This window comes from Candidatus Ancaeobacter aquaticus, from assembly GCA_030765405.1.
Lineage (GTDB): Bacteria > Auribacterota > Ancaeobacteria > Ancaeobacterales > Ancaeobacteraceae > Ancaeobacter > Ancaeobacter aquaticus.
This window is the reverse complement of the sequence record JAVCCP010000007.1, coordinates 1-57,671: the sequence shown is the minus strand read 5'-3', so window position 1 is coordinate 57,671 and position 57,671 is coordinate 1. Positions and strand designations below refer to the sequence as shown.

Annotated in this window: 46 protein-coding genes (1 of these 46 running past the window's edge); 4 read left to right on the top strand and 42 right to left on the bottom strand. The window is 32.6% G+C overall.

Annotated elements, in window-relative coordinates:
- The 4 genes in view from P9M13_00880 to P9M13_00865 are tightly spaced (at most 49 nt apart) and all read right to left on the bottom strand, a layout consistent with a single transcriptional unit that may run on beyond the window.
- Positions 1-373 carry the start of a sodium-dependent transporter gene (locus tag P9M13_00880; protein ID MDP8261841.1) on the bottom strand. Its footprint begins 1,205 nt before the window's first position, so the window shows 373 of its 1,578 coding nt (coding positions 1-373); it begins with the start codon at positions 371-373; its stop codon lies off the left edge, out of view.
- Positions 374-422: 49 nt separating this feature from the next.
- On the bottom strand, positions 423-1,436 hold the full coding sequence (locus tag P9M13_00875; GenBank protein MDP8261840.1) for a glycosyltransferase family 2 protein: 1,014 nt from the start codon (positions 1,434-1,436) through the stop codon (positions 423-425).
- A gap of 8 nt (positions 1,437-1,444) precedes the next feature.
- The gene (locus tag P9M13_00870) at positions 1,445-2,482 is read right to left on the bottom strand and encodes a hypothetical protein (protein MDP8261839.1); all 1,038 of its coding nucleotides are present in this window, start codon (positions 2,480-2,482) and stop codon (positions 1,445-1,447) included.
- A gap of 21 nt (positions 2,483-2,503) precedes the next feature.
- Positions 2,504-2,770, bottom strand: coding sequence for a hypothetical protein (locus P9M13_00865; protein ID MDP8261838.1), 267 nt, complete (start codon positions 2,768-2,770; stop codon positions 2,504-2,506).
- Positions 2,771-2,947: 177 nt separating this feature from the next.
- Between P9M13_00865 and P9M13_00860 the strand changes: the two genes are divergently transcribed.
- From P9M13_00860 to P9M13_00845, 4 genes are read left to right on the top strand one after another with little or no spacing between them, the layout of a single operon-like run.
- Positions 2,948-3,799 (top strand): hypothetical protein, encoded by an 852-nt coding sequence (locus tag P9M13_00860; GenBank protein ID MDP8261837.1) that lies wholly within the window; start codon positions 2,948-2,950, stop codon positions 3,797-3,799.
- Positions 3,799-6,156: an alpha-(1->3)-arabinofuranosyltransferase family protein gene (locus P9M13_00855; GenBank protein ID MDP8261836.1), complete on the top strand. Its 2,358-nt coding sequence runs from the start codon at positions 3,799-3,801 to the stop codon at positions 6,154-6,156. The genes P9M13_00860 and P9M13_00855 overlap by 1 nt, the downstream gene beginning before the upstream one ends.
- A gap of 2 nt (positions 6,157-6,158) precedes the next feature.
- Positions 6,159-7,655, top strand: coding sequence for a radical SAM protein (locus tag P9M13_00850; protein MDP8261835.1), 1,497 nt, complete (start codon positions 6,159-6,161; stop codon positions 7,653-7,655).
- A gap of 12 nt (positions 7,656-7,667) precedes the next feature.
- Positions 7,668-9,116, top strand: a complete 1,449-nt coding sequence (locus P9M13_00845) for a radical SAM protein (protein ID MDP8261834.1) — start codon at positions 7,668-7,670, stop codon at positions 9,114-9,116.
- Here the strand turns inward: P9M13_00845 and P9M13_00840 are convergent.
- From P9M13_00840 to P9M13_00655, 38 genes are all read right to left on the bottom strand, one after another.
- Positions 9,070-11,487: an alpha-(1->3)-arabinofuranosyltransferase family protein gene (locus P9M13_00840; GenBank protein MDP8261833.1), complete on the bottom strand. Its 2,418-nt coding sequence runs from the start codon at positions 11,485-11,487 to the stop codon at positions 9,070-9,072. The genes P9M13_00845 and P9M13_00840 overlap by 47 nt on opposite strands.
- Positions 11,484-13,283: a hypothetical protein gene (locus P9M13_00835; GenBank protein MDP8261832.1), complete on the bottom strand. Its 1,800-nt coding sequence runs from the start codon at positions 13,281-13,283 to the stop codon at positions 11,484-11,486. Before P9M13_00835 ends, P9M13_00840 begins: the two co-directional genes overlap by 4 nt.
- 10 nt (positions 13,284-13,293) lie before the next feature.
- Positions 13,294-14,070 (bottom strand): methyltransferase domain-containing protein, encoded by a 777-nt coding sequence (locus tag P9M13_00830; GenBank protein ID MDP8261831.1) that lies wholly within the window; start codon positions 14,068-14,070, stop codon positions 13,294-13,296.
- A gap of 16 nt (positions 14,071-14,086) precedes the next feature.
- Entirely contained in the window at positions 14,087-15,514 is a 1,428-nt protein-coding gene (locus P9M13_00825; protein MDP8261830.1) for a glycosyltransferase, read from the bottom strand.
- Positions 15,515-15,525: 11 nt separating this feature from the next.
- Positions 15,526-18,639 carry a DUF2079 domain-containing protein gene (locus P9M13_00820; protein ID MDP8261829.1) on the bottom strand — a complete coding sequence of 1,038 codons (3,114 nt, stop codon included), beginning with the start codon at positions 18,637-18,639 and terminating at the stop codon, positions 15,526-15,528.
- A gap of 54 nt (positions 18,640-18,693) precedes the next feature.
- Complete coding sequence (locus P9M13_00815; GenBank protein ID MDP8261828.1) at positions 18,694-19,575, bottom strand: glycosyltransferase; 882 nt, start codon at positions 19,573-19,575, stop codon at positions 18,694-18,696.
- Complete coding sequence (locus P9M13_00810; protein MDP8261827.1) at positions 19,572-20,771, bottom strand: radical SAM protein; 1,200 nt, start codon at positions 20,769-20,771, stop codon at positions 19,572-19,574. Before P9M13_00810 ends, P9M13_00815 begins: the two co-directional genes overlap by 4 nt.
- Positions 20,726-21,586, bottom strand: a complete 861-nt coding sequence (locus P9M13_00805; GenBank protein MDP8261826.1) for an FkbM family methyltransferase — start codon at positions 21,584-21,586, stop codon at positions 20,726-20,728. The genes P9M13_00810 and P9M13_00805 overlap by 46 nt, the downstream gene beginning before the upstream one ends.
- 30 nt (positions 21,587-21,616) lie before the next feature.
- A complete protein-coding gene (locus tag P9M13_00800) occupies positions 21,617-22,636 on the bottom strand; it encodes a glycosyltransferase family 2 protein (GenBank protein ID MDP8261825.1) in 1,020 nt (339 codons plus the stop codon).
- A gap of 8 nt (positions 22,637-22,644) precedes the next feature.
- Positions 22,645-23,529, bottom strand: coding sequence for a dTDP-4-dehydrorhamnose reductase (rfbD, locus tag P9M13_00795; protein MDP8261824.1), 885 nt, complete (start codon positions 23,527-23,529; stop codon positions 22,645-22,647).
- A gap of 66 nt (positions 23,530-23,595) precedes the next feature.
- The gene (locus P9M13_00790; protein MDP8261823.1) at positions 23,596-24,618 is read right to left on the bottom strand and encodes a radical SAM protein; all 1,023 of its coding nucleotides are present in this window, start codon (positions 24,616-24,618) and stop codon (positions 23,596-23,598) included.
- A 139-nt stretch (positions 24,619-24,757) separates the two neighbouring features.
- Positions 24,758-25,714, bottom strand: a complete 957-nt coding sequence (locus P9M13_00785) for a methyltransferase domain-containing protein (protein MDP8261822.1) — start codon at positions 25,712-25,714, stop codon at positions 24,758-24,760.
- A 34-nt stretch (positions 25,715-25,748) separates the two neighbouring features.
- Positions 25,749-28,844 (bottom strand): hypothetical protein, encoded by a 3,096-nt coding sequence (locus tag P9M13_00780; protein ID MDP8261821.1) that lies wholly within the window; start codon positions 28,842-28,844, stop codon positions 25,749-25,751.
- Positions 28,834-29,853 (bottom strand): glycosyltransferase family 2 protein, encoded by a 1,020-nt coding sequence (locus P9M13_00775; GenBank protein ID MDP8261820.1) that lies wholly within the window; start codon positions 29,851-29,853, stop codon positions 28,834-28,836. Before P9M13_00775 ends, P9M13_00780 begins: the two co-directional genes overlap by 11 nt.
- Before the next feature lie 118 nt (positions 29,854-29,971).
- Complete coding sequence (locus tag P9M13_00770; GenBank protein MDP8261819.1) at positions 29,972-31,456, bottom strand: radical SAM protein; 1,485 nt, start codon at positions 31,454-31,456, stop codon at positions 29,972-29,974.
- Between the two features lie 22 nt (positions 31,457-31,478).
- Positions 31,479-32,969: a radical SAM protein gene (locus P9M13_00765; protein MDP8261818.1), complete on the bottom strand. Its 1,491-nt coding sequence runs from the start codon at positions 32,967-32,969 to the stop codon at positions 31,479-31,481.
- A 167-nt stretch (positions 32,970-33,136) separates the two neighbouring features.
- Positions 33,137-33,865, bottom strand: a complete 729-nt coding sequence (locus P9M13_00760) for a class I SAM-dependent methyltransferase (GenBank protein ID MDP8261817.1) — start codon at positions 33,863-33,865, stop codon at positions 33,137-33,139.
- A 27-nt stretch (positions 33,866-33,892) separates the two neighbouring features.
- Positions 33,893-35,050 carry a glycosyltransferase gene (locus P9M13_00755; protein MDP8261816.1) on the bottom strand — a complete coding sequence of 386 codons (1,158 nt, stop codon included), beginning with the start codon at positions 35,048-35,050 and terminating at the stop codon, positions 33,893-33,895.
- Positions 35,051-35,110: 60 nt separating this feature from the next.
- On the bottom strand, positions 35,111-38,254 hold the full coding sequence (locus tag P9M13_00750; GenBank protein MDP8261815.1) for a hypothetical protein: 3,144 nt from the start codon (positions 38,252-38,254) through the stop codon (positions 35,111-35,113).
- A 68-nt stretch (positions 38,255-38,322) separates the two neighbouring features.
- Positions 38,323-38,994 (bottom strand): class I SAM-dependent methyltransferase, encoded by a 672-nt coding sequence (locus tag P9M13_00745; GenBank protein ID MDP8261814.1) that lies wholly within the window; start codon positions 38,992-38,994, stop codon positions 38,323-38,325.
- A gap of 38 nt (positions 38,995-39,032) precedes the next feature.
- Positions 39,033-39,974 carry a radical SAM protein gene (locus P9M13_00740; protein ID MDP8261813.1) on the bottom strand — a complete coding sequence of 314 codons (942 nt, stop codon included), beginning with the start codon at positions 39,972-39,974 and terminating at the stop codon, positions 39,033-39,035.
- A 99-nt stretch (positions 39,975-40,073) separates the two neighbouring features.
- Entirely contained in the window at positions 40,074-40,859 is a 786-nt protein-coding gene (locus tag P9M13_00735; GenBank protein ID MDP8261812.1) for a hypothetical protein, read from the bottom strand.
- 40 nt (positions 40,860-40,899) lie between these two features.
- Positions 40,900-41,670: a DapH/DapD/GlmU-related protein gene (locus P9M13_00730; protein ID MDP8261811.1), complete on the bottom strand. Its 771-nt coding sequence runs from the start codon at positions 41,668-41,670 to the stop codon at positions 40,900-40,902.
- 45 nt (positions 41,671-41,715) lie between these two features.
- The gene (locus P9M13_00725) at positions 41,716-42,903 is read right to left on the bottom strand and encodes a glycosyltransferase family 4 protein (GenBank protein MDP8261810.1); all 1,188 of its coding nucleotides are present in this window, start codon (positions 42,901-42,903) and stop codon (positions 41,716-41,718) included.
- Between the two features lie 3 nt (positions 42,904-42,906).
- Positions 42,907-44,262, bottom strand: coding sequence for a radical SAM protein (locus P9M13_00720; protein ID MDP8261809.1), 1,356 nt, complete (start codon positions 44,260-44,262; stop codon positions 42,907-42,909).
- Between the two features lie 13 nt (positions 44,263-44,275).
- A complete protein-coding gene (locus tag P9M13_00715) occupies positions 44,276-45,820 on the bottom strand; it encodes a radical SAM protein (protein ID MDP8261808.1) in 1,545 nt (514 codons plus the stop codon).
- 7 nt (positions 45,821-45,827) lie between these two features.
- A complete protein-coding gene (locus tag P9M13_00710; GenBank protein ID MDP8261807.1) occupies positions 45,828-46,580 on the bottom strand; it encodes a class I SAM-dependent methyltransferase in 753 nt (250 codons plus the stop codon).
- A gap of 18 nt (positions 46,581-46,598) precedes the next feature.
- Positions 46,599-47,468: a methyltransferase domain-containing protein gene (locus P9M13_00705; protein MDP8261806.1), complete on the bottom strand. Its 870-nt coding sequence runs from the start codon at positions 47,466-47,468 to the stop codon at positions 46,599-46,601.
- Complete coding sequence (locus P9M13_00700) at positions 47,458-48,603, bottom strand: glycosyltransferase family 4 protein (GenBank protein ID MDP8261805.1); 1,146 nt, start codon at positions 48,601-48,603, stop codon at positions 47,458-47,460. Before P9M13_00700 ends, P9M13_00705 begins: the two co-directional genes overlap by 11 nt.
- A complete protein-coding gene (locus tag P9M13_00695; GenBank protein MDP8261804.1) occupies positions 48,600-49,190 on the bottom strand; it encodes an SIS domain-containing protein in 591 nt (196 codons plus the stop codon). The genes P9M13_00700 and P9M13_00695 overlap by 4 nt, the downstream gene beginning before the upstream one ends.
- Positions 49,177-50,151: a hypothetical protein gene (locus P9M13_00690; protein MDP8261803.1), complete on the bottom strand. Its 975-nt coding sequence runs from the start codon at positions 50,149-50,151 to the stop codon at positions 49,177-49,179. Before P9M13_00690 ends, P9M13_00695 begins: the two co-directional genes overlap by 14 nt.
- Positions 50,148-50,831 carry a sugar phosphate nucleotidyltransferase gene (locus P9M13_00685; GenBank protein MDP8261802.1) on the bottom strand — a complete coding sequence of 228 codons (684 nt, stop codon included), beginning with the start codon at positions 50,829-50,831 and terminating at the stop codon, positions 50,148-50,150. Before P9M13_00685 ends, P9M13_00690 begins: the two co-directional genes overlap by 4 nt.
- Complete coding sequence (locus P9M13_00680; protein MDP8261801.1) at positions 50,831-51,775, bottom strand: NAD-dependent epimerase/dehydratase family protein; 945 nt, start codon at positions 51,773-51,775, stop codon at positions 50,831-50,833. Before P9M13_00680 ends, P9M13_00685 begins: the two co-directional genes overlap by 1 nt.
- Positions 51,772-52,923 carry a glycosyltransferase family 4 protein gene (locus P9M13_00675; GenBank protein MDP8261800.1) on the bottom strand — a complete coding sequence of 384 codons (1,152 nt, stop codon included), beginning with the start codon at positions 52,921-52,923 and terminating at the stop codon, positions 51,772-51,774. The genes P9M13_00680 and P9M13_00675 overlap by 4 nt, the downstream gene beginning before the upstream one ends.
- A gap of 27 nt (positions 52,924-52,950) precedes the next feature.
- Positions 52,951-54,879, bottom strand: a complete 1,929-nt coding sequence (locus tag P9M13_00670) for a hypothetical protein (GenBank protein MDP8261799.1) — start codon at positions 54,877-54,879, stop codon at positions 52,951-52,953.
- A gap of 64 nt (positions 54,880-54,943) precedes the next feature.
- Positions 54,944-56,458: a radical SAM protein gene (locus P9M13_00665; GenBank protein MDP8261798.1), complete on the bottom strand. Its 1,515-nt coding sequence runs from the start codon at positions 56,456-56,458 to the stop codon at positions 54,944-54,946.
- A gap of 17 nt (positions 56,459-56,475) precedes the next feature.
- Positions 56,476-56,988: a hypothetical protein gene (locus P9M13_00660; GenBank protein MDP8261797.1), complete on the bottom strand. Its 513-nt coding sequence runs from the start codon at positions 56,986-56,988 to the stop codon at positions 56,476-56,478.
- Positions 56,989-56,995: 7 nt separating this feature from the next.
- Positions 56,996-57,517 carry a hypothetical protein gene (locus P9M13_00655; protein MDP8261796.1) on the bottom strand — a complete coding sequence of 174 codons (522 nt, stop codon included), beginning with the start codon at positions 57,515-57,517 and terminating at the stop codon, positions 56,996-56,998.
- Positions 57,518-57,671: the final 154 nt, after the last annotated feature.

The following is a 57,671-nucleotide window of genomic DNA, read 5'->3' as shown; positions in this document are numbered from 1 at the left end:
ATGATAGTGTCCACGACTCAATATAATTATAGTAAATACAAATCAATATCGGCATGACTATGCCAAGCACACCAACATATTTTATAAACCTGTTATGCCACATACGGTAAAATATGCCCGGTGTCGTTCCATGTTGATATCGTCCGCCGAACCGCCCCATACTCCATTCGATCCATATAAGGGGTATCCCCAAAAGGAGAAAGGCTATAAAATAAGGTATCATGAATGCGCCACCGCCATTTTGCGCGGCTTTAACGGGAAAACGCAAAAAGTTCCCAAGACCTACGGCATTACCTGCCATAGCAAGGATAAGCCCGATACGCGTAGACCAGAACTCTCTGGTATGATGATGTTTTATTTCTTTTTTATCCATCTGTTTTTTTGTCTGTGGTCTGTGGTCTCTTGTCTGGTGTCTTTATTATTTACTGGCTCCAATTTTTTCTATCCATCTCTTTAACTTGAAACAGACTTGTTATTTTTGTTGTACCATAATACCACAAGGTCAATATGCAAAAAAGTGGATGTAAAAACCATGCTGGGTCATGTTTTCTTGAATATCCGATACATGCTTGGATCACAACAGGACTAATAAGAACTGTATAAATAATAAATTTCGCGAGCCGTAGATAACTGACACTGTTCCATGGATATTTTCTCACACCCAGTTTCGCGTAGTACAGGTAATCTTTCACCCTACGTTTTTGCTTTCTAATAAATGTCTTTATATCCCCGCAGAAAAGATGGATGATACCGGTTTTAACCTTGGCAAATGTTTTAAACCCTTGTGTGTAGAGCTCATAAATAACATCTATATCAAACAGATAATCGGTTATCCCGCATGTATCTAGAGCAGATTTACGAACCATGAAACCATTTGCACCAATAGTGGGAAACTTCTTTTCATTAAAAAAAGAAATCTTTATATAGGAACCCATATCCGTTTCATGCAAGGGCACTTCGGTCCATTTACCCGTAATAAGGTTTAAACGGTCATAATTGCCGAGAAAAAGACAAAGAGGGTCATTCATACCCATTAATGCAGAATAACGGGTTATCGCCCCATCAGTCCTTCTATATGTATATTCTATGGGTTCGGTACCGGTAATATCACCGTCAGCGTAGGGTTCAGTCATCTTCCTTAGCCAATCAGGTGAAGGAAGAATATTGTCAGAATCGACAAATGCAATAATGTCATTTTTTGCGTGTTTGTATCCGGCGGCTTTTCCGGCCTCACCTGTTTTGAGAGGATTTGGTACAATAGTTTCTGTAAACCCCCTGGCAATAGCAACCGTATCATCAGTTGACCCAGCATCTGCAATGATAACTTGAACCATATCTTTTGGATAGTCCTGAGAGACGATAGAATCAAGACACAGTTTGAGCACTCTACCTGAGTTGAATGTAGGAATAACAATCGATATTGAAGGATAATCCATTACGCTTATCACTTATCCGTTATAGTTTTTTCCTTCTTAAACTTTCTATAATCCTTAATAAACTTCAGTATTGCACCGATAAGAAGCAAAACATAGGCAATATTAGCAAATATTTCAGCATCGCGTGCAGCAAGAAGATGCGAATCAGTTATGGGAAAATACGGATAAATAAGACTCGGGAGGGGTATCAAAAGTATCAAAATAAGACCAATAATAATCATCGCATTAACCGGATTATGCACAACTTTCTTGCAAATTAATACAACCCCGCTCACAAACGCTTTTCTATATGCAGTCAAAATATATATGACAATTTTCGACAGCACGCTAAAAAAGATAACGATAAACCAGAAAAACTGACTCGTGAGCACAAGATAATACTTAGTAAAAAAAGAGCTAATAAAAAGACTAGATAAAACTACTATAGGAAAAACATATGTCCATAAATCAATTGAAATAAGTTTTTCTTTAGGAAGCCCGCTGTAAGAGAGTACTTTAAGGGAAAACACACTCGCTAACATCAGTACCAGAAACCCGATTAACCAACCCCACAAACTCCCTTGTAAGATACTCTCAATATTTCTAGGAATGAGAGGTGATAATTTAAATAATATAAACAGGTTGCTTTGAACAGCTTTACGCCGAGAATTCTTTAATGTCAGCCTATCAACTGCAGCATACTCTTCCTTGTTATTTTTCAATACCCGCACGCGATTAACACCTGGTTTTACCATTCCAACAGGGAGCAGGACCCTCAAATCGAGTACACCATTACCAGTTTTTGAACGCAGATTTTCAACAAGTCTATCGTTAATATATATTTTGACATCTTCGGACGCGTGTAAATCACTTGATTTATACTTTAAATAATACTGATCGAGCACATCCGGCACGGTATAAGTTATTTGGCCCTTAAACTTACTCAGTTCTTTATCTATATCATATTCTGTAAAACTGTCCAGCGCAAGCAGATGGAATAATACTGAAAAAACCAAACCAAATATTGCCGAACCGATTATCATTTTCATAACACATCTAGAATTCATTATCACCTCATTATTATTAGATTATTCAATGAGAACAGGTTGATCTTGTTCTTTAATTTTAGAAATGTTATCATCATTGGCTTCTTCCCTCTCAACCGGTGAAGTCTGCGAATGATCACAGTAATTATCTCCATTCGTATCAACATACCTCTCACATCTACCCGGGTATGGGTCATATTGCAAACCAAAGGGGCAATCTTCCCATGCATAAGCGAACCCGTTTGTAAGAATGACGAACACAAAAATAAAAAAAATAGTTAGAGCTCTTCTTGCCTTATTGAATTTCATTTACTATTTCCACTATCTTTTTGGATGACTTAATGTATTCCATTAGGTACAATTTACCGCAAAAAAAGAATACCACTAAATATCTTAATTATGAATAAAAAACTTTATTACTATATCATATTGGTTTCCACAAACATAGTGTTCATTGCGCTGTATTTTCTCTGTATGTCGACACATATGATTGATCACTTTCCGCTGATAGATGAGACTAAAACAATGTCGTCTGCTACCAACGATATTACATATACGCTCCCCTATAAGGAACCTTATTATCTTAAGCTTCGCATGAACACCAACAAGAAACTAGCTACACCAAATCTATCTATTAACAGCTATGCCCTCCATCCACTTTCAACAAAAATAAAAAAAGATAAAATACTCTATAAATATTATATTCCAAAAGAAGCTGTTATTGACGGAGAAAACACCCTCACTCTACATGATAGTCCTCATAAAGAGCGGATATTAATCCCGACCTTTACTATTAAGAATTATCGCTCAAAGCCAGTCTATGGCATGTTTGTTATTGATAACAAATCACATTTTTATCTCAATAAAGACACACGAATAGCACCCACAAAAAAAACACTTATAACCGCAGTCCTCTTTTTAATCTGCATATCAATCTGTGTGTATATTTTTACGGCCATACTTGGATTACCGCTATCACATATTACTCTTTTGTATTGCACATGCGTTTTTCCCGTTATTCTTTTTTACGTGATTATCATGATTTCATCGTCAGTATCACATTACACGATACTTTTATTGCCCAATTTCTATATGATCCCATTTATTAGTATTTATTTATTATGTTTTTATCCACTGTGGAAAAAGATACGTAATATAGTTTTCTTTAAAAAAATGCTCATATGCTTTACATACACTGCCTTAGGGTGCATGATATTCCTCATCCTTGGCTTAACAACAATTTCGCAATTCTTTGCAAACGTTTCATTTGTGGTTTTAGGCATTGCCGTCCTTATTGCTTTTTGGAAAAACGTAAAAGGAGTAATTACCATACACTGATGAATATCATACCCACACAGAATAAAAAAATACTGCGAGACATAATTATACTTATTTTTGCGTCCCTTATCCCCCTTCTTTGGTTCAAGAAAGGGTGCTTTATAGCTGGTGGAGATATTGCTGCATATATTGATCTGTCTAACTACATAAAGTTTCTCCCCTACGCATGGGATGAACAGGTCATGGCCGGAAGGCATAATTTTGCAGTACACTTCTTATTACCTTACGGAGCATTTTGGTATCTATTAAAATCGTTCTCCATCCCCCTTAACATCATTCAACAACTATGGGCATGCGTAACGCTTTTCATATCAGCTCTTTCAATGTATTATCTAATCAATCTATTTACTAAAACCAGCAAATCCACTATTGGTACACTCCTGGGCGCTTTGTTCTATATAATTAATCCGTTTGTTGCCAACACTCCACTTATTGTCCAATACAACCTCGCACCCATTTATATGTTCACCCCTCTCATCCTTGCCTTTTTCATTAAAGGACTTCATAGCAAAAATACTTCAGAAAATATTTTTTTTGCATCTCTCATTGCCTTGACCTCGCTACTATTTGCAAGCGCAAGTCTCAATATCACGCATCTTTTTGTCCTTATAGGTATCCTTTTAGCATATCTAATATTTTATCTGGCTACTAACAGAAATCGTTTTGTATCCGCATGTATATTCATTGTATTGTGCGGAATTTTATATACAGCAGTAAATTTTTGGTGGATTAGTGTTTCTTTCACAAAAATGGTAAGTATGAGCAACACCGTTTCTGCTTCACACAAGGGATGGGAAGTGCTTAATGCAACCCATCTTTCCGATGCTTTCCGGCTTCTGGGATCATGGGCTTGGAGAGTTGGGCACAGAGACATGCCTTATTTCCCATACGCATATGTCTACGATAGCTGGTACTTCCTCATCTTAGAATGGGGTCTTGTTATCTTTATCTTTTCCGCTCTTTTTGTACAAACAAAAAAAAGCGTATTTCCAGCACTCCTTGCACTAATTGGTCTTTTTCTCATGAAAGGTGAAACCGGACCATTTGGTTTTTTTTACAAGTATGCTTGGAATTCTCTGCCGGGATTCTGGATATTCAGGGAGCCATTCGCAAAATTCGCCGCCATTGTTACCCTCTCATACGGTCTTCTTTTAGGTATATCATGCTCGTACTATTTCGACACACTAATGGAATGGGTTAATAAAAGCTCAGTTGCTTCAAGGAAATACATTTCTCCATTAAAGCACTCTTTTAAAACGATTTTTCCAGCAATAATCATTACCGTAATATGCCTGCTCTCCTTTCCGATGTTCACCGGAGAGTGTATTTGGGATCACTACAATTATGAAATGAGATCTCTACACGCAAAAGTTCCCCAATATTGGCATGATGCAAGTAACTGGTTTGAAGAAAATGATCCTGACGCACGAATATTACCTTTACCCAAAACAGGGTATGGCAAATCATGTTTTAACTGGGAATCAGGTTTTACAGCAGAATGCTCACCGGTAAAAAACCTTTTCCCTAACCCCCTTATCTATTATGAAGATTTTCCCCACAATGAATATCAAGCGTATCTTAATAACATTTTCTCAATCACTGAAGCGGAAACATCCCGTCACGCTTCGGATATCCTGAGACCTCTTGGGATAACTTATGTCGTTCACCAAAAAGATGTTGATTGGAAGTTCACTTGGCCTGATGCAATCTCGCACGATATGCTTTCGGAAAGATTATCTCAGGACACAGGGCTTAAGAAAATAACTTCATTTGGAAAACTAGACATCTATAAAGTCACTCAATCATTACCTCATATCTATTCTACCCCAGAAGCAACAGTAGATAAGAATACTAAAAACTCATTATTTACACTCAAACCATCGCTTCTAAAAAAAGCTCCTTATATTTTTCTATCTGAGGAACAACGAGCACCGGAACAATCAAATTTTACCACAATAGATACATCATATCCAATCAAGATGGTAACAAAGATCAATCCTTCACGGTATATAGTTGATATTGATGCCCACGCGCCATTCTGGCTAATCTTTGATAATACATACTCCCTTGAGTGGCATGCATACATAGACCAAACGATCTCACATTCAGACTTTTTTAAAAAGAGAGTTTTTTTGGATACATTCATACATAAAAATACGTGGACCCATGTAGTCGATCATTATGTTATTAATGGCTACGCAAACGGTTGGTGGGTAACAAAACCAGGTATATACAAAATAATAATTCAATACGGACCGCAATACACTTTTGAAGGAGCACTATACATTTCTTTTACAGCCATTATTATCTTGATAGTATTTCTTCTAACATATTTTCCCACAAGGAAAACAAAATAAACATGCAAGTAACCCTCATATCACCTTATTTAGAAATTTACTCAATTGGTTTGAGAACATTTTCATCAATCCTAAAACGGAGGGGAATTCCTGTACGCATGCTTTTTTTGCCCCAGAATTTTCACTGTCATTTTATCGAAGAAAATCTTAAAGAGATAACCAATCTTGTAAAAGATTCTGATCTGATCGGGATTTCACTTATGTCAAACCAACTCGGTCGTGTAATTCAACTTACTAAAGCATTAAAAGCAAATACAAAAGCATTTATTATATGGGGAGGAATACATCCTTCAACGTGCCCTGAAGAATCTCTTCAACATGCTGATGGAATATGTATTGGCGAGGGTGAAGACGCTTTTACGGAATTAGCCATAGCACTCAAAGACAACCAACCCACAGAATCAATAAAAGGACTCTGGTTTAATAAAAACGGAACCATCATAAAAAATGAGATACAGCCTTTAACGCAAAATATCGATTCTTTCCCCTACCCTGATTACGCATACAAGGAACAATATCTTCTAGATGACGGACATATACGCTTATTCAATGATAATTATTTCAAGAAACATTTTTCAACCATATATCTCACACTGACATCACGTGGCTGCCCGTATAGTTGCGCATATTGCTGTAATGACGCACTCAAAAAAATATACCACAAAGAACCAAAGCTGTACCGAAGGCGAAGCCTTAATAATGTTATCGAAGAATTGCTATGGGTTAAAAAACATATTCCATTTATCGAAAGAATCTTATTTGAAGATGATCTCTTTTTGGCAACATCGGATGAAAATATAGCCGCTTTTTGCAATATCTATACCGATAAGATTAATCTTCCTTTTACTGTTGCAGGTATAACACCCTCAACGATAAACGAGAAAAGACTCGTGCAACTGCTTGATGCTGGTATGTGTTATGTACGTATGGGAATACAAACAGCGAGCGCAAGCACGGCTAAACTATTTAACCGAAATTTTGACATAAAAAAGACATACGAAACGATCATGCTTTTTAATAAATATAAAAACCGCATCAAAGCCCCTTATTTTGACTTTATACTCGACACCCCTTGGGAATCTATTGACGATAAAATTGAAACTCTCACCTTTCTAGCATCAATGCCACAACCCTATAAAATGAACTTATTCTCTATGACCTTCTATCCCGGAACCGCGCTATACGAAAAAGCAAAAAAAGAAGGTTATATTGAAAATGCTGAAAATCAAATATATTATAAAAATTACACTTTTTTAAAACATACCTGCGCAAATGCGCTATTTTATATATTATATTGTAATTCTTATCTTCCACTGAGCATAAAAAAACTATTGTTGCAAAAAAAAGTAATTCTTTTTTTAGACAAATATGAAATTTTAGGTAAAATTATATTCTTAGCTGCTAAAGGGCAGTACTTGTGTATAGAGGCCCTAAAAGATATAATGAGCGGTAAATTCTGGCGTATAGCACGCTTTTTTGAAATTCGTAAAAAATCTTAACCATGAGCGATTATGTTTAAAAAGATATTACTCCTATTTCCAAAAAACAAACTTGATAAGATACCACCTCTCTATCCACCTTTGGGTATTGGTTATCTATCGGAGAATCTATCATCTAAGAACATATCTCATGAAGTGCTTGATATGCGTCTGGGACACACACACAGCGACCTTATTAATACTATAAAAAGATTTCAGCCTGATCTGATTGGCATCACCATGATGACATTCTCATATACGGAAAACTACGCACTTTTAAATAAGCTCAAGTCACTTTTTCCAAAAACAAAGATAGTTGTTGGCGGAGCACATGTTTCAGCAATAAGAGAAAAGATACTTACAGAATGTCCGAGCATCGATTATGCTGTCTTTCAAGAAGGAGAGGAAACACTTCTTGAATTATGTACAAATGATAATACAAAAGAAGTAAAAGGTATTTATCATAGAGATACAGCTACAGGAGAAACTGCTTTTACCGGGCATCGCCCCATGATGAATGATTTCAACAGCATTCCCTATCCAAAATTTGAGAAGTTTGAGCTTGAAAAATATATTACTGATAAGATCGCAATCCTCACATCAAGGGGCTGCCCTTATGAATGTACCTACTGTGCTGTAGGAACATCTATTGGTGGAAAATTTAGACCAAAAACACCTCATAAAGTTATCGAGGAACTTTCTTTTTGGACACAAAGAGGATATACAAAGTTTGACTTCATCGACGACAACTTTACTCTCGATGCAAAACGTGCAAAAGAAATATGTTCAATGATAAAAGATGCACATTTTGGACCTCTCCTTCTTGAATGTTCCAGCGGAATACGAGCAGACAGAGTTGACAGAGAACTCCTTTCAGCTATGCGTAAATCAGGTTTTTATGCAATATCTATTCCTGTAGAAAGCGGCTCAAACAAAGTATTGAAAGCCATAAAAAAAAGCCAGGATATTAGCAAGGTAGATGAAACTATAAAAAATGCGTGTGAACTAGGATTTGATATTACTCTCTTCTTCTTGATTGGAAGCCCTACAGAAACTCAAGCCGATCTGGATTTATCAGTACAATTGGCTCAAAAATATCCAGTCTACGATATTTGTTTTCATAATCTTGTCCCCTTTCCGGGGACAGAGCTGTACAAATGGGTAGAAAAAAATAATTACTTTCTTATTCCACCAGAGATATACCTCAACAGTGCATCCCTCACATCAGATCAGCCATATTTCCAAACACCTGAATTCTCGAAAGAAGAACGAATAAACGCTTTAAGGGATACAAAAAAAATAAAAATCAGCGTGCAATACAAAGCTTATTTAAGAAAATACAAAATTTTTGGCATCCTGGCACCAATCTTAGCCTATTTTACTTCTATCACATCAATCCAGCTCTTTTTGGCAAAGATTAAACCACTGAGGAAACTCATAAAATCTTTTTTGCAGAACGAGCACAGATCATCTGAAACATAAAAAACAAGCACACTATACCACAAACCCATGAAATGATTTTTCCCACTTCATAGTACCCCTGAGGGATATATTCAATAACAACGCTATATTGCCCTGTTTGATTAATATACCACCCATTTGCAAAACCATTAATCATTTCGTGTCTTTTTGCTATACTGGAGGTACTGCCATAAAAGATCATATCCCTGAGTACTGACCCTCTCATAATACTCATATTCTCTGACATAGATATTCTTGCTTGCCATCCAGGATTAAATGACTCATTAAAAACTATCCAGTACGGCTTTTGTGCTTTAACGTTTACAACATATTTAACTGGATTTATTCTTACAATTTTTTTAATAGGATTAAACGATTTTGCTGTATCCCCCTGTGTCATATTTGGTTGCTTGCCAAAAACAAACGGAGCGCTTAAAAGATCAGCTTTATTTATGCTAAAAACATCCTTTTCTTTATCGTTAATAAACGTCATGGTATCTGCAGCATATATAATTGGTAAAGCGCTGTCAATTTCATAAAGATCCAATTTCCCAAAGGTCATCAAAGGTTTTATTCCTTCCATATTATTTAAAATGGATGTAATTTTTTTATGGGGAATTGCATCATCATAGGTAAACTGCCACGAAATATCATTTTGTTGCAGAATATATTTAACCCCTAACAACCTCAAATAATCAGCCGCATGCATACCTTTATTTTTATAGATTATCGGTATTACTTTATTAAAGAGACCATGCGCACGTGTAATCGGAAAATCTGTCCAATATGCTAGCTGATTCGGCAAAAATGAGATTGCAGCAGTCGTTGCTGATGTAAAACCAGATTCCCAATCATATGCGGCTTTTGCATAACCTGTTTTAGGCAATAAGAACACCCTTGCGTACTGGTCATTATCTTCAAACCACTTTCCCAATCGAGGCCAATATTCAGGCACCTTAACATGCATTGATCGTATATTCATATTATATTGATCCCAAATTATTTCACCAGTAACAGCGGGATAGCAATTAAGCAACACCATTGATACAATCATAAGAGGAAATGTCATGACAATAGATCTTTTGACATGCTGAAACACGCGCGCTCCTCTTGAATCGTCGCATGACCTACTCCAGTTTATAATTTTATCGTAGATAGCGTTAACGGATATTCCAAAAAGCAGTGATAGTGCAAATACATTTATATGAGTAAATTTAGACCAGGGCTCCCGAAACACCCACAACCCATAAATATTCTTCCAGAAATATTCATACAAGCCCCCCCCGGGGCCGTTTGCACCTTTAACGAGAAATAATCCGCACACAAGAAGAAGTGCGGGGAAAAGTGCCTGTCTTTTCTTCATGACAATCGCCATAATCGCAAGCATGATTATCCCATAACTTACCAGAAGCATTCCCCATGAATCGTAATGCTGATGAAAAGGGAAATAATATAGGTCTAAATGTTTATGATCCCATGCCCAAAAACCAAGCAGTCTAAAGGCATCATTTAAATGTGTAGCACCAAGCAAATGCCATCCGCTTCTAGTACTCTGCACAACATCGCTTATTTGCACCATCTGATAGAAAGAACCAACAATCCACCAAATGTTAACACTCACATATAAGAGACCACTGACAAGAATAAACGATATATCACCTAATATTTTCTTAGACGTAAAAATAAAGTGATATATTGTCAGTACGATTACAATGACAAAAAAGGCTGCAACATGTGGCATATTCACATTCGTATGGGTATATAACATGCTTGAAAGAGCGCACAGTGCTGCATATCCGTATCGCTTTTTATTACTTTCAGATGCAAGTCCTCTCGACCAAAAACTCAGGGTAAGAGGGCCAAACATATAAAGCGGGGCCAAATTGTATTGAACAATCAATGGGGCGACTACAAGAAAGAGATTATAAGTGTAAAAGATTCCTGCAAACAAAGGAGCGCAACTTTTGTTATCTTTTATAAATCCTCTAACAAAAATATACATCGAAACTGCTGAAGCAAAGAATGTCATAAACACCCATAGCTTTTCGATGCTAATCATGTGTACTCCAAGCTTTTTTAATATAAGCCAGAAATAACCTATCGGAAGAGAAAATGTTGTATGAAGACAGGGTTCGCCGGCGGCTATTCTCTCAGACCATGCCCAAGGAAAAAAACGCATCAGATTAGAAATATCAAGGTACTGAGCAACATCCCCACTCGCTATGAAACACCCTTCTTTGAACCAGAATAATGGTATAAGGGAGAGAATAAATAAAATGAATATATCTCTTATATTCATTGAAGACCAGAGATCACAGACTACAGACCACAGACCTTTTTTGTCATGTGATTGTGACGTGCTGTCTAATTTTAGGTTTGATTGATTATTCATATTCTCTTTTTATGTAGAATGATTATTGATATGCCTATTCCGATCAATGAAACAATAATTCCTAAAATAAAACTATACGGAAAATATGTAAGAGTTATGCTTCCAATCCCTTTAGGTACAGTAATACCTATAAGCCCATTATATGAAAATACCTTCAAAGGACTATCTCCGTAGGCATGCCATCCCTTATAATAGTTTTGATTAAGTATCAGAATATCTCCAATGGCAATATCGTAATTAATACATATTTTATTTGGTGTAAATTTTTCTATAGATGCCTTTCCAATTTGCCCGGAAAAATATACCTCCCCCTTATATCCCTCATCAACTATGCTCTTTGCTGCAAGATCTATCCTTGCCGGACGCCAAAACAACAGGTTACCATGACCTTTTAAAAAGGTAGGCAACAACTTTTCTGTTTTCTCCTGAACAAAATTTCCTTCAGCCGCCACCTCCTTGAGTTTATTCGGAAAACATCTTATATAGTACCAACCATGACTGGTAAGATCTGCCAAAACAAATAAAACCACTAATCCAAGAAGTACATTTTTTAACCTGGAATACTCAAACTTTGACAAATAATATCCTATTATCAATGCCCCAATAAAAACAATAATAATCACATTTCTAACGGTTATAAACTGATTATTATATACAGGAAGGTGTTTTATTAAATCCCAAAGATCAAACCATGCCCCCCTACCAAATGAGATAAAAACAAACACTATGAGAGTCAAAATCAAGGGCCAGTATTTTTTGTAACTCTTGACCGCGCCAATAATTAATATTAACAATGGAATTATCCCGATATACGCTAAAAACTCCTGTCCGACAAAATTTGGTGACGGTAAATGGTACCATTTACCGTAAAAACCTCTATCTAGTAAAGATATCAACAGCGTCCAATACGGCACATAAGGAAGAACCATATGACTTGCCCTTCGAGGATAATCATCCATAAACTGCAGCATAGGAACTAATTTGATCCCGCTGATTAAAACTGAAACACCCGCAATAAACACCAAAATAATTATTGGTTTGAAAGTTTTACTTCTGATTGATTCAAATACCGAATAAGCAATCAAGAAACTACATATCATAGTTAGATTATGCACACCGCCTTCAAACAATAGCAGTGATAAAACAATCGCACACCAGACAATGTTTTTTCTGTTTACAAAGCTTTTCAAATAAAACAAAAAAGCCCACGGGAGCCATACAATTGTCATCCATGGAAAATAACCCAGATTTAAATGATTTGACAGATAACTATTAAATGCAAATATAATTGCCGATAAAAAAGCCGGTAAAACCTTAAAATTCAGATACCGGCAGAGCGCATACATTCCACAAAGACCAATAAAATAATATAACACTATCTGTATTTTTATACCTATCACGGTTCCAAATATCAAAACCGGCAGATAAAGAGGAGATAAAAATGGAGATTCAGGATGTGCCAGCATTACATTCCCCCCGCCGGAATATGGGTTCCATAAAGGGATCTGCTTATGCTCAAGAATAGTCTTGTTTATAACTGCATTTATCGTTTGATAAGATTCTCCATCGCCACATGAATAATTATTTATATTCTCAAAATTTGGTGATACATATATAAAAGAAAGGACAAGAAAAAGCAAGACAAGAAATACTTCTCTTTTTACAAACTTCCTGTATGGGCCATCAACAGATAATGACACAACAGAATTGATTGATTCCTCTTGAAAAACGCACATCAAATATTTTGCAAGGTTTATCACTCTTATTTTTGTTTTGAGAATTGCATTATTATTCATATGTAAGACGCTATTTAATCTTTCGAATCTCTATCGTTAAAAACATACCAATGTATTTATTCAAAGGAGCCATAAGCTTTTCAAAATATCTTATGCAATTATATGTACAAGAAGGCAATAACTGTCGCATTGTAACACCGCCGCTTATCAAATACCTAATAGGTGTATGAGTTTTTATTTTCTGGATACGTAATGCGGAATATTTTTCTTCATATATCTTTCTATCCCTAACAAAAATTATCCATGGAAGTGCCCCATTTGCTGAAAACAAAGGATTACTTGATGCAGAATGCCAATTTGCTTTAATATCGAAGTTCTCCTGATGGAATTTACTATAAATAAATCGACTCCAGATAGTATTGGCGGGCTCTATCATTACTATCTTTCCTCCTATCTTGAGAGATCGACACAACTCATCTAAGCACATTTCAACGTTGTCTATATGATGTAGCACGTCAATCATAATATAAACATCAACCGAATCCTTCTTAAAAGGAATTCTTTCAACAGAAAATTGAAGATCTAAACCTGGCACATGAATAATGTCTGATGTTATTATCTGAGGAAATACCTCTTTAACAAAACCACCCCCACTACCAAGTTCAATTACAGATTTTCCACTACTATCTTTTACTGTTTCGACTAAGTTACGATAAAAATCTCTATACAAAAGATTCAAAAAATGTTTCTTCTTTATAACCTGCGCATACAACAAAGTTGTTTCTCTCTCATCCAAGCAATCAATCTTATTTACTTCCGGAAGTTTTAACCAATCAATAATCTTCATTATATATACAATATATTTAAGAGAACATTTTTAATTTTAAAAAAGCTAATCCGCTCATTCGGAGTAAAAGCCAGCCATGAAAGAAACGTCTTATTTTAATATCACCATAAACTCTGTCTTTATAATGGACAGGCATTTCTACTATTTTCATATTAAGTTTTGATGCCCCAAAAAGGAGATCAAAATCGCCAAATGGATCGAAATCACCAAAATAATCTCTCCCGGCAACGATTCTTTCATAATCAGATTTAAACAAAACCTTTGTTCCGCATAAAGTGTCTTTTATGGGCTGCTCTAATATCCAACTAAACAACATTCCAAAGAATTTATTTCCTAAAAGATTTAAAAACCGCATGGCTTGGCTTTCCATCTGATACACCAGTCTGCATCCGTTAATAAAATCCCCGCGTCCTTCAGACAACGCACAATAAAACTGGGGCAACTCCTCTGGCGGAACAGTCAAATCAGAATCGAGGATCATGAGAACATCTCCTTTAGCAGCAGCAAATCCTTTACGGACCGCATCGCCTTTTCCTTTTCCATCACCCTGATGTATTAATGAAATATCTTTTTTATCTTTATATTTCTCTTTCATATCGTTTATTTTTTCTACTGTCCCATCGGTAGAATTACCGTCAACAAAGATAAGCTCAAAAGATTTACCTATATTAGGTACTCTTTCAACCGCACCTTCAATATTTCCTGCCTCATTCTTCGTAGGGATAATAATCGAACATGAAAATTCCTTTGTATTTTCAACACCCTCATTTTCTTTTTCTCTTGCAACCAGATATATGATCAGACAAAGCTTTTTTATGAATGGCAGCTTTGCAATAAACTTGTTCATAAAAGCTGACAGTATGGGTATATGTTTTGGAAACAATAAATGATATCCTTCTTTAATAACTTCGTAACCGTTTAGATCTAGAAGATCTCTTAAATCCTTGAGAGACAACCAATTCTGATTCATTTGCGGTATTTTCAACTTTAATCTTTCTGCTAGTTTTAAAAACGGTTCCCATAAAAAATTATGATACGTAACAACAACTCTGCTCCTACTATGAGTGATTTTTTTCAATTCCCTAAAGGCCTTCCAGACATCGTTGAGCTCACCGACAAGGTCAGACATCACTATATAGTCAAATTTTCTCTCCAATTTTATATCTTCAGCATCTTGCAGTTCAAATGTATAATTAGGATATTTCTTTTTTGCACACTCCAACATATTCTCGCTAAAATCCACCCCCACTCCTTCAACCGGTTTCAATGTATCAAGAAGCTCTCCGTCACTACACCCAATTTCAACCACTGAGCTTTTCTGTGGAACAAGAAATGAAACTAATCGATTAAGCTCCTGGTGATAATATTTGTTTTTTACTCTCCAAAACTCTCTATCGCGGGCAAATGCGTTGTAAAATTTAATAATGTCTTTTTTTTCGTACATATATGTCCTCTTTATTGTATTTTTTCTAGCTTCAAGTACTTAAGTTGGAAGTTTTTATCACCCGAAATAATAAAATTATTTTTCCCTTTTACAAGGGGAATCTTTTCATACTTCAGTGTATATATATTATGATATCTTTTATCATCCTTTTCAGCAAACGTATGCTTCACACCATCAACACGTACAACTACATTTTGACAGAATTCTTCCTTTCTGACCATTCTAAAAATAATCCCATCAATATCATTTCCAAATTCATTGTCAATTTTTTGATTTCTCTTGTATGGAGCGGCCCATACATCTCTCTTGCCATCATATATATAGTATATGCTATCCTTATACCCTTTTTTTAAACTACGATTAAATGCGGCAATCTCGTATCTATGGTAATTCTTTTCACCTTCTACGGAAAGTACAAACCAGTATTTTTTTGACATATCGAATAGTACATCACTTATATCAAAATCAATCCAGGAATATTTATACGCCTTTCCTTGTGATTGTGTCCCTTCAATCCGAGTTAAATATGCCCCCCCTGGCTTTCCATGAACATCCTCTCGTATGGATAAACTAAATACAGGGTTTCCAATTCTACGAACTAATATTTGTAGTACATTGTATTTTATCTTTTGAGGGCTAAAGCTTTGTGCAATTTTTACTACGCCCCTAAAACCTGGAAGAAATTCAAATGAATCATATCCTTTGTCCGCATTTGAGCAACTAATAACAGCATCACTTACACCCACATAAAGCGTATAAAAACCATCTTCAGGAATATAAATGTCTTTGCCATACTCATAGGCATTATTCTCACTATCATACGTTTTATGAAAAAATGTATGATCATATATGTATATAGAGCATGGATGCATCGTATCTTTTTTCTCAAAAAGATAGTATCCTCGATACTTCAATGTCAATCTATAGTTATCAGATGCATCGAGGGCATGTATCACCATTCCATTATACCTATATTCACCGTACGCAGGCCAACACATATATGAATCAATCAATACTAACTCAGGTTTTTTGTTTTGTATAGTTTCCGGAAATATATAATATTGATATCTTCTTCCGGACAAATATTCATAATACTTCATTGGTGAAGCCAAAGATGCCCCTGCCGGAATCTCATCAAGATGTTGTTTTATATCTCTATCACGATCACTAACAGAATACACCTCTGGGCGAAAATAACCCGGAGCATGCTTAGGGGTAATATTTTTATGCGAATAATATAGCGTTGATATAAACATAATACCTATTACAACAATACTAAAATAATTACCTTTATAACCAAATATCCGCTTGGCTATAAGTTTTTCTCCTTTCACCAATCTGTTAAAACCATAAATCGCGGCAATGACGACAAACGGCAATAAAGAAGATTGATAGAAAACAGTTATATCGTGAAACCTGAGATAATTTGACAATAAAAGCTGGCCAAATATCGGAAGAGCAATCATAAGAATTTCGGGTGCCAAAATAGGTAAAAATATTAAAGGAGCGAAAAGGTGATATAAAAAATTAGATTTAAAAGGATCCGTTATTATTGGCCTCAGATAAGTATACATATTAGAAAACAGGTTAATTATAACATCATCTTTTGAGCCTCCTAAATTTCTAAAAAAAGTCTCAGAGTACGTAATCTGACCTTCAGGCGTATATAGTGGAATTACAACAAAAAGAGTAATATATACCCATGCTACAGAAATCAACGATACGAGAATCCCCAGTTTTTTCTCCCCGCAAAAAAACGCATAAATACCCAGCATAAAAGGTATTGCCGCAACATTTTCCTTGAGTGACATTAATAAAAGACAAGAGACAAAAAATAAACCACGCTTTTTGCTGATAAGAAAATAAAATGCAAACAAACCAATTCCAATAGATAATTCCTCGAGATGAAAACCATACATAGTACAATTGTGTATAGACGGGTATAACAAATACAGTATTGAAAAACAAACTGCATAGCCTTTATGCTTGAGTTTTTCTCTTGCAATCCAATAGACAGGTAATGCGCCTAAAGCGATTACCGCGGTTTGCACAAAATAAAAAAGCAAGTTACTTCTAAATACATAATACATCGGAACAAATAATATATAAGCGGGCTGTAAATGAAATTTTAGATAATTAACAAGTTCAAACGCACCATTTTGGACTTCATTTACCCGCCCTTCCATAGCATTAAATACAAGTTGCACAATACAATTAAGATCCATACTTGAAACAAAACTTGTATACCGCAAATACTGCAGAGTAAAAAAAACTGCAATATATGAGATTATGAATAAAACAACTAATACTATTGATAGCCGATACCTATCTTCCACCTTCGCAAACCATTGCAGAACTCTTTTGTAATAAAATAGAAGTTTTTTTCTTCCATACATAAGGACTTCCGCGCACTTATACGCAACAAAAAGGATAAGGAGCGATACAGACGATATTGTTGAGCCTAAAGCTACAGATATTCCACTGACATAGCAAATAGTTTTAAAAAATACTATAATGGCAAAAAGGATTGTAAGAAGAATAAGATTAAATCTGTATACATGAAGATACGTATAGTCAAATAGCGCGCTAAGGAATAACGACATTAAAAACCATACAAATGTCATAGAGCACGCAAAGATGATGCTACTCATAATGCTAAAACCAACACTTGCTTTACCGGCAGATGTTAATAAATAGAAATCGCCAATATATATCTTTTCATATCGCAGATAGGATTTCTTAAAATTTAAAATGGAGCATTGTGCTTTATCGGGAATAATTGAAAAGGTAATACTATTTTTACCTTTAACCACTCCCGCTTGATCAACACGCAACTCATATCTAAGATAATTATCTCGTACTTCTTTCTTATTGGGGATTAATTCTTGATTATTGAAAAATATTTTAAACGTCTCGATACTATTTATTATATTATCGCCAAAGATGTTACATTTAACGAAACATGAGGTTTTCAACGGTACCGTTGTGACAATTTGTTCTTGTCCGGCAACAAGGTCATACTCTCTCTCAAAAAGCTTGCTATCAGGAACAACTATATTGCGTGCCGCAAAAAAGAAGAATACCAGATAAAGAAAAATCAATACCCATAATTTCTTATTACTCATACAGCTCCTAATTTAGATTAATCATGTTTCCAATTGCAAACATGTAGAGACTACCTATTCTTTATGAGACAATAGCGCGTTTAAGTGTTTATATTTATATTTAATCATTCCTGCATGCCAGTACAGATCTTTATTGATACATTTTGTCATGGGATTACATAACGCTATAGCTGCATACTCAATCAGTTTTCTGTATTTTTTAATGTATGTATGTTCAAGTTCTGGATGCCTACTGATCATATACAGCAAAGACTCAGCAATCTGTTTTTGTCGTGCAAGTATCATCTTTTCATCTTCGTAATAATGATAGTGAAAACATTTCGCATGTGGACAATAAAATGATTTAACTCCCTTATTATATAATCTATATCCCAACTCAATATCTTCAAAGGCAGCATATGGAAATTTCTCATCAAAGGATTCTGTTTGCAGAATTTCTCTTGGTACAGATATATTGGATGTATAAAACATGTTATAATCGATTTCCTGATATTCTTGCAAGCCATTATAGCTAAATTGCAACCCACTACGATCAAGAAAATCCATAAATGGAGATACAGCACATTTCGGATGCCATGATGTATAACCAACTACAATAGAATTTGCAAACCTTCTATGCGATTGTTCGTGCTGACTGAGAAACAATTGATCAGGCACAGTATCATCACCAATAAAAACTATAGTATCTCCACGTGCTCTTTTTATCCCCGCATTTCTTGCACATGCAGGACCATTATGCTGCTGATAGATTTTTATACAATGGGGTCGCTTTGGATTATATGTTTGAAGATATTCCCTGGTTCCGTCATGAGACCCGTCGTCTATAATTATTACTTCATATTCATGAGAATATTCACGCTGCTCCTCAAGTGCACGAAGAGTCAAAGGCAAGATATCTTTTCGATTATGCGTAGGAATAATAACTGAAAAATTCATATTCTTGCCTTAAAGAGCATTTTAAGAAAGGTAACCGGATACTGAAAAAACAAGAATGAGACACTTTTATAAGCGCTTTCCATTAGAAAACAAATGTGAGTACAACTACATTTTTCATGACGGATTTTTTTTCTCAGATCCACAAAGTTTTCTGACTGAAGTATCTTTTTCATATCATAATCGTTATCGCGAATATTCATAATACCCGAATCACGCAACTCGCACAAAGGCATATCGCCATTACTATATAAAACACTAATGGAATTCCCTGCCTGACATGGAAAACCCCAGGATTTTTGTTTAAAATAGATATCAAGTTGTTTGCGATAGAAAACACTGAGATTTGCAAGACAGATGCGAGCAATAAAACTATCAATGATCCATTTAAAATCATGTCGACAATATTTTTCCTTCAGCCGTTTTTCTTGATACAACAACACATCCGCATAGACCTCTTTTAAAAGCCTTTGATCCATATGAAGCATGTCGGGAGATTGTGGTTTTCCGCGGACAATTTCAAATACGTGATCAAGATCGTACCCTTTATCATCAATAAACGACATTAATGATGAAATATTTTCAAGGTTATCACTCATAATAACTGTGTTCACAACAACAGAAATATTGTGATATTCTTTTTTTAATGCCAATACACTCTCTAATGTCAATACTGTTTGTTTGAAAGCACCGGAAACGCCCCTTATACTATCATGGATATCCATTGTGCCATCTATCGAAAAGTTTACACTCACACTGAGACCACTCGATATACTGGCAATTTCTTTAATTTTGGAACACGATATATCTGTAAGACTTCCATTGGTGGGTATTGCAAGATTCTTAATGCCATTATTTTCAAAAAACAGCCGTATTATATCAACAATATCTTCCCTCATAAAAGGTTCCCCGCCAGAAAGGAGAAGAACATCTATAAGCGGTGCTTTTTTACTGACTGATTCTATTTCAGAAATACTTAAGTCTGCTTTAGCATTATCTTTCCTTTGCCAAATAAAACAACTCTTACATTTTTGGTTACAGCGAGAGGTAATGAAAAATATAAGCATAGACAAGTTCTCGCTCTTAACAAAAGGTTTGATAAGAACGCTTTTTATTTTATCAAATACAGTTACCATATTCTCTATTCTCTTCTTCAGTTTCTCTTCAGCACAACATTGATACTCTTTCCACCAAAGCATTTTTTTTGAATTTCATCTTCATTCAAACGTACGAGTTTCTTTCGAGTCCCATCAACATAATAAACAATAAAACCATACTCATGATCGAGCATCTTTAGGAAATCTTGCGCCCCTTTTCCTGTATCAGCATAATTTGCTGGCATCAGCTCTGTTAAGAGCATTATATCCGTATTTTCTTTTAATATGCGCTTCATTCCTTCAAAAGCTTCTGGTTCAGCTCCTTGAATATCCATTTTGACAAAATGCACCTTTGTTCCTTGAGAAAAATAACTATCAAGTGATACACAATCAACAATCACAGTATTTTTTTTATCTCCCGTGTAATCATGAATACTATGATCGCCTCTATTTCCTTCATTTCTATACAATGTAACAGAACCATTTTTTTGCGCGACGGCCTTAGAAAGTGCAACTACGTTATTGCAATGATTAGCTTTTACATTTTCTGTAAGCGTCATATAATTATCTGGATCTGGCTCAAAGGCGTACACAACGCCTCCATTACCTACTAAATCTGAGAATATAAGTGTATAATATCCAATATTAGCACCAATATCTAAGACTACCATATCTTCACTGATCATATTTTTTATATTTTCTGTTTCATAAGATTCGAGCATCCCATGTTTCCAAAAAAAGAGCGCCATTACACGATCAAATGTTTTTGCTGTATATTTGTTTTTCCCAATGGCAATTGTAAAATTCTTAGGAATTGGCACACATGTATTCAATACATTCATTACCTTTGAGAGGATTTTATATATAAAACCTGATGAGACCATTTGAAACGTATCATGGAATATTTTCTTAAACATAATGCACCTAGTTTTTAGAGTCAAACATGATTATTTAACAATCGGTATTCTTTTCATTTTCCTAAAACTTAGATACTTCCCAAGTCGTTTGTCCATTTTTCTTAAAATCGTCAAGTCGCCTACCTTCCTCAACCGCTGCATTCTATTGTGTTCCTTTATTGTATCGGCTAAATGACGAATATTCCATCCATAGGCTTTCAGATAGCAATTTAAAACAGTCTTTGGCTGCCCTACACATAAAAAAAGGAGCATTTCCGCAACAGAAACTAACACATATAGAGGAATCATCCATATTAAGGTTAAAGAACTGTAATTCTTTAAGACGTTTCTCAAACTGTTTTTTTCCCCAAGATACCTACGACGATAATTAGTTTCATATTGCGTCCCGTTCTTCCAGTGAGCGTCCAGCCTTTTTCCTTCAATACCGCTCACCCCCCCGCTCATGTGATAAACGATTGCTTTTTGCGCGGCAAAAACACGATACCCCATAAGGTTAACACGCCATCCTAGATCAACATCTTCTTTATACATAAAATGCGTTTCATCAAATCCACCTATCTCGATATAAAGGTCTTTACGAATAAAAATACCCGCTCCATCAGAAAAAAACGGTTCCTTATCATTGTACGTAGCTGTACTGAAAAAATCACAACCAAAGCCACATGACAATTCCGAAGCACCGGCATAACTTTTTAAATGACAGGCACACATGCCAATCCGAGAATCCGATTCCATTTCTTTTACGAGATTTTCAACACAGAAACGATCAAGATGAGTATCGCTATCCAAAGAAAAAAGATATGTTCCCTGGGCGGATTTTGCAGCCTGATTTTTCGCAATAACATAACCAAGATTATCAGTGTTTTTTATAATGCGGACTGTAGGAAAACTAGATTCAGTAAACAGAATTGAATCGTCGCTCGATCCATTATCGACCATGATAACTTCAATATGCGGATAAGTTTGTTCTTGTATCGAGGTAAAACATTTTTCCAAATAGTTCTTGCCATTCCAATTTATTATCATAAAAGAAACAAGAGGAGAATTCAAAGTAACACCTATTTTGAAAAATTTGATTTTATATAGTCAGTTACCGCTTCTTCCCAGGGACGCATAATACTGATACCCCTTAGATTGAGCATATAATCGGTCATAGATTCAGAACGTGCTCGAGGAGCCGGCAGAGGAAAAACTTCTGATGTACATGGAGAGAGCTTGACATCATTAATATCTAAGATTTCAAATGCTTTTTTTGCAATATCATACCGTGAACAACTTCCAATATTTCCCATATGATAGAGTCCATAAAAACCTGTTTTAATGAGATGTGCCATACACTTTGAAAAATCAACAGTATATGTTGGCGATCCAAACTTATCTTCAACAGCTTTAATTTCTTTTGCGCCTTTTTTGATTTGTTGCATAACTTTGTTTAAAAACTTTTTATCTTTATTCCCGCCGCCGCCAATCATCCACCCTGCACGACATATATAGTATTTATTTAAAAGTCGCTGGACAATAATTTCTCCTTGCAGCTTACTATCCCCGTAGACATTTGCAGGGCGAGGAATATCAAACTCTATATACGGCTCAGTTTTATCACCGTAAAATACTCCGGCGGTACTTATATACACCATTTCAATATCCAATTTTTGGCATATTAAGGCAATATTGTGAGTTCCTAAGGTATTTGCTCTATACGCATGATCAACATCTATCTGACATTTATCTACATCCGTTTCAGCGGCAAGATGCATTATCATATCAGGTTTATGAGTATCTGCTACTGCCTGTACTTCAGATAGGTTCTGCACATCAAGACATTCCATCCCATCCTCAACAATATTAATATCCGTTGCTATTATTTCATGTCCCTCACCAGCCAAAGTAGGCATCATAGCGCTTCCTAACATACCTGCAGAACCTGTTATCAATATTTTCATATTCTCTCCTAGTTTTTACTATTACTGTCCATATACAATCCAGCTCTTGTGAGATAAATACTTTTTTTATTTATGAATCGTATCAAAAGGTATTGAACTAAGTTTTTTGATGGGTGGACATACAGTAACTATTTTCCTGAATATTTCATTCAATCCTTCATCTTCAATGGTACATAGTGAGCACACTTTTATCGATTGTCGTGATTTCGCTAAAGACCTTCTGAATTCTTGGTATTTACTTCCATTCCATACACTCTCAAACCCCTCATCAAAAACATTGCCCAAATCAATCTGACAATCATAAAAATAACAGCATGGAAAAGCTCTCCCATCCCACGTAACATTCAAACCCAGCCATGGCAAAAAGCAAGGACTTGTGACTTTTTTCGTGTATTTCATTTTAAGCACTTCAAGATTTATGGAAAGACTTGATATACTTGATTTATAACCAACTTTCTCAGCTTCTTTTATGCCGTCTATAAGATGCTGGCGAATTTCAGGGGCATCGGTCAATGCCATATCCTTTTTATCGTCTTTATCATACAGCATAAACAAAGAAAATACCGGTTCAACGCCAAATTCATTATGGCATAATTGTATTAATTTTGAAATCTCATGAACATTATCTTTAATCAGGGTCATATCAATATTCATGGCAGGTTTCTTCTTGTTAAATCTTTTCTTTGCCTCAATAACTAACTTAATATTTCTTACTACCGTATCATAATCAGCTCCCACTCTAACTTTTTCAAATATTTCTTTTGTAGCGCCATCGAGCGATATATTTAATAAATCAAGGCCACTTAAAACAAGCTCCTCAGCTTTCTTTTCATCGAGCAACGTGGCATTAGTAACGGATTTTACATTGACTTTCTTTGATTTAGCATACCGAATCATATCAAAATAGTTTTTATTCATCGTTGGCTCACCGTACCCGCCAAGGACAAGATACGCAGGCTTTACCGCATCAACTATTTTTATATATTTTTCATACTCCATCAAGCCCTTGTCTCTCGTACGATAATCAACTGTAACGCATGTTTTGCATCGAATATTACAATGACCAGAAGGTTCAATAAACAACCCCATGGGGTATGCAGCTGTAGGTTTAGATCTAAACGCAGAAATGAAATTTGAAATAAGACGACAAACATTACTGGGGGTATAAGACATTGTCTTTAAAGGATTTATATATAATGATACTATTTTTTTTATTAAACTATATTTTTTAGTCATTTGTATTTTTCTCTGCTATTAAATATGCCATTGCCCAAAAAAGCCTAACTTTCTCTATTTTTCTTAGGATATCTTTTATCTTTTTGTTCTTAAAATAATCAAAAGTGGTATGAATATCATGGTGTCCAAAATCTATTAATTGGAGATCTGCATCTTTGATCAATTTTCTTATTTTTGTCTCAGTAAAAGAATACTCAAAACCAAATTGCATAAATTTTTCTTTAAAAATATTTATATGCACGAATTTTGCTAAGTCCCGTAAGATCATCATATCAGGTATATTTCCCCAAACCTGCCTATATGTTAGTGCCCCCATAGAAAGATATGGAAATGTAAGTAACATCCTACCACCAACTTTTTGAATATCCCTTATTACCTTAAGAGCCTTTAATGTCTCCTCAAAATGCTCTATAACACCAGCTCCCCATATTAAATCAAATACTTCTTTTTTAAAAGGGGGATTTAATAAATCTCCACATATAAACAAAGATTCTCCATTCTTAAACTCATTCATTTTCTTTGCTTGCCTTAGTATATTAAGAGAAAAATCCAGCCCAACATAAACAAAATTGTTATCATGCCAAAAACCTCTTGATGCCCCATAACCACATCCAATTTCTAGAACAATCCCGGAAATATCTGGTGCACTACCTATCCCTTTTGATAAAAGACTCACCGTATCTTTTTCAAATAAATTATGATAATTTGCAATATTCTCATCTACGTCAAAAGATTCATAACGCTCATTCCATTTTTCAAAAGAAAGGTTTGTGCTTTTATCCATGTCTTTAGTTTGAATCATTATTGGAATACCATCTACAATATCATATCGCTCTTTACATTCCTTACAGATCAAACAATTATCAGACTCATACAGATCACCACGGCAATGTGTACAACAAAGAATTTCTGACAATAAACTTTGTTTTATAATTTTATTATTTTCCATAACCATTATTCTTTATTAGCAATAATACACAATACTATTTAAATCTTTTCAAGCCAAATATCACAATTATTAAGCATACACTTAATAACGAAATCAAAACACTATTTTCAAACACTCTATGCATTTTATTTTCCAATATATATATATTATCACCATTATCGTCTATATAATAAGCATTTGCATAACCATTTACAACAGAATGCTTTCCTATCTCCTCCATATTGCTTCTTTTTCTAAATATACTAAATAAATCAAATTTTTTTAATACATAATCTTTATTATTATCAATCAACCTAGATAATTTCCAATTTACATCAAAATTATTTTTAAAAATCAAATAAAAAGGTTTAGAAATATTATTAATTTCTACTTTATACCTAGAAGACCCATATTTTTCATAATTAATTATTGGACCCACTGTATCATCAAACTGACTCTTTTGTGATACTTTTACAATTCCGCCTTTTATATCTGTCTTTATAGTATGTTTACCTTTTCTCAACTTTATATTAGCAAACAGTTTATCATTAGAATCTTGATTTAAATCAATTAGAACCTTATCAACATAAATAGCTTTGTTCATATTTAGATCATTTTTTGACAAAACAACATCTAATCTACAACTTCCATCTTGAGGAATATATAGATTCTGATTATTATAACACTTTTCAGTATAAAATAGATAATCAATGCTACTCTTATTTTCTTTAATAACCTCTAGCAATTTATCTTCTTCAATTTCTATATTTCTTTCAGGAATAACTATAATTTCATCAACAAGATATCTAGTCCCATTACTATTTATTGTTACAATATGATCCCCCTGAGACAAATTACATTCACCAACTTCTTTCCATTGAAAAAACGTACGTTCACTCTCAATATTTTTAAACATTCTGATTTTTCTACCATCTATAAAGAAAGAAAGCCCTTCTCCTGAAGATAAAGGCATCATTCTAATAAAGATACTATAAACGCCCTTTTTATCAGCAAAATAATTAAAAGATAAAGGTTTTTTTGACATAGTAAGAACACCTTTGCCTTTATTTAAATATTCCCCGACTAAAAGCTTCCTCTCTGTAAGATTAAAAGGAGTCTTATTCATATCATTTGCAATGGCCCAACCTTTTTTTATATCAGTATCTTTCCAAGTAAGAGCATTTACAGGATCTAATCTATATTTGTCTGGCACAAAATCTTTAACAAGATCATCAAATGAATTATTAAAAACTATCAAGCTCGAAAATGAATTTAATGCATTAATATCATCATCTTTTAAATGCTTAAAAAAATAAAACCCCATTCTATCAACATCATAAAATACACTTAAAGGAATTAATGACTTAGTTCCTCCAAATACCCCGGCCAGATATTCTGTAGAAGTAAAAACTGATGGTTTAGTGTTAATAGAATAAATATCGAGCTTATCAAAAGTTTTTTCCAATTTAATGTTTTTTTGATTACTTAACATCTTTTTAACATCAGAAGGTGAATCTGTTTTCAATGTGTTCCACAAATAATCATTTCTCTGAAAAAGATATTTTACATTTAACATTTGAAGCAATTTGTATATGTTAGAAGACATTCCTTGAGTAAGACCTGTATATACTTGTCGCGCAATAACATTGCTAACCGGACTATGAATTGTTGATTTATTAAATAAAAAGTTAACCGGATTTCCTCCTGCAGCATATCCTTGATCCCAAGCAAGCCATATTGATGGCCATTTATTCTCAGGCAATTCAAGTATATTGAAATCTTCATCCTGGTTATTAAACCAATCAGCAGCTTCCAGCCAATAATTAGGCACTTTAACACGGAATGAAGGAATTTGCCCTCTTTTGTCTGATATGATATTTCCCGTAACAATCGGCCATGAATTATAAACAATCATGAAAATAACAAAAGTCCCGATACCACAAAAGACTGTATTCTTAAATCTGTGTAAAAACCCAATTTTACGCATTCTATATACGATATATTGGATTATCTTTGATAAAGACACACCTAGCAAGACTGAATACCCTAAAACAGTTAGTAAAGTGAATTTTGCATGTGGCTCTCTAAACATCAAAAATATTGGGCAGTTATCAAATAAATATGCATAAATACCACCAAACATTCCCCAACGTCCTTTAGCAAAGAAAATCCCTGCAAAAGCTAATAAAATAAAAAAATACATTATAAATTTTTTGATTTTGAATAGAAGTATTGTAAATATTGTAATTGGAAACAAGTACGCGAATATCTTAAACGGTGTTTTCTCAAAGTACTCATAAAAATAAGGAAAATACTGATCATTCCATGCCCAGCTACCTTTTAAAACAAAAGTTTGACTCAAATCAGACCCAGGATTCCAGTATCCCGGAAGAATATTAGCAATAGCATTTCCACTAGAAGTAAAATGCACATACCAAACACCTAAAAACCAGAGATTAATGAGAATATACAAGAAAATGCTAAGCAGAATAAAACTTAAAATACGAGAAATATTCTTGAATCTATTTACTATAATAAGATCAAATAATGAATAACCAACTAATATACAAATAATTACTACGATAAAAGGAGGATTTGAAAATGCAGCAGGTAAAAATGAAAGAGCCGCCACAAACAATAAGCTTCTTTTAAACAGTGGTGGCCCGTCTGTTGTTGTACCTTTGATGTATAGCCCTAAAATCAATGGCATTAAGGTATATGCAATAAATTGTGTTAACAAAGGATTAACCAAAATAACAAAATAATTAAACATATAAAATACAGCGGCAATCAACTTTGCGAAATTATCATATTTCTTATCACTTTTCAGAAGCACGGTCATTAAGTAATACATTGATGTGCCCGCAACAAAAAAATAAAGCACAAACAAAGTTTTCTCTGTAACAATTAATGAAACACCCGCTGCTTCAAAAATATAATAGAAGATTAGTAGTGGAAATATTAGATTAACTTCAAATGCATGAACGCCGCTAATATCAGATACAGGATATCTCACAAAATTCTGAAAATAGTTCACAGGATTTAAGAATAAAGGGCCATCACCTCCAGCTATTAGAAGTCCTTCTCTAAACCACATAAGTGGAACTAATGATAAAACAAAAATAATTAGTATATTAAATCTACTTCTCATTTTTCACACAAACATTACTTATTCCAACTTTTTTAACCAGATTTACCTTGGATAATCTAAATGTCATATATTTAAATATACCTATATCAGAAACAACTCTCTTTTTTTGAATTATATTTCTCTCCTCTATCGTATTTTTTAACATAGCAAAATTATATTGTAAGGCTTTTATATACACATGGTAGATCATCTCCGACCTGCGCAAAAATATACATAGAAAACATTCAATAAAATACATTAACAATAGTAACGGGACTATCCATAAAAGAGTTATTGTAGAATAGTTCTTTAGAAGATTACGAATTGTATTTCTTTCTACAAGATAACGCTTATTAACAGAAGTAATATGCATATTTGAGTCTTTATCTGCGGCAAAACTAGAACCACTTACTGAATGATAAACTATCGCCGCCTGTAGCCCTACAACATTGCAACCAATTAATTTTGCCCGCCAACATAAATCTATATCTTCAGCATACATAAAATGATATTCATCAAATCCTTTTAATTTATCAAACAAGTTTCTACTAATAACCAATGCCGCTCCATCTGAATAAAAGGGTTCTACCCCTAAATGAGGATAACCAAAAACATCAACGATCATCCAACTATTATTTGGATACAGGTTTTTTGCTTTATCGTAAGAAAACATTTTTAACGCAAATATATTTACCTTGTTTTGGCTCGAACATATAGCTCTATCAATATGCTCCAGACAATCTTTTTCAATATACGCATCACTATTCAAAAAGAAAATAAAATCACCAGATGCTATATCAGCACCAATATTATTCCCTTTTGCATACCCAAAATTTTGATCATTATTAATAACTTTAATGAATGGGTAATTTTCTTCAACAAATTTAACAGAGTCATCACTTGAATTATTATCTACAAAAATGATTTCATATTTTTTAAAGCTCTGTTGCAAAACACTGTCAATGCATTTCCTGAGCCATTTTTTACCGTTCCAATTAAGTATTATTATAGAAAATATTTTTGCTTTCATATTATTATTAACCTGTATTAATAAAATATTGTGTTTAAAACGACACCTCCACACTACATTGCAGTGAGGAGGTGCTTGTACAAACTATATCAGATTGTTTTATTTCGTTCAACAATCATCATATAAATCCCCTATACCTTTCCATGATCTTTTCCAAAAGCCACCACTCTATAGGGAATTTAAAATATTTCTTTTTCCAACGCCATCTTGCCAAAGATGTAAATACATAGTATATAATATTATATGGAAATTTATCAAAACGACCACCACCAATAACTGTTCCTATATCTTTTAATCTAAATTGATTTCTATAAAATGGAAAACGCGTCAATATTGACACAGTTTTATATTTCTTCATATAGTCTTCTGTCTGCCATGTTGCGCCTACATTTCTAAATATACCGAAATTAGCCCATGCCTCTAAAGAATCAGGTATCTGATAATTATATTTTGTCGCAACCAATTCAAAAAGTTTAGTTCCAGGATAAGGAGTATATAAAAATAAACCATTTAAATAAATATTAGGATTTATTTCATAAAGTTTATCCATCAATTTAAATGTCAAATCCATATCTCGGTCTGTTTCTTCAGGCAAACCTGATATAAAGCTCACAATTTGACAAATCTTTGTCTTTGCTAGTTTTTTAGCAGTTATTATCATCTGTTCTACTACAACATCTTTAGTAATTATATCGTCTAACATTCTCTGAGAACCTGACTCTCCGCCAAATGATAATGAAGCACAACCTGATCTTTCCAGTAACCTTATATAGTCTTCTTCAAACTTATAAAAATGATTAAATCTACAAAATGCATCCCATTTAATATTAATATTACGCTCTAAAATTCCTTCACATATATCTTTTACTCTATCTTTATCAATAAAAAATTCATCCTCCCATGTGAAACTGATATGACTAACTCCAAACTTATTAATAACATATTCAATTTCATCTAATACCGTAACAGCAGACTTAGCCCGCCAACGTCTTTTATTAAATACTAGGCTATAACAAAAACTACATCTATATGGACAACCACGGCTTGAGTGTATCGGAAAAATATCTATTACATATCTATCCATTTGAAATAATTCATAAGGTAATTCTTTCGGTATTTTAGTAAAGTCAATAAACTCTCTAGCCTCATTTACACAGGTTTTCCCATCTGTTTTATATCCAATACCTTTAATACATGACACATCCCCTTTATTACTCAAGGTTATTGCTAACTCCTTAATAGTATCCTCTCCCTCTCCAAAAACTACATAATCCACTAAATCACTCTTTAAAGTTTGTTCAGGTAATAATGATGTATGTATCCCACCCCATACAATTGGAACTTCCGGGCATATATTTTTAACGAATTTCGCAAATTGGAGACCATATTTTATCGGAGGACCGGTTAAAACACTGACACCAATAAACAAATAATCCTGTGGACAAACTAATTTATAGTCATCTAAACGCATATCTAATACGTGCGGGAAAAACCCGGCTTCCCTTAATGCATATGAAAGATAAAGAATTGGCAATGGCAATTCAGGAAAAGTTGCTCCCTGCTTCCCAGGATATACTAATAAAATCTTTTTAGAATTTGTCATTTTTTACCAAAATAATTGATTATCATTTACACAGAAGTTTTCGTTTAAAATAATATATTAGGTCAGGAAGAAACGAAAGCTGTATAAATTGCGTTCGATTTTTAAAAGCAAGAATCAACTTAACAAATGCAGCGGTAAATCCCGGCATATAAGATAATAATTTTGAAAATTTAATAAATCTTTCTTGTGAAACCAAAATAAAATCCACAAACGCTTTTGGCATTAAAGGTATCATATTATAAAAAAGGTTATATCTTTTATAGTTCGAATCTCTTTTTGTATTATATGGGTTTACTTGGCCACTTACTTCCCCTAATTCTATAAGCTCCTCTTCTTTTTTTGTAAGGTATCCTAACTGAACTGCATCCTTAACAATTTCAGCCTTTGGAAAATATACCAATGAAAAAGGATCTATCATATTTGGCCTAATTTCATTATACAAACATGCACTTTCATATATGCTCTTTATATCCTCAAAAGGAAAATCAAAAATGTGATTTATTGAAAAATGCACATTAGCTTTTTTAAAAGAATTTGCCATTTGAATAACTTTTTGATTCGTTTCAAACCTTTTTATTTTTCTTCTTACAGCTTCTGATCCACTTTGAAGACCAAAAATCACCAACTTGCATCCAACTTCATGCAACAAAGTTGCCACTTCATCATCCACACAATTAGGATTACCTAAACACGTTATAGGTATATTAACTTTCTTTTTATATTCATGTGCAAATTTTCTCAGCCATTCCTTGTTAAGGAAGAAAATATCATCATTAACAATAAAAGATTTACATCCATAATCTATCTTTAACTTACTCAAATATTCAATCATATATTCTACACTGTGCTGTCTTACAAAATTACCTACTTTTGAATATATTTCCTTTAAACCGGGACATGTACAATATGTACAAGAAAACGGACATCCGCGACTAGTTATTATACCCGGATATTTAAAATAATGTTTTGAGAATTGACCCTCAAAAATACTAAAATCCGGAAATGGATAATCATCTAGGTTATTAACATAAAAAGTCATATCTTTTATAACAGGTACATTATTATCTTTGAATGAAATATTGCATATATCAACAATATCAGTAGATAATGAACCTAAATCAATGCTATTTGCAATATCTAATAAAGGCTTTTCTCCATCCCCTATACAGACATAATCTACTTCTGAATAATTTAATATAACATCAGGAGATGTTGTAGCAAAAGGTCCTCCAACTAATACTGGGATAGAAGGATATTTTTGTTTTAAAATCTTTACTTTTTCTTTAACCCAGGACCAATTTATTGCCATTATTGATATACAAAATATATCAACTTTCTCATGCAAAACATCAGTTATATATGAGTCTATTTCTATCTCAAGATTGGGGACAAACATTGATTTTAATGAAGCCCTAAAATAGTGCACATTATGATTGTGCTTATTTAAGTATGAAGACATATAAGCTATCCCAATGTTAGGGATACCCCTATCTATAAATAAAATATTTGCCATAGCTTTTACACTCCTATAACATCTTTTACCACAAGAGTTTGCAGATCATAAAGTTTATAATATTACCCACTCAATATCAATATTATTTCTTAGTTTATATAAAACAATATTATAGAATAAAAATTAATAAATATTATAGAAGTAATTGATTGAACGATAGATAGAATTTATTTAATACCTGTATAGATATTAAATAATGCAAATTCTTTTAGAAATGATAAATTAGGTATTACTGAAGCATTTATTTTTAACAATTTTTCCGAGAAATTAAATATACAATTAGGAAACATCCCATAACCTTCAACTTTTATTGAATTAAAATCTGAATCTTTTAAATATTGAATAATACTATTTCTACGACACCGCAATATTCCTTTTTCTACTTTCCACATCCTTTGATAGAATATAAAAATATACCATAACAAATTCATAGGATTAGGCTCTAAAACAATCAAACGTCCGCCTCTTTTTAACGATTTATATGCTTTGTCTAAAATGTTTTTTATTGAATCAGCATGATGCAAGATTGCTATACAAAACACAATATCATATGTCCCGATATTGCCTAACTTTGAAAGATCACCTTCTATAGTTTCTAAATTCCCCCATGCATCATTTTTCTCATTTGTATAAATAGTATTAAGAGTGTTTAACGCTCCTATAGATACATCAACTACGGTTACAGAAAACCCCTCCTTAAGAAAAAACAGTGAAATCCTCCCCCAACCACCTCCAATGTCAAGTATAGTGCTCTCTCTTGGCTTTTCACTGATGTTTTTCCTAATTAAATCAAACTCATTTTTTTGAGAAAGCGAAACCGTTCTAATAAAAGACGTGTTTACGTCTTGAGCTTTATTATCAAAGAATTGTTTTGAAATGTCTACTTTCGTCTTCATTAATAGCTCTTATAATATGTATCCATTTTAAATTCTAGATTCATCTAATGCCTTATCATATATCTGATCCCATGAAAGTTTAGATGCAAAATCAAAAGCATTTATTCTACATTCATCATAAAAATCACTGTCTTGCAACATCTTTATAATAGCATTTTTAAGATCATCTTTTTTATAATGAATCGCAATACCCATATGCTTATTATCAATAGCTTCAGCAATCCATGGAACTTTAGTAATAATTACCGGCAAACCACATGCTAAATACTCTTTAGGTTTTGTTGGGTCTGCATAATATGTAATACTATCAGGATCCTCTGTATATGTTGCCAACGCAATACCACATTTAGGTAGATAAGCAAACAAATCATCATGATTCATAGGTCCTAAGAATTTAATATATTCATCTAACCCCATTTTTTTTACCATATCTATTAAGACTGATTCATACGGACCAGTTCCTATTATATGAAGCTTTACTGCAGATAACTCATTCCTTAAATCTGACATAACATCAATAATAAGCTGTATTCCCTTGGACTCAGTCAAATGACTTACAGCAACAAGCAAATTCTTATCTCTTTCTGAATCATTAGGTTTTTTTATCTTTTCAAGTTCCACCCCAACAGGCACAACAAGATTTCTTTCCATATTAACACCTTGTGATTCTCTCACATCAGCAATTCTTGAAGATATATTCCATATATAGTCCGCATTTTTTATACATATTCTATCTATAAAATGATATAACCAGTTAAAAAAACCTAATAGGAATCTTTTTTTTGTATAATCAATTACATAATAAACAACTTTATCTACATAACCCAACTTTTTAAGAATTAATCCAATAAATGCATTTAGATTATCAATACCAATATATAGCCCTACTCTCTTCCTCCTTTTTACAACTTGAATAAATGTAAATAATGAGCTTCTTATATAATACAATGCATAAAGTTTCTTGAATGTTGGATTTTTAGGACCATCTATACTTTTCACTTCCATTTTATCTTTATAAATACAAGCTATAGATTTCTCTAAAGAACAATATGCAAATGGATTAGAAATAAATATGATGTTTTTGCCTTGCTTTTTCAAATAATTGGTAAGTGCTTGAACTGGACCATAAACTTCAGTAACATGTCCAACAACAGCAATTTCTTTTTCAATAATTTTATTTGTCATATCCATAACTCCGGAACAATATTTCCACAATAATCACTAATTATTTTTAAATATACTTAACTAAATTTTAATTATTCTTTTCCTAAATAAATTCACAACTAAAAATATTATACACAAAATACCAGTAATTAGAGAAATAAATAAACCTTTATCATAACCATTTTGAGGCTCAAACTCTAATAAAATATTATAATTACCGGCTTTAGGTAAATAAAATGCATTTGCATATCCATTTACCATTACGTGATCCTTAATCTCTTTGAAGTTATTTCTAGGTATAAAAACATTCATAAAAGTCATGAACCCTGTATAAAATTTCTGTTTATTAGTCATATTATAAGCCTTCCATCCATCATGATATTTTTCATTAAAAATCAAAAACATAGGTTTATCAATTTCGAAATGTTCAATAACCAATCTTGATGGACCATATTTTTTTTCAGAAATATTCTTATAATACTGGGTATTTTCTTTGTTTTCGATAAATATTTTTACTATAACATTATTACATCCTTCACCGGCTCTAATTGAATGAATGCCTTTTGTTAATTTTACAGTATCAATCTCTGTCAATTTTTCTTTTTCAATAGTCCCTTCAAATTGTTTATCATCTATATAAAATTTTATTCTTTGTTCATCAGAAACATCTATATTAGAAGCACAAACACTTATTCTAAACTGTTCATCCTCAATAATTCTGAATTTTTTATCAAATGAATCTTTGTTATTTAATGAGAATAGAAATAACTTATCTTTATCTTTAACAATTTCTTCAGCTTTTTTATGAGCTTTTTTAATATCTCTGTCAGTAAAAAAAACAACAGAATCTACAGTCGCACTTTTCCCTTTATTTAATATTGATATTTTATGTTTTCCCGGAGATAGTGATTTCTTCTTTACAACCCATCTCATACTAGGCAAACTCTGAGTCAATTTGTTATATCCAATATCTTCACTATTAACCTTTAATATAACTTTATCATCAAAACCTGAAACATAATATTTCATTCCAATATAATAATCATCTTTATTATTAATGCTCCATTCAAAGTTAAAAGGAGCTTCACCAGTTGTAAAAATGGCCCCATTATTTTCAAAAAAATCACCATTTATAAACTTTTGATCTTCTTCTTCAAGCCACTCTCCCCCATAAAAATTATTCCTTAGACTCCACCCAATCTTATAATCATGATCTTTCCACCCCAACTTTTTTTCCGGATTAAATTTACATAATTCAGGCAATAAACGCATTATCCACTTATCTGATCCCTCTGAAAATATTATTCTTTTTGAATATTTATAAAGTTTTTCATTTTTCAATTCTTGTTTAATTCCCCAAAAACTTATAGATGGATTATCCATATATTTTGTATAACTCAGTAATTGCAAAGCATTAAAACCACCTACTATTATATCTATACTATCTTTCAAATAAACATTTTCAGCATTTATTCCTGTATTGTAAAAATCAACAAGCCCAAATGACTTTTCTTTTTGCAGTCCTAATTTATTTTGAAGGAATAATCGTGCTTTTTTTGGATGCCATGACCCAAAAATTGTCCACATAAAATCATTACGCTGAAATACATACTTTACATTAAATAATTTAAATAATCTTCTAGCTACACCATAATTATAATCCCTAAACATATAGTAATAATATTGTATAATATTAGGAGAATATAGACTGCTTGTAATTACCGGCTTTTTAAAAAATGATCTATCTGGAGAAGCACCACTAAATCCATTATCCCACCCCAACATTGTATAAGCGCTCTTATTTTCCGGCATTTCGAGAAGTCTAAAGTTATCATTCTTATTATTCATATATGACGCGCTCTCATCCCAATATTTTGGAACTTTTACAAAAGAAGATATAAAACCTCTATCAGTTTGATCTATGAAATATTTAGTAAATATCGGCCAACCTGCAAAAAATACAATTAATAAGACAACAAAAGGAACATATATTGATAATCTTTTATTATATTTTATAACTTTATCAAAAACACTCTGAACACACACACCTAACAAGACAGAATATCCCAAAACAGTTAACACACTAAATTTTGAATAAGGCTCTCTAAACATCCAAAATAGAGGAAAATTATCAAAAAGATAAACAAAAATATTCCCAGATACCCCACCCCTACCTTTTGACAATAATATGCCTATAAAAGATACTATTAAAAAGAAATAAGATATTTTTTTAAACTTATTATTTTTAATTAATAATACTGAAAAAACAATGCAAGGTATTAAATACATAGTATATTTTACAAATATATTTTGATAAACTGGATAACTTATCGGATAATAACCATCTCCCCAAGCCCAAGAACCAGCTAATACAAAAGTATCTTTAATGAAAGAACCTGGATTCCAATACACCGGCATATATACTGCATATGCTTTATAACAAAAAAGCAATTTATAAAAAGGAATTAACCACCATAAATTTATAAGAATAGAGATAAATATACATAATAAGATATATTTTATGCTTTTTATAAATTCAATGGGATTGTTCGAAAAAAACAACAAATAAAAAATAAATAAAATCTGAATAAATAGAAAAACAGCCATAACAGGTGGATTTACAGCACCAGAAATCAATAACAAGGTAGATAATGACGTTAAAATAGCATATCTAAATTGTTTTTTCCGTACAACTAGCATCTTATATATAAAAGCCATAATTAAAGGAGTACATGCATATATTCCATTAACACATAGCAAAGAGGGCCTCACATTAATAACATAAAAATTAATCATATAAAAAGCTGAGCTAATAATTGACATAACTACATATTTCTTATTTATATCTGACGCTATAGTTCTGATAAAATAACGCATACAAACACCAGAAAGCATAAAAAAGAAAATCATCCATATTTTTTGAACCAAAACAGGATTTAATCCTAAACCATCAAGAATGAAAAAGAATATATAATATGAGAGACTAGTACAAGAGACTATACCAAAGTCACCTAATGCAGTATTTGTCCAGGGAAAGAGATAGTGTGAAGAAGAATTAATCGAGTTTAATAAATTACTAAAATCACCGCCAGCTATTAAACAATCCTTTGTATACCATAATAATGGTATACATCCTAACAAAACAATTATTAACAAATCTAAATATTTTGAAATGAAATTGTTAATATAGTTTTTTAATATTTTATTTTCAGTGTTCTCATGCATTAAATATCTCAAGAAAGAATACTTTACAGGTATAGAATATACCAAATAATTATTTACCAATAACAAATCTAAGTCCTACACACAACAATCAAACATCTACCTATTTCAGGAAATAATTTAGCTAACAATACTGACTTAATTCTTCCATTCATATCAAGGATTACTTCATCAGATGAGATTTTTATAATTTCAAAACCAGACTTTATTAGTAACTTCTCTAAAGCACTCTTAACAAAATACCTAATGTGTCCAGCCGGAATATTTTCAGAATCAATATCCAAAGAACTTTCAATCAATGGATTTTTACCCACCAAAAGCATCAATCTTCGTCCTAATGATGCCAAATTAGGGGTTGTAAGTATTAATATTCCAGATTCTTTTAAAACACGTTTTATTTCTCTGAGAAAAAAACTAGTATCGTAAAGATGCTCTATGATCTCTCCTGCAAAAACTAAGTCAAAACATTTATCCTTAAATGATAAATGTATTCCATCAATATTTGCAAGACAACATGGTATATTTTTTTCTAATGTATGCTTAAGCATACTAAAACTAAGATCCACACCAACAACGTTATTAACATTATTCTTAATTGAAGCAGCTAATAATCCAGAACCACATCCAATATCTAAAACATTATATTCTTTTTTTAAATATTTCTGCAATAAAATGCTGTGCTGATTACAAAAACCATACTCATCACGATACCTTTGATTATTAAATTCCTTAACATTAACCATAACTATTAACCATAACTATTAACCATGAATGAATATATTTATATCTTAATACCAACAAATTCTTTTACTATTTTTATTACTGTTTTTGAATATTGCGATATATTAACAGAATTCTGACACTTAATACACATAGGGTAATCAGTCAGATTGTCTTTTATATGACTCTTACGAATTTTTACATAATTTTCTGAATGCCAAACATCATAAATTGAATTTTTATTAATATCACCTAACTCAATTTCACCATTTATATCATAACAGCATGCAACTACCTTTCCCGAACTATTAATTGTAAAACTACCCCACAACGCGGCACAAGGCATTCTATGTAATTTTTTTCGCAAAACATTATTCTGCATTGTCTGATATTCAGATTCCTTAACTTTTCCACCAAATGATGTAAACTCAACATAAGTAGCATAGCCAATACCGGACAATTTTTCATTCCAATGTGTTATAAAATTATTTATATTATTTTCATTCTTTTTGGTCTTTATAACGCTAAGAACAATCTCTGGCTTTTTTACACCACTTTTTCTTGCTAATGAAATAAAATTTTCTATATTTTGCAACACAGCTTCATATTTTGCTCCAACGCGTATCTCTTCATATTCAACCTTATTAGTTCCATCAAATGCTAGAATAATCTTATCCAAACCAGACTTTACAATATTCTCACCCATTTTTTCATTAAGTAAAACACAATTAGTGCTAAATATCACATTTCTAATATTATTTTTACTTTTTAAAAGACGAATTGCGTCAAAAATTCTTGGATATAACAACGGTTCACCAAATTGATGTAACATCACATTATTTGTGCCAAAATTATCAATTTCACCTGCAATTTTTTCAAGCAAATGAAAGTCAATACACAATTGATCTCTAGTCATTATATCTCTTGGACATGATGAACATCTTAAATTGCAAAGATTTGTCAATTCTACACTAAAATTTTTAGGAAAATGAACATATCCCATAATCTTAGAATGCGCTTTAAGAAATACAACAAAAAACAACCTAAACATTTTTTGAAATAAATAACTATCAAACATCTTTATATATATCCTTTCAATATTTCATTGCAATTCAATTTTAGCAATCAAGTCTCTGTAAAAAAAGTTACCTATCCTAGGTATCTTCCCTAATTGAGAGAATAATCTAACAATTTTCGTTGGACTGCAATTAGCACAATATACATCTACCTTAAGCCCCAATCTTCTTATTAAATTGCCCAGATATTCAACAGTCCACCTATAGAAATGTTCATCATGGAATATGCGCCCCATGTTTATCATTCTGAAATAAACATCACCAATCCATTCACTATTATCCGTAACAATTAATATTTCTTCAGTTGCAATACGTGCTTGATTATTTATAAACTGCGCAGGTTCCAAAGTATGTTCAATAACATAACTACTCTTCACAGAAGGAAATACATTATCCTTGAAAGGAAGATATTCGGCTGAGGCTACAATAAAATTATTAGGGATAATCTTTGGCACATAAACATCAATATTTACTTCCCCCTGAGCATTTTCACCGCAACCAATATCTAGAGAATATTTTTTTGTTTGATTATCCACGGATTTACTTGTAGTCATTAACTTTGTACATCCTACAGGATTCCATGTTCTTTCACCAGGCTTCCAAGAGTTAACGAATTCTTGAAAATTTCCATTTTTATACTTATCTAACATATCATCAGGCAAAATATATGGAATTCTCGAAAAAATAGGAAATTTTCTATTACATATTACGCATACCAAGTGTTCTCTATCAAATGTTAGATCAGAGCCCAAATGATAAGGACATGATAATTTCTCAATTAATTTGATGTCAAAACTTAAATTTGCATTCATTAAACTATATTAATTACTCACATTTATACTTTTTAATATATTAACCACGACTTTTAATAAATCTTGCTGGACTACCTGCAACAAGTGTAAATGGTTCAACATCTTTTGTTACAACACTTCCCGCACCTACAATAGCCCCTTTACCAATTTTAACCCCATCCAAAATAACACATGAAGATCCAATCCAAACATCATCTTCAAGCTTGACACCTTTATGATCAACACCTTGAGCGCCAATTAACTGGTCTGGATTTTTGTAAATATGATTTGAAGCAAATATCTTAGTATTATCCGCGATTAGGCAATTATTCCCAATGTCTATTATACCATAAGCATATATATAACAATTAGGACCTATTGCTACATTTTCTCCCAAAATAATTTTACCACCAGCAGAATCTAATCTAACATATTCTCCAATTTTAGAACGATCTCCAATAATAATACCATATTGAGAAGCTGACCATGCTGAAATATAAGAATATCCTCTAATATGCACCATATTACCAATTTTCACACCATTAGTATAATTAATCCTCACTTTTGGACCAATTAATGTGTGGGTGCCAGACTTAATAATCACTTTAAAGAAAACACCTCGAATATATTTCTCAAATAATGATGAGTTAAAAAATAACAACGATGATATTATATCGTTTTTAATACATTTCATTAGTTTCTTTTCTTCATCAATGCTCAAACAATAATATCCAAGAATAAAAACCTTATATTTATTATAATTATATAAAATTAGTTTATAACTTAAATAAATTACACTACAAATTAAAATAAATCCGATTAAAATAATCATTTCTATTTTTAATCCCTTCTGATATAAATCACATAATCTTCATATTTATTTTACAACAACCTTTTTAAAAAGATTTTTTGTTATGATTTTCCAATCATATTTACATAAATCAAATTTTTTAGCCATAACTTGTTCTTTATATATATCATAATGCTGCATAATATCTACTATTTTTTCAGCCAATTCTTTATAATCCCCAATATTAACTGTATTTATACATTCTTTAAATATTTCTCTATAGACCTTTAAATCATATGCAATAACTGGTAGATCAAAAGCAAGAGCCTCCATGATTGATATCCCCCAACCTTCTTCATAGCTCGCGCTTACAAACATCTTAGCAGATGCCAGATTTTCATAAACTATGTCTCTATCAATAAAGCCTGTTATTTCAATATTTCTTTCGAATCCTAACTCTTCAATAGTTGATTTTATTAGTTTATAATAATCACCATATCCATGACCAATAATAACTAATTTTGCATCATGAAATTCACCTACAACTATTTTCCAGGCTCTTATTAAGTCAATAATACCTTTGGTTGCATTTAATCTACCTAGATAACAGGCTGATATACACTTATCATGCTTGTTATTTTTTATTCTATTAATTTCATCAAGTTCTATACCATTAGGAACATATATAAGTCTTTGAGAAGAAATACCACAAGATAAAAGAACCTCCCTAACATTTTCATTCTGATATAAAACATAGTCCGCCTTATTTTTTATCAATATAAGACTCAATTTCTGTGAAACTAGTGAAAAAATATTACCAAATAAATTCCCTACCTTTCTAAAATTCAAATTTGGAATAATATGAAAAACATATGCAACCCATATTGTTCTCTTTCTACCAAATATTTTATGTAAAAAAACTGCACCAGTATTACAAATAAAATCTCCAGATGTAAAAATAATTTTCGATTTAATATTATTTAGAGACTTTAAAGTTGTAAATATTCTATAAAAGTATACTAATGGAACTAATATAGGGTATCGACACGAATAAAATAAAGAATCTAATTTTCCCAAAGATAAATGTCTGATTTTAATTTTTTTTGATGCAAACTTTTCTTTGAAATATATTGGAGCAATTATATTAACTTCATTACTGTAGTCTACAGCATTTGCAGCTACTTTACAAAAAACAATGTCGCCACCAGTTCCTGCAGATTCAAATAAAAGTTGAGAAGCAACAAAAGATATCACCGTATTTTCATTATTATTCATTACTTATCGATTCCGTATAAGTTTCTTAATACGTTCTTTAACTTCTTTAAAAAAATATCGACTTCTTATTGCTGATAATGTCGTTAGATATTTAGCAATTTTCATTTCAAAACCGGTTATATGAGGGTGATTCAATATCGTATTATTGGCATATGAACCAACCAAACGCTTCTTTACATCATTTACAATTCCTAGCTTATAACAATAGTCTCCCATTTCTGTACCCTTAAATGGATAATATATTGTTGTCATCGCAAAATCAGGACCAATTTTCCAATTAAGAAATATTGTTTTAATAAGACTAAATTTTGTCTCACCCGGCATACCAAGCATATTAAATGTCCATACATTCATATTTCGCTCTTTAATTTTTTTACATGCATTGACTATTAATTCATTGGACATATTTCGATTCATTTTTTCTTTTCTAAATTTTTCATCTCCTGATTCAATTCCGACTAATACCATAAAACAACCCGCTTCTTTCAAATAATCTAAATTTTCGTCAGAGCAGGTTTCAACTCTTGCAGCACAATAAAATGGCATTTTAATATTCTGTCGATATTTAATACTAAATTCTTTTAACCAAGACTGGAATAAAGTTAAATTATCATCATGAAAACCAAAATAATCGAATTTTAAATTATCTTTCAGATTTATTAATTCTGAAATTACATTATCAACACTTCTAATCCTTAAATATTTCTCTTTGTTAGGATAAAGCTCTTTAAAATAAAAATTTGAGCAATACGTACATTTATATGGACATCCCCTACTTGCCATTACTTTTACATTTCTATTACCTTTCCCAGAATGATCAATATGAGACTGATAATCAAACATTTCCCTATCCCAAAATGGAAGACCATCAATGTTTTCTATTAATGGCCTAATTTCATTTTTAAATATTTCTCCATTTTCCTTAACCCACAAATTATTTATTTTTTTAATATCATTACCATTTTCAAGATTATTTACTAACTCCAATAATGACTGCTCCCCTTCCCCCCTGCAAATAATATCAATAGATGGACACATGATTACATCATTAGGAGCAAGAGTAGGATAATACCCTCCGGCTATTATTTTTATTGTGTTGTCTATTTTTTTTATAAAATCACTTATTTGATTTACCCAATTAAGACCTGTTTCAAAAACTGTAAACCCTACAATTTTTGGTTTAGATAAACTAATTTCTTCCTTAATAATATTATATTGGATTTTAGTAATTGCGGAATCTTTAGCTACAAGATTAATTAATTGAGTTTTGTGGCCATATTTTTTTAAAAACGCAGATATAGCCCCAATACCTGTTGGATAGGTATCATCTGTTGCAATATTAATAAATAATATATTCATAAATAAAGAGTTCTCACCCTAGACCAGAATACTTACGAAGAAAATTATAAATATAAAAATCAAATGGGAATGTATAAAAGTTTAATTTCCATCTCAAAAGCACAATAAACTTGAACAAATAAAAACCAATAAAATACACTAACTTATAAATTTTACTTTTAATCTTATTTCCTACCAGATCATAGGAATCAGGATCAAGAAAAAAGAAAAAATAGGTAGATAGAATTAACACTAATCTAGCTTGTTTTTTATTAATCCACGTCTGCCTCACTTTTAATTTAGTTGCATCCTCTGCGGCAATTAAAAAATTACTCCACCCGGCAAAACTTGTTGGTATTTCAATTCCTAATGATTTAGAAGCATCAAATAAAGTCGTACTAGGATAAGGTAAATATAGAGCAAACATAAATCGAATACGAGAAAATATACGGAAAAGTTTTTTTATTTGAACTAATGAAACTGTTATTTCATCCTGAACCTTTCTTTGGCAAATCAACGGATCTTTTGACCATGGAAATCCCACCAGATAAGAACATAACAATTTTATATCATATTTATTGCAATATTGAGCTAATTTCAAGACATCATCAGCATTAATATCTTTATTCATATAATCAAGTGTTTCTTGATCCGCAGATTCAGCGCCTGTCAAAACGCACCCAAGACCACTGAGTTTCATCAATGCCCACAAATCGTCGTCATAATATTTAGTTAAGGTTGTAGTTCTCCCATTTACATTACCCCAAATCATATTTACTTTTCTTTCTATCATTAACTCGCACATCTTCTTAACACGATCTCGGTCCGTAAAAAAATTACTATCAATTATTGCAACAGAATCAATATTATACTTTTCTTTCATTTCCTCAAGTTCAGCAACAATATTATCAGCAGAAAGAGATACCCATTTTCTTTTAGTAACTATCTCTTCAACACAAAAACCACATCTATGAGGACATCCCATACTTGTATAATAATTTAAAGATCGATTTCCATATTCCTGTTTAACTATAAATTTTTCTATATCTGAAATTAGATCATATGGAATTGGAGGCAGATCATTCAGATTTTGAATTGGTCTTTCAGAATTTTCTATAACATTTCCATTTTCCTTATAAACAATACCTAAAATATCTTTTTTATCTCCATTATTTTCTATACATTTTACTAATTCAGGAAAGGTCCATTCCCCCTGCCCCTTAACAACAATATCTACTGTTTCATCTTTTATTGTTTCTAAAGGTAAAATTGAAGGATGCCATCCACCCCAAATAATAGGCAAATTTGGATATCTTTCTTTAACTGCTTTTGCAACATCTCTTCCCTCAAATATTTGATATCCCGTAATACTTGAAATACCTAAACATATTGCATCTTTACATTCTTCAACAACAACCTGCTTAAATTGCTTATGAGTTATAGGATGAACAACCTTAATATCGTACCCTTCTTTATATAACAATCGAGAAATGGCTAAAACACCTAGAGGAGCCCCATAATAAGGTCTTGTTGCTGAAAACGGATTTGGATGAAACAAAACAATTTTTTTATTATTCATAATAATCTCATTTCTTACTAATAATTAAATACTCTTTTAAAAACCATTTGTTCATAAATACACTTTTATTAACCCAAGCAAAAACTTTGTGTAAAAAAGGAACGTTGAGTTCTGTATTAATTTTACCATAATCGATTGAATTCTTCCCCTCAAACACCACGCTTGTTTCTAATATTTTGAAATATTTCTCGCAAAATTTTATGAAATTTTCTGGAGTAAATGTATGAGGATGTTCAACATTTCTCAAAAAAGGAATAAATTCGCTGGTTATTTTCAAGAAAGCAATAAACTTTGTATAGGTGTATACTGATAAAATCACTAAACCATCATCTTTAGTTACTCTAGCTACCTCTTGCATCACCCTACATATATTATCCATATGATCTAAAGCATTTCTACATAACACAACATCAAATAATTTATCTTCAAATGGAATATTTTCTCCATCTCCTTTTCTCAATTCTATCTTATTTTTTAATTTTATTTTATCTTCATCTAAAAAACAGTCTACCAATGGATCAACACCATATTTTACACCTATTTTAAATATTGTTGATGGACATGTTGCTCCACAACCAAGATCTAATATTTTTGTAGAATCTGTAAAATTATATTTTTCTTCAATTAATTTAAATATCCTTGAATATTTAATATCTATTTCTTCATATTCATTATCCCTAAAATTCGCTCTATTCCAAAATACCTTCTCTATATCTTGCGCCTGTAACCAACGTTCTCTATGTATATAATCTTTTTTCATATTACTCCATATATAATGCTATTGTTTTAATACTTTACACGCAATACATACTGAACTTTTATTATAATCTTTTTCTGCCTTATCATTTTTTTTATCAATAATATTAATTATTTTCATACAAAATTGTATGAAACGATAAAAAACACTATCTTGTTTTGTTTTCCATTCAAATTTTTCCATTGATTCAGACAAAGACTTTGGAATTGGCATAAAACTTCCAAGCCTTTTCCCAACATAAAGAATATTATGATTAAAAGGCAAACAATAATGAGTTATCATGCTTTTATCATTCACTTTAAAACCAACTGATTCAATCAACTTAATTATATCTTGCAAATAATACAATCTCAAATGCATAGCCCATAATCCACCCCAAAATCCATTATCTGGACTAAAGTGGCCTAACCCTAAGCTCTCACGAATTTTGTTAAATGGATCCCACAATAGCGGATAATTATGATTTGGAACTGTAACAGCAATCGTGCCTGAATCTTTAAATACTCTTTTTATTTCTACAAGAACATGCTCATCATCTTCGACATGCTCCAAAACTTCACTAAAAATTATTTTATCAAACACACTATTTTTAAAAGGCAGTTTTCCAACATCAGCTATATAAAATTTCTTTTCCGTTTTATCATTTAACCAGGAACTTGCTTTTTTTACTAACTCAAAATCCATATCCATTGATATTAGATCGCATTCGGATCCATAAAGCTCCTTGATTATCATTGTGTAAAACCCTTCACCACAACCACAATCTAAAATTCTATCGCCAGGTTTTATATCAAGATACTCCAGAATTTTCATAACTCTTCTTCTGAATGAAGTATCGCCAACCTTAGATAAAATTTGATTTAATTTAAATTCTTGATTTTTATTCATCATAGCTTTTCAATATAACTTCAAAATTCTTTTCACTGAATTTATTTTTAGCATATTCACGACATAAAGAAGCTTTATCTTTTAATTTATCCGGATTATTACAATAATATAATATTTTCCCTTTTATATTCTCTTTTGTAGGATCTATTACATCGCCAACACTTGAATCAACATACCATGGAACACATCCCTTATTAGTTACTAATACCGGAACACCACAAGCAATCGATTCTAGTATCACAGTTGCAAAACCTTCATTATATTGAGATGGAAGAACAAAAATATCCGCTAAATTATAATACATAACAATATCAACAGCATCTACTTTTCCTCTAAAGAATATATTATCACATTTTTTTTCAACATCCTTGATAGCTTCAGATAAAGGGCCATCACCAGCAAAAACAAAATTAATATCAGGAATTACTTCTTTTGCAACATCCAATAAAACATTGACTCCCTTCAAGTCTATTAATCTACCAAGATAAAAGACAATAAAAGCATTTTTATCAAATCCAAGATGCTCTCTGCATTTTATTTTATCAAGAGGAACAAATCTATTTAGATCAATCCAATTGGGATGAATCTCAAGTTTTTCCTCAGGAATACCAATATATTTGAGTTCTTCTTTAGACGTCTCTCCAACAGCTAGTACCTTATCAAAATCCTTCAAGATAAACTTAACTAGAACAGACAATAAGTTTCTTTTCTCAAAATTATATACTGCATGAGTACTTACAACCGTTCTTTTTTTATGAATCTTCTTTAATATTTTTGCTATAAGAGCACCCGTAAGACCATGAGCATGAATCACATCAATATCATTATGTTTTTTTAAATAAATAAATAAACTTTTCAGGAACAATCCCGGGAAAAGATAAAAGAATGTTGCAAAAAAGTAAGGCTCTAATTTATGAAAAAGATTATAACCAAACCATTGAACACGATATATTTCGAGATTTCCTTTTTTTTCAATAGCAGGACCTTTTGCCTTTGTTGTTAAAGGTTGGTAAGCAACTAGATTCACTTTAAAATCTAACTTAAGTAGTTTATTTATAAGCTTATCAAGATGAGCTTCCACCCCCCCAATATTAGGACTCGCAAAAGGGCATATCATCAAAATAGACTTTTTATTCATGAACTTTCTTCCAATCTAAATTTAAGGTATTTACATATGATATGCTCTAATATTAAATGAATGTCTTCTATTATTTCCTGCTTATTAGATTCTACTATTATACTCTTCTGAACAATATCCTTTAGCTTACCCCCTTCAAAACCAATAAAACCAAAAGTTGTCCCACCTTTAGAATTCGCAAATTCAACAGCCTTTAATATATTTGGCGAGTTCCCGGATCCTGTTATAGCAATAACGATATCACCTTTTTGAAAAAGATTATAAAGTTGCTCAACAAATATCTTTTCAAAATTAGCATCATTTGCCCATGCAGTAACCAGTGGAATATTATCTGTTAAAGAAAATGCCTTGAATCGTTTTTTACCGTCACACATAGTCCCTTTCGATAAATCATTGGCAAAATGTGATGCAGTAGCCGCACTTCCACCATTTCCGATAAGAAATACGTGCTTGCCACTTTTATATACAGACTGAAGCATATTCACAATCTCATCAAAACCATTTTCAGGGATTAAATTAAATGCTTCAACTAGTTCATTGAAATACTCTTTTGCAAATAAACCGATATTATTTTTATTCTTCCACATAAATAATCTTACCTCCTTGAGGTTCAAAATTTATATTCATCTCTTTGAGATTCTTAAGCGCACTGCGTACCTTGTTCTGCTTATTCTTCGGACAATAAAAAAGCAGAAAACCGCCTCCACCAGCTCCAAGCACCTTCCCTCCTAATGCACCGTTTTTAATAGCTTTTTCATAGTATTTATCAATTGAAGGATTCGATACCCCTTGAGCGAGCTTTTTCTTAAGCAACCACCCTTCATGCAATATTGATCCGAACTCATCGATAGCGTTATTGATAAGCGCTTTTCGTATTTTGACTGTCAAATCCCTCATTGCATCAAGTGTCTTATACGTATGAGGTATATTTCGTTTTTGCCCCGCAAGGATAGTGTTTGCTTTACGCGTAATATCTAAATAAAACATTATCAAATTATCATTAAGTTTCTTTTTTGTTCTTTTACTGCAAATAATCGGATCGACATACACATGTCCATCGGGTTTAAATTCAATATATTGCAACCCTCCATACGCAGCAATGTATTGATCCTGTTTTCCAATCGGTTCTTTTACAACATCAATCTCTATTCTACATGCATCTTCAGCAAGTCTTTTTGCAGAAACATGTTTTCCCTGATAAGCGTGCAGAGAATTCAATAACCCTACAGTGAAAGCACTTGATGATCCAAGACCGGTTCCCTCCGACGGAATGTCAGCTATAGATGTTATTTCCACTCCACCCTTAATCTTCAGATATCTTAAACATTCTCGAACCAAATCATGCTGCAGTTGAGATACCCTATCGGTTATCTCGGTCTTCGAATAGCTTACACGGATCCTTTGGTCAAACTTCTTATTCACTGTTATGTAGACATATTTATCAATTGAGGTACTGACAACAGCCCCACCGCTTTTCCTATAATAATCCTTAAAATCAGTTCCCCCACCGGCAAAACTTATCCGTAAAGGGGTTCGAGATATAATCATTGAAGTACCTCATTTTCAAAAACTTCTATTCGTTCTTTCGTCCCAATATCATAATATCGCTTATCTGTCTTGTACCCTAGGAGACATTTATTTGTAATGAGTGGATCAATAACTGCTTTCTTGAGAGATATGGCTTCCTCAGTTTTGTCCTCAGGCAAGTCATCCTTGTTAAAAATATATACGCCTGCATCTATAAAGTCACTCTCAGTAGTCACATCATAAGACTGGACCATATCCCCTTCGCGCATTAACACATTGTTGTCAGCTAATTTAAGTGCATTATTATACACAACCATCACCGCTTTTTCACCATGTTTTCTATAAAATTCTATAATATTTTTATAGTCAACATCGAGATATGTATCGCCATTTAATACAAAAGATTCTTTTTCCAGGTATTGCCCTGCACGTAAAAGCGCTCCACCCGTACCGAGCGGTGTTTTCTCACGCGAATAACGTATATTAACTCCATATGACTTCCCGTCACCAAAATAGTCTTCTATCTGTCCTCCTAAATACCCTACACTGAGGACAATATCAGTAAAACCCTGTTTTTGTACCATTTCAATACTATGTGCAAGAAAAGGCTTACCATGTATTGGCACCATTGATTTTGGAATCGTATGTGTCAGTGGTCTAAGTCTTGTTCCTACCCCACCCGCGAGAATAATTACCTGCACTATGCTCCTCCCAAAAGATCCTCAACCGTTTTCTCTATAGCTCTTTTAGATGAGTATCGAGCGCTCCACCCTAGTGAATTAATTTTCGCAGCATCAAGTTTTACCTTAACAACATCACCTTGCCACCCACGGGATTTATTCTCATATGATATCTCAAATTGACTATGAGTCATTTCAGTGTACTTTTTGGCAAATATTGAAACAATCTCACTAACGGATATTTGGTCGCCTGCGCTTAAATTATAAACATTCATAGATTCATTTGCATGTCCAACAGCATACAAAATTCCATCAATGCAATCATCGATATACAAATATGATTTTTCCTGCAAACCGTCACCAAGCACTGGTAACACGGTTTTATTTTTATCCAGTTTTGCAATTAAATCAACGAGAAGACCGTGCGTTTGCCTCTTTCCAATTATATTTGCAAAACGAAAAATCCATGATGTAATACCAAATGTATGGCTAAAGGACGTAATAAGACCTTCGCAAGCAAGTTTACTTGCCCCATAAAGCGATATAGGCAACATAGGACCATAGTCTTCAGAAGTAGGAAACTGATGTGGTTCTCCATACACCACTGAACTTGAAGAAAAAATAATTTTCTTCACATCTGCAAGCCGCATTGCCTCTAGTACATTATATGTAGCTATTGTCCCTTGTGTTAAATCAGTGTCAGTATACTCTATGCCATAGCGTATATCAGGATTTGCGGCAAAATGATAGACAGCATCGGATCCTTTTATTGATTTTTCAAGAAGAGGTCTGTCTATTAAATCACCTTCAATAAAGGTGAAATTTTTAGAACCCTCATGTTTTTGGATAAAAGATCTTTCCCCTGAAGAGAGATTGTCATAAACGACTATCTCGTTTTCGCCAATAAGTCTATCGACTACATGACTTCCCACAAACCCAGCTCCGCCGGTAATAAATACTTTCATACAACAGCCTTCTTTATATAGTTAAGTAAACATCGTGCATGATTTTCCCATGAATATTCTTTGGCCCTTTTCCAAGCAGAACGCCCCATTTCGTATGCGCACCTTTCATCATTCAACAGTTTTGTAACTGCAATTTCAAATTGATCATAATTTTCTTTTTCGGGAAATAACCCATGTACATCGTTTTGAAATATTTCACCAACACCGGAGCCCTTTGGGATTATCATTGGACAACCATGTGCAGCAAGTTCTAACGCACCCATGCCAAAAGCTTCAAAATTGGGATGTATAAAAAACCTTGCTTCGCGTCCAAAATCAGAAAGTGTATTATCTCCGAAACTATCGATAATTTTCACTCTATCCTGTAGATTGTATTTCTGAATATTCAGTAAGAACTCCTTATAATCATCTTTTTTTGTCCATGTTCCTACCATCATCAATTTCGCGTCCGGAAGATTTCTAATCAAATCAAGTAGCATATGTGGTTTCTTATCATTATCCCACCTGGTAAGCGCAAGCATATGATCGCCTCTCTTTTCTGGTATCTTTTTGGAAAAAACACACCCAGGGTATAGTATTTCGGAATCTATATCGTGTTTTTTATGTAAAAACTCAGAATGCACATTAGATCCAGTTAATACAAGTGTTGCATCGCGCAAGAAAGAATATTCAATTTTCCTGACAAATGGAGAGAGAAATGGAAACAAACCGCGCAAAAGTGTGCGTGAATACACTTTCGTTAAAATATAGTTCATAGGATCCCACACAAAGGCAATATATGGTATTTTCTTTTTTCGCCACAACATCTGAGCAGTAAGACAGGTTGTGGTATTATGACTCATTATGCAGTCATATTCATTTTTATTAATATATCGTGGAGCTAAATAAGGACTGAGCAAATGCAAAGTTGATAAGAAATGAAACACTGGAAGTTTTATTGTACGTCGTAAATATTTCGGATAACGATCTGAAATATACTCACAGGGGACACCTTCAAGCATTGAAATATATTTTTCCTGATCCTTCACTCTCATAATAACGAGAAGGGTTGCATCAACACCCATTAGTCTTAAATATTGCACTTCCTTGACAGCAATCTTTTGCACCCCACCAGGTATAAGTTGATCTATTAGAATTGCAATTTTCATATAATGTAATCTTTTCTCATTTTCACACTACCAGTATACAAGGCTTTTTGACTTTCTATATCTATTATTACCTATGACATCATCTTCGACAGGGACTAATGCCAATGTTTTTTTATTTTTATACACACCCCGTTTCCAGTATAAATCTTGCATAGAATATAGTGAATTAGTTGGAAGGGAGCCATGTTCTCTATTAAAAATGATAAATACGTTCTGCTTATTTATAACTTTACCATCATATTTATAAATATACCATTTTTTTTCGTAATCAAATTGCCTTTCAAATAAAAGATATTCGCTCAAATATTTATCCTTTGGAACTAATATAAACTCTGTATCCCCTTGCGATGATAACATATAAAACTCCCTGGGATTATTAATTTCCATAAAATACTCAAGAAAGAAAGGACTAAAATTTCCAGCCATCCACAGATGGCAGAAATTACCATTACAGGGACTTAAAAGATCTGTCTTTATTGATATATCGTTACCTAACGTATCACCTACATAGGAATAATCATACAATATTATTGAATTCCTTTTCAGTTTTGCATTCAATGTATCATAAAAATCCTGACTAAGTAGCATTTTGTCCTGAGGAGGATTCCAATTATAATAGGCATTAGCTCCTTTAAATGGATAAAAACTATCAAATACAATGCCACCGATCAAAACAAAAGAATAAACTGCAATAAGTATGTTCGTCATTCGTATATTAAAGAAACCCGCGAACAGTCCCTTTGATTTAACAGATATTCCTTCTGAAATTACATAGACAACAAAAGGAAATATCACTGACACCTGTTTTACATGATACACACCAGCACCAAATATATACAAAAGTAGAAAAAATAATATTGTAATAATAGTGGTAAAATATTTGTCATTATCTTTTTTGATCTTTACCATCGTAATTGATGCCATACAATATATTATGAGCACGCCAATTGGAAAAGATAGTACCTTTGGCGCTAAAATGAGTAATTGGGTTACATTATAGAACAAATTGTAACCTACAAGAATGATACCTCCTTTCAATCCTCCGTGCGCCCCCATAAAATGGAAGACATACGCCATATTCTCCCAGAAATCTTTGCACTGAAAGCCATATATGTTTCCGCTATAAAATACTGAGTCGATATATTTAAAAATAATTGTATAGAAGTAATTAGTACAAAATAATACAACAAAAAAAGATACAACCACAAATTGCACCACCTTCTTAAAGTCTTTTTCTACCATAAGATAACTTACAAAAAGGCCCGGAAGTAAAACCAATGGACTATTGTAGAGAAGAAGTGAAAAAGAAAAACACACTCCGTACCATATCGTATTAAGGATAGTTCTGCCTCCACTGATATATTTAAAGTGAACTCTTAGAACCATAATAAGTGCAATATAACTCAAGATACCCGTATCACCCTCTGCGTTATTACGATATATGAACGATAATCCGAGGATTGATGCTCCAATAATTGATATAAGCGTGCTTTTACCAGATATTTTCATAATCTGATAGAACCATACTACTCCCAAAGCACTTACCAGAGACATGGTGACTTGACTGGATACCATGTATTGGATATGGGGAACAAATACATGTAAAAGATTATATCCTAATATTTCTAACGGCAGGAATATTGGATGGGCAATCAAAGCATCATACCTGAAGGTTTTTACCAATTCTTGCGCATATACCAAGGTGTCATAATCAATTGGACCCCATTCTTTATACCCTTTGATATAATCAAATATATTAACATATTCTAATCTCGTACAAAGAGACGCAAAAGCTGAATAGCATAATCCACTATCCCCAATAAAATATTTTCCGCCATAAAAGAAATAAAATAGAGTAAAAATGACAAACAGAAAGAAAATAGAGGCTCTATCAACTACCGTAGGTGAATTGCTTTCTAATAGCTGTTTGCCGTATTTATTGCTGAGGACAGACACGTTTTCTCCGTTCTTAATATTTTCAATGAATAATATCAGTTGTCACTATTAGCTATTTTGATACCTACCGCAATCTTTCAACAAACGACCCTATAGTCTTTTTCATGTAGCGAAAATAAAATAACTGGATATATTTTATAAACATCATGAATCCAAGCACACATAACGATGGAATCTTAGCAACGACCTCCGTAACCTTTTCCCCTGCGTTAAACCACCCTTCATTTTGTTCGGGCTTCTCAAAAATCGCTCTGATTTTATTTATATCCATATAATATTTGAAATAACTATAGAGAATATCGCCTCTTATTTCCTCTTCAGTGTTATTTTCAGGAACGTAGGAAAAAGGAATCTTTTTAAATGGATTCTCTATAAAGGTCGACACTGAATTAAAATTCTCATACATCCCCTGTACATATAACCTTTTGGTGTTCTTCGCTATATCGTATAATTCAGTCCCTGGATATGGCGTTGCATTGTTAAAACGAACCAAATCCAACTTCAGGTCTTTGCAAAGCCTCACACAATCCATTCTGTCCTTATGAGTATCACCGGGGAGACCATAAATAAACGTCGCACTCACATGAAAACCTATTTTTTTAGCCATATTAACGGCATCTATGCATTGGGCAACTGTTTCGCCTTTTTTAATGGTCTTCATTATTTCTTCGGAAGCTGTTTCGAGGCCAAAAAATACATTTTTAAATCCAGTTCTATATAATTCTTCCATAAGTTTGTAGTCTGTGTTGTCCCCACGCGACTGAAAATTAAATACCATTTTCTTATCAAGGCTGCTCTTTCTTATATATTCCAAGAGTACATACACCCTCTCCTTATTTACTAGAAAATTATCATCAAGAAACTGTATGTGTCTTTGATTATACTTATGGTAAAGTGTATTAAGCTCATCGATTATAACTTCCGGGCTTTTAAAGTAATATCTTTTCCCAGTGGTAACTCTATTACTACAGAAAATACATTCATAGGGACAGCCCCTTGAACTAATAACAAAACCGAAATCATACTTATGCTTGTTTTTAGCGAACAAATGATACGGAAAAGGATAATTAATATATTCATTATCATGAACACAACTGATAGGGTTGTGAACAATCTTTCCGTCTTTCCTAAAAGATAAACTAGGAATAGATGATATATCGTCTCCATTCTTAATTGCATTGTATAAATTAACTATATTTATTTCACCCTCTCCCCGAACTACATAATCAACACAATTAAATTGCATAATCTCGTCAGGCATTGCAGTCGGATGTATCCCTCCAAATATATTTATTGAATCAGGATAGTTTCTTTTTAATTTAGCAGCTAAAGCTAATGCACTTTTTAATCCTGCCGTTAAAACACTAAAACCGAATATATAGGGCTTTTTAAAATTCTTAATGTTTGTTTGAATCAAAGCAAATGCATCATCTTCAACCTGCTCGTCAACTACAAGAGTTCGCACTCCATTTTTTTTAGCATGTGTTGCTAAACAACCTATTCCAATGGGAATGTATATAGGCAAAAATGGCTGAAATATTTTTAATGCATTTTTAGGTGAAGAATTAATGAGAATCATTTATTTACCGTCCATCACTATCTGTCAAACTCACTTTTTTTCCCTTGAATTAAAAGTTTAAGCATCAATATAAGCTTAGACATATTTAGAACCATTGGTTTTCCGATAAAATACTTGCCCTGCCTACATATAATCTGTCCATTATTGAGCAATCTATTAATTCTGTTATCAATAACATCTCTCGCATTATATCTTTCCAGCAATGCATCCAAAGTAAGTCCGTTAGACTCATTAGATAATTCGTCTAGAATTCTTATTCTGCGTCCCGTTTGACCTAAACAAATAAAATTAAAATAACAATAGCCTAATGATGTATAGATAACACTATTTGTGACAATATAAAAATAGTCATTCCGCGAGGAAACACACCAATAAAACACCATTGTTAGTAAACATATATATCCAATTGTAAAACCTAAGTAAACTGATTTTAACAAAGCAACACTACGAATACACCTAAAACTGAGCAGTTGCACACATACATTGACCACTAAACCTATTATGGGGATAACTATTATCAAATAATCCATACTAACTTTACCCATTACTCTGATTAAGATTCATTATTTTTCGATACATAACAAATATACGAATAAACATACTCCCCTTTTTGGTGATCCTTAGCCTATCACCATCAAGAGTAAGCATATCTTCAAAAATAAGATCATCGACTCGAGGTTTAACCAAAACATCATTTGTTAACAATGTATATAACTTATCCTTAGCTAACCCATCTGCCCGCGCATGCGCGACACTCATAATGATAACAAGAGAAGGACTATCAACCTCTATTGCTGGATAGGTAACGATATATACTAAAACTACGGAAACATAAAAAAAACAGACATGAAGATACACAGACATCCTTGTAATAATAAATATATCGGGAATCTGCATACTAGAAATTAAAAATATTGCAAACAGACCAAAAATCAGTGTGAAGAAAAACAGAACCAACAATGATCTCACTTGATGCTTGGGAATCCTAATATTCCATAGTAACACATGCAAAAAAAAAGCGACAAAAAGCAAAGCTGATCCCAGCAATAAAACCTTCATTAAACTCAGCCCCCTCAGTTACTTATCTTTATGCCTTATGCAAAACGCATAAGTCTTTATATTTAAACAATTTACATAAATTGTTTTCTTGTAATTCCCTCCGTTTATGATATGCTGTAAACATGATAACCACAACACGTTACAACAAAAACGG

What these genes read in the sequence shown, in the direction of transcription:
- P9M13_00810 (MDP8261827.1), bottom strand. Translation starts at nt 20,771, where the DNA reads ATGCTTTGGTGGAAAGAGTATCAATGTTGTGCTGAAGAGAAACTGAAG.
- P9M13_00750 (MDP8261815.1), bottom strand. Translation starts at nt 38,254, where the DNA reads ATGCATGAGAACACTGAAAATAAAATATTAAAAAACTATATTAACAAT.
- P9M13_00815 (MDP8261828.1), bottom strand. Translation starts at nt 19,575, where the DNA reads ATGAATTTTTCAGTTATTATTCCTACGCATAATCGAAAAGATATCTTG.
- P9M13_00775 (MDP8261820.1), bottom strand. Translation starts at nt 29,853, where the DNA reads ATGAAAGCAAAAATATTTTCTATAATAATACTTAATTGGAACGGTAAA.
- P9M13_00790 (MDP8261823.1), bottom strand. Translation starts at nt 24,618, where the DNA reads ATGGGGTTGTTTATTGAACCTTCTGGTCATTGTAATATTCGATGCAAA.
- P9M13_00755 (MDP8261816.1), bottom strand. Translation starts at nt 35,050, where the DNA reads ATGACAAATAAAATTATTGAAAAAGAAATTGCTGTTGTTGGACATGTT.
- P9M13_00740 (MDP8261813.1), bottom strand. Translation starts at nt 39,974, where the DNA reads ATGGGATATGTTCATTTTCCTAAAAATTTTAGTGTAGAATTGACAAAT.
- P9M13_00730 (MDP8261811.1), bottom strand. Translation starts at nt 41,670, where the DNA reads ATGATTATTTTAATCGGATTTATTTTAATTTGTAGTGTAATTTATTTA.
- rfbD (MDP8261824.1), bottom strand. Translation starts at nt 23,529, where the DNA reads ATGAAAATATTGATAACAGGTTCTGCAGGTATGTTAGGAAGCGCTATG.
- P9M13_00835 (MDP8261832.1), bottom strand. Translation starts at nt 13,283, where the DNA reads ATGAATAATAATGCAATTCTCAAAACAAAAATAAGAGTGATAAACCTT.
- P9M13_00680 (MDP8261801.1), bottom strand. Translation starts at nt 51,775, where the DNA reads ATGAAAGTATTTATTACCGGCGGAGCTGGGTTTGTGGGAAGTCATGTA.
- P9M13_00710 (MDP8261807.1), bottom strand. Translation starts at nt 46,580, where the DNA reads ATGAAAAAAGATTATATACATAGAGAACGTTGGTTACAGGCGCAAGAT.
- P9M13_00715 (MDP8261808.1), bottom strand. Translation starts at nt 45,820, where the DNA reads ATGAATAATAAAAAAATTGTTTTGTTTCATCCAAATCCGTTTTCAGCA.
- P9M13_00830 (MDP8261831.1), bottom strand. Translation starts at nt 14,070, where the DNA reads ATGAAGATTATTGATTGGTTAAAACTTCCGGAAGTAAATAAGATTGAT.
- P9M13_00840 (MDP8261833.1), bottom strand. Translation starts at nt 11,487, where the DNA reads ATGAATAATCAATCAAACCTAAAATTAGACAGCACGTCACAATCACAT.
- P9M13_00850 (MDP8261835.1), top strand. Translation starts at nt 6,159, where the DNA reads ATGCAAGTAACCCTCATATCACCTTATTTAGAAATTTACTCAATTGGT.
- P9M13_00760 (MDP8261817.1), bottom strand. Translation starts at nt 33,865, where the DNA reads ATGAAGACGAAAGTAGACATTTCAAAACAATTCTTTGATAATAAAGCT.
- P9M13_00665 (MDP8261798.1), bottom strand. Translation starts at nt 56,458, where the DNA reads ATGATTCTCATTAATTCTTCACCTAAAAATGCATTAAAAATATTTCAG.
- P9M13_00705 (MDP8261806.1), bottom strand. Translation starts at nt 47,468, where the DNA reads ATGATGAATAAAAATCAAGAATTTAAATTAAATCAAATTTTATCTAAG.
- P9M13_00855 (MDP8261836.1), top strand. Translation starts at nt 3,799, where the DNA reads ATGAATATCATACCCACACAGAATAAAAAAATACTGCGAGACATAATT.
- P9M13_00725 (MDP8261810.1), bottom strand. Translation starts at nt 42,903, where the DNA reads ATGAATAATAATGAAAATACGGTGATATCTTTTGTTGCTTCTCAACTT.
- P9M13_00700 (MDP8261805.1), bottom strand. Translation starts at nt 48,603, where the DNA reads ATGAATAAAAAGTCTATTTTGATGATATGCCCTTTTGCGAGTCCTAAT.
- P9M13_00660 (MDP8261797.1), bottom strand. Translation starts at nt 56,988, where the DNA reads ATGGATTATTTGATAATAGTTATCCCCATAATAGGTTTAGTGGTCAAT.
- P9M13_00765 (MDP8261818.1), bottom strand. Translation starts at nt 32,969, where the DNA reads ATGGCAAATATTTTATTTATAGATAGGGGTATCCCTAACATTGGGATA.
- P9M13_00785 (MDP8261822.1), bottom strand. Translation starts at nt 25,714, where the DNA reads ATGGAAAATAATAAAATTATAAAACAAAGTTTATTGTCAGAAATTCTT.
- P9M13_00770 (MDP8261819.1), bottom strand. Translation starts at nt 31,456, where the DNA reads ATGACAAATTCTAAAAAGATTTTATTAGTATATCCTGGGAAGCAGGGA.
- P9M13_00780 (MDP8261821.1), bottom strand. Translation starts at nt 28,844, where the DNA reads ATGAGAAGTAGATTTAATATACTAATTATTTTTGTTTTATCATTAGTT.
- P9M13_00695 (MDP8261804.1), bottom strand. Translation starts at nt 49,190, where the DNA reads ATGTGGAAGAATAAAAATAATATCGGTTTATTTGCAAAAGAGTATTTC.
- P9M13_00860 (MDP8261837.1), top strand. Translation starts at nt 2,948, where the DNA reads ATGATTGATCACTTTCCGCTGATAGATGAGACTAAAACAATGTCGTCT.
- P9M13_00875 (MDP8261840.1), bottom strand. Translation starts at nt 1,436, where the DNA reads ATGGATTATCCTTCAATATCGATTGTTATTCCTACATTCAACTCAGGT.
- P9M13_00870 (MDP8261839.1), bottom strand. Translation starts at nt 2,482, where the DNA reads ATGAATTCTAGATGTGTTATGAAAATGATAATCGGTTCGGCAATATTT.
- P9M13_00865 (MDP8261838.1), bottom strand. Translation starts at nt 2,770, where the DNA reads ATGAAATTCAATAAGGCAAGAAGAGCTCTAACTATTTTTTTTATTTTT.
- P9M13_00805 (MDP8261826.1), bottom strand. Translation starts at nt 21,586, where the DNA reads ATGTTTAAGAAAATATTCCATGATACGTTTCAAATGGTCTCATCAGGT.
- P9M13_00825 (MDP8261830.1), bottom strand. Translation starts at nt 15,514, where the DNA reads ATGTACGAAAAAAAAGACATTATTAAATTTTACAACGCATTTGCCCGC.
- P9M13_00675 (MDP8261800.1), bottom strand. Translation starts at nt 52,923, where the DNA reads ATGAAAATTGCAATTCTAATAGATCAACTTATACCTGGTGGGGTGCAA.
- P9M13_00735 (MDP8261812.1), bottom strand. Translation starts at nt 40,859, where the DNA reads ATGAATGCAAATTTAAGTTTTGACATCAAATTAATTGAGAAATTATCA.
- P9M13_00845 (MDP8261834.1), top strand. Translation starts at nt 7,668, where the DNA reads ATGTTTAAAAAGATATTACTCCTATTTCCAAAAAACAAACTTGATAAG.
- P9M13_00720 (MDP8261809.1), bottom strand. Translation starts at nt 44,262, where the DNA reads ATGAATATATTATTTATTAATATTGCAACAGATGATACCTATCCAACA.
- P9M13_00820 (MDP8261829.1), bottom strand. Translation starts at nt 18,639, where the DNA reads ATGAGTAATAAGAAATTATGGGTATTGATTTTTCTTTATCTGGTATTC.
- P9M13_00745 (MDP8261814.1), bottom strand. Translation starts at nt 38,994, where the DNA reads ATGGTTAATGTTAAGGAATTTAATAATCAAAGGTATCGTGATGAGTAT.
- P9M13_00655 (MDP8261796.1), bottom strand. Translation starts at nt 57,517, where the DNA reads ATGAAGGTTTTATTGCTGGGATCAGCTTTGCTTTTTGTCGCTTTTTTT.
- P9M13_00690 (MDP8261803.1), bottom strand. Translation starts at nt 50,151, where the DNA reads ATGATTATATCTCGAACCCCTTTACGGATAAGTTTTGCCGGTGGGGGA.